We start from the raw sequence: 57,671 nt of genomic DNA, 5'->3' as shown, positions 1-57,671 counted from the left end.
AAACATAATAAGATATGATATCTTGTTTCTTATAAAAGAACCTATTATCATTCCAATCAACGCTTCAATAAAAAATGGAATAATATGATATATTAAATAATACATTATACTTTGTTTATAAAGTTCTATTGACACTCCTTTAAACATATAGCATATAAAAACACCCATCATGCTAAGAAATACTAATGAAAATATAATAATTAATAATGCAAATATTTTTCCTATAAATTTATGAAAATTTCCTTTATATATAGATGCTATTACTTCCTCCAAATTGCTTTCCTTTTCTTCTCTTGCCAAATAAAATCCTAAAATCATAAATAAAAACATAAGTGCTATAGGCACAAAACTACTGCACCTTAAAATATCCCAAGGATCATTCTCTAAAAAAGTACAACTAGTATAAATATATAAGCAATAAACAATAATTATAGCCAAAATAGCTTTAATGCTATTCATTCTAAACACATTCTTTAACTCAACCTTTGTACAATTCCATATACACCTTAAACTATTCATTTTTCCTCCTAAAATTATTTCTATTCACTATATATTTTACCATTATTTTGATGTTAAAATTACATTTTTTGTTATTTTTAAACTTTCGAATAAAAAAAGCGTGTATTAACACGCCGTTCTTCTATAATTATAAATTTATTTGTTCATTTTCTTATTAAACAAACTTCTATTGTCCAACTATAAATAATACAAAATTACTTTTTTCTCACTATTTCATAATATTAAAATATATGGATTTTTTTATTCCATTCATAATATTTTAACTTCATTTTTTATTTTCTATTTTTTAGTAGTTACAGTTTTATTCTTTTAGATATTATATTCTTGCTAAATTCCATTGTTTATTATAAAAAATATAAAGAGATAATGGTAAAAGAACTTTTATATATTAATTACCTTATTTTGAATTAATTAAAATTTAAAAAAGTATAATTAATTAAATGTACAAACGATATTGCCCATAAATTTGTTAATTCTTATATTCACTTTCAAATTTATTATAATGAAAAATTTAAATAAGCTATTCATTGAAACTTTAATTAGAAAATCTTATGGATTTTTATTTAATTTTTACGACCTTGCCCCAAGGACGGGGCAAGCTGAAGTTAAGACAGGACGTCGCATCTGAAGGTAGTCTTAAAAATTAAAGAAAAATACATTTAGAGTTTCTTTTAAAATTTCACAGAATAGCGTTTTAAATTTCTTCATTTATAATAGTGTTCCAATTTTATTTTTAAAATTATTAATTTTAAATTTTATTTTATCTTTCTACAACTTTATATATTTTTTTCCCAAAACTCTTTTACATTAACTACTTCACTGTTAAGTCTTGAATGTTCTGCTGCAAATGCCATTATGTGACTTTCAACTGATGTTAGTGCTGATGTCTTAACTTGTCCATTTTCGCCTCTTATAATATTTATAAAGTTCTTCATAATCTCAGTGTCTCCTCCAAGATGTCCACTTTTAACTACTTCTGGTACTACTGTTTTCCATTCAGATTCATTAAAGTTTTTAACTTCTATTATATTTTTCCCATCATGTGCTCTTACTTCTCCATGTGTAAACATAAGCTTTAATGTTCTATTACACTCATCAGTAAATGCTGATAAATTAAATGTTGCCGTTATATTATTTTCAAACTCTAATATAGTTACCATATGATCCACTACATTATTATCACATTTATATACGCATCTTCCGTAAGGACCAGTTCTTAAAGCCTCTTCTAAGTTTTCTTTTGTAGGTATTGGATGTACCACCGTTTTAAATATTGGTTTTTCACCTAAATAAAGTTTAACCGCTGAATATGGACACTGATTTTTAAAATTGCAATCTAAACATCTATCTGCCATTCCTTCTTTAAAACTCTTTGAATTCATATGTGAGAGATGTCCAAATGATGCTATCTTTCTACAATTACTTTCAGCAAACCATAACAATAAATCCATGTCATGACAACTCTTTGCTAAAATTAAAGGGCTTGTCTCATCACTATTTCTCCAATTTCCCCTTGTAAAACTATGTGCAAAGTGCCAATGTGCTATATTTTCATTATGTTGTATGTTTATAAGTTGTCCTAGTTCCTTTGAATCTATAATTTTTTTCAATTCACTAAAAAATGGTGTATATCTTAATACATGACATATCATAAAAACTTGATTACTATATTTTTTAGCAAGCTCTCCTAATTTAACTATATGATCTAATTTATTACTCATAGGTTTTTCCAATAACACATGATAACCCTTTTCTAATGCAATCTTTGTTGGTTCATAATGTGATTCATCATTATTAGCTATTATTATAGCATCACCTAATTTTTCACCTTCTAAAAGTTTTTCCCAAGTATCAAACACATTTTCGTCTTTTATATTATATTCCTCTTTAAATTGATTTCTTCTAGTTTCATTTGGTTCTGCTACTGCAACAAATTCAACAATTTCTGGATTTGCCTTTACATATGGAGCATATGCATACATTCCCCTTGCTCCAGCTCCTATTAATGCTATTTTTATTTTCCCCATGTTAAATTACCTCCTCAAATTTAAACCTTATTATTTTTCACAACATAAAATACCCTTACAATATGTTTTTAAAACATTTAAATTTTCATCTAGAATTACTATATCTGCATCTTTACCAAGATCTAAACTGCCTTTTTTATTATTTATTTTCATTCTTATTGATGCATTTGTACTTGTCATTAAAACTGCTTCTTCCAATGAACAATTTGTATACTCTATAATATTTTTAAATGCTTCATTCATAGAAAGTATACTTCCACCTAAGTTTCCATTTTTTAATCTAGCTGAATTTCCTTTTTTTATTACATCTAAAGGTCCAAGTTTGTAAACACCATCATCTAACCCTTTTGCCCTCATAGAATCTGTTATTAATATAATTTTATTTACTCCTTTTAATTTAACTGTTTCTCTTATAACACTTCTATCAACATGAATTCCATCGGCTATAAGTTCTATCATAATGTTATCAAAATATAAACCTGCATTTACTATTCCAGGTGTTCTATGATGATACCCACTACAAGCATTATAAAAATGAGTAATGTTTAAATCTCTTATACTTAGTGCCTCTTCTATTTCTTTAAAATTAGCATTACTGTGTCCAATAGATGATATTATTCCTTTTTGCTTTAAATATTTAGTAAACCTTAAATCCTTATCATTTTCTATTGCATAAGTTACTATCTTTATATCATCACTGTTTTCTTCAAAATTTTTGAATTGTTCTATACTTGGATTTTTTAAATATTTTATATCTTGAGCTCCATTAAATTTTTCATTTAAAAAAGGACCTTCTAAATGTACACCTAAAACTTCAGCACCAATTGTATTATTTTTTTTTATATATTCTTCAATATTTCTTAATGCTTTAATTATATTATCTGTTCTTTCTGTTACTGTTGTTGGATAAAAACTAGTTGTCCCCTCTTTTAAAATTTCATAACTCCATTTTTTTATTCCATCAAGACTCCCATCCATAGTATCTATGTTATATCCACCATGAGTATGAATATCTATAAATCCAGGAATAGCAATACAATTTTTAGGTATTTCTATTTTTTCTCCATATTTACTTATAGCTCCATACTTAGTATATATACATCCTCTTCTTATAACGTTTCCCAAACTTCTTGCCACCCTTCAAATAAGTGATTATTCTTAAAATTCATTACAAACCTTATGTTTATTTCTTTTTCCAATGTCGAACTTTGCGTATTTTCATTTTACTTTAAAGAAAATTTTAAATACAGTTTAGAATTTTTGATGTTTTCCATTTCTATATCTATTTCTTTTCTCCAACTTTCCACTTCCTTATATTTTACATTATTAATCTTTGTACTTACATATAATTCTCTTTTAAGATTAACCATACTTTCATCATAATCTTTTTTTTCTATCATATTGTACACATACTCTATGGCATCTTTACTATACATTCTACAAAGTTGAGATGCTAAAATACTTCTTATATCAAAATGCTCTTCTTCTTTTAAAATATTAAAGCATAATTTTTCAGCAAAAGGAGTTTTTATCCTATCGAATACCATAGTTAAATAAACTCTTATATCATAACTAGAATCAAAATATATTTTATTAACTTCTTCTATAACTTTATCACTATCCATTTTTGCAAGAGCTCTACCTACACTTTCATTTACTAAATAATTGTCTTCGTCTAGCTGACTTATTAAAAAATTTATAAGTTTTTCATCTTTTAATTCACTTAATAATTCAATCAAATAAAATTTATAATATTGGCTTTTACATTTATTTATTTGTCTTTTTATAAAATTATAATCTAAATCCGTTCTAAGTCTTAATTCATTTACAATATACATTCCATAATTTAAATCAAAATCATTAATTTTCTTTTTCTCATTTTCAACATGCTTTTTTAGCATTTTTAAAAGATCATTTGTTGAACTTTCTCTAATTCCCCTTAAAAAATTTACATATTTAAAAATATCAAAATTCTTTAATTCCTCTCTTTTTAAAAATGCATTAATTATTTCATCATAAAATTCCTCTATTACATCTAATCCATTAGTAATCATAAGTGATGCTACGTTTATATTAAAGATCTCATCATCTCTTCCAAAGTTCAATAACTTTTTCCATCCATCCTTACTTATATTTAAATTTTCACAATTTCTAATAATATAACTTCGTTCAAATTGATCTTCATATTTTCTTATACTTTCTATAACACACTCTGTAACTTCTTTGTCTTTTGAAAAACTTTCATTAAAATACCCTATAGCCGATGATCTTATTATAAAATCTTGTGAAGTTATATTTTCTTTAACTATAGAATCTTTATCTTTTTGCATTTCTCTCATCCCCTTTTATTGATTACTTTTAAATCAATTATATGTGATAATTGTTAATTTTTAATTAAGTGTAACATTAAAATTAATATAATACTTATCCATAAAAAGTTCATTTTGGAGAATAAATTCCCCATTACAATATCCTTACTAACCATAGTTTTCATAGTAAATATAACTATTACTTTTAATATTTTACAAAATTTAGTTTTTATATAATCCTTAAATAATTTGTTCTACAAATTATTTTAAAATCTATTAAAAAAACTGAGCTTTCAGTTTTATCCTTCATTGTTAATTGTTCATCGTTAATTGTTAATTTTTGTACAACACTTTAAATTTCTCTTTCTCAACTAAATTAAGATTAGTTTGCAGTATATATTAAAATTGGATTTCCAAATTTTAAAATGATTTTCTACTATATTTTAAATTTAGTTTAAAAATATTTTTCTTACGTTTTTAAAATTTTCTTTAAATTGCAAAGTATGATTTTAAAATTCTTGATTTTATCATTAAATTAATATATCATTAAATTAATAATTTTAAATATTTATTAATCGTAATGTGCTTATTTAATGGAATAAGTATAAATTTATCTTTACGTTTGGAGGAGATTGTTTTGAAACAAGGAAGACTTAATAACGTTTTAGAAGGCATGAAAGAAAGAGGAATTCCTCAATTATTAATTTCTGATCCTGCTGCTATATTTTACTTAACTGGAAGATGGATTCATCCTGGTGAAAGATTATTAGCATTATACATAAATATAAATGGAAATAACAAATTATTTATTAACGAATTATTCCCAGTACACGAAGATTTAGGTGTTGAAAAAGTTTGGTTTACTGATAATGATGACGGTGTTTCTATAATATGTGATAACATCGAAAAAGATAAAACTATTGGTGTTGACAAAAACTGGCCAGCTAGATTCTTACTAAGACTTATGGAATTAAAAGGTGACACTAACGTTGTTAATGGTTCTATAATAGTAGATAGATGTAGAATGTTTAAAGATGAAGCTGAAAAAGATTTTATGAGAACTTCATCTCATCTTAATGACCTTGCAATGGAACAAATCCAAAAATTTGTTAAAGAAGGTTTATCTGAAAAGCAAATGGCTCAAAAGCTATCTGAAATATATGAATCTCTTGGTTGTGAAGGATTTTCATTTGAACCTATAATAGCTTATGGTGCAAATGGAGCTGACCCACATCATGGTAATGATGGCTCAATGGTTAAAGAAGGAGACTCTGTAATCATTGATATGGGTTGTGTTAAAGATTCATACTGCTCTGATATGACAAGAACAGTATTCTATAAATCTGTTCCTGAACATTCTAAAGAAGTTTTTGAAACAGTTCTTGAAGCTAACAAAAGAGCTATATCTATAGTAAAACCAGGTGTTAGATTCTGTGATATAGATAAAGCTGCTAGAGATTATATTGAATCTAAAGGCTACGGAAAATACTTCACTCACAGAACTGGACACTCAATAGGACTTGAAGTTCATGATCTTGGAGACGTATCAGCTGTAAATACTGAAGAAGTTAAACCTGGAATGATATTCTCAATAGAACCTGGTATATACATACCTGGAGAAGTTGGTGTAAGAATAGAAGACTTAGTTTTAGTTACTGAAGATGGCTGTGAAGTGTTAAACAAATATAATAAAGAATTAGTTGTTATAGAATAGCATTTTAAGAGTATAGATTTAAAAATCTATACTCTTTTTTTATTTATGCTTCTTTTCTATTTAATATACTTTTATTTTTAAGTGATGCTTCATATAAAATTATTGTTGTTGCCACTCCAACATTTAATGAATCACATTCTCCAAGCATAGGTATTGATACACCAGTATATTTTGTATCATACCACTCTCTAGATATTCCATATTTTTCACTTCCCATAACAATAGCAACTCTATTATCATATTTAAGTTCATAATATTCCTTTTCTGCTCTTGTGTCTGTTAAAACAACTTGAAATTTATTTTTATCAATCCATTTTTTTGTTTCTTCAAATGTACTATCAATAATTTTCATGCTTAAACATGATCCCATACTACTTCTTATAAGTTTTGGATGATTCATCCTAGTTTTTCTATTATTAATTATTATAGCATCTATATTAGTTGCATCTGCTGAACGAATAATTGTTCCTACATTGCCTGGAATTTCAAGACCATCTAATACAATTACAAGATTATTTCTTTTTAAATTTATATCATCAAATGTCTTATTAGGCATATAACATACTGCTAACAATCCCTGTGGGTTTCCTTTTTCGCTAATGGATAAAAATACTTTTTTTGATACAACAAAAACTTCCTCTGCTATATTAATACATTTGTGTAATATTTCTTGTGCTTCTATTGTATGAATATCTTCTATACAAAAAATAAAATATTTTATTTTAATATTATTTTTTAGTATTAAATCTAAACCCCATATTCCTTCTAAAACAGCTAACTTTTCTGGATTAGGCTTTGTATTATTATTTAAATTATTAATTTTCTTTATTACTCCATGTTGCTTTCCTGCAAATATAACTTTGCTTTTATATCTATCTAAAACTATTTTTTCTTTTTCTTCTAATGTGTATTTATTTAAATCTTCAAACTTATATTCCATTTTATGCTCCTTTTAGCTAATTAATCTGAACTTTATTATACAAATTTATGTCTAAATTTTCTGTCATTTAGTGGCGATTAATATTGATTTTTTACGATAAAATCCTACATTATAGATATTTTTTTCTTTATATTATATTTGATTTTAAGCTTAATCATATTTATTTAAAAATGTGATTTAATATTTATATATTTCATCACTAATCATCAATATTTAAAATATCTATTTATTAAAACTACAATGTGAATAACTTAAAAGTTTAACCTTAAATTTATATATTTTATTACTTTTAAAAGTTCTAATATGATATTATTTTATTGTAGAAACTATAGATTTCTATAAATTATTTTTTGGAGGAAAATAAATGAATATAGCTTTATATACTGGTTTAGTAGAACATGTTATTGCAATAAATTGTAATACTGTTCTTTGCTTTAAAGAATTATTATGTATACTAGAAAAAAAAGGATATTTAAATAAAAATAAAAGTTCTAATGATTATCTTGATGAATTTTCTAGCTATGGCGAGAACACTTGTATTACCATTAATTTATATGATGCTATAGAAATAAACTCAATTAACTATTATAAAAACAATAGTTATCATATAGTTTCCTGGAATGAATTTCTCGATGAATCTAATGAATTGTTATTAGATTTTAATGAAATTTTAAAATTTCCAATTGGTTCAAAATTTCATGTATATGACAATTCTTGTGATGAAAAATTTAATTTGCTAGATTTTGATGTTTATTGGGATAAAGATAATGCTAATTCAAATCATAAAATATTGAAATGTAACGATAATGAAGTTCCCCTTGGAACTTATATTGTACAGTGCAAATTTTCACAAGTTCCTTGTTTTATTAATGATATATTCAATTTTAATGTCGGAAGTATATTTAAAAAATCTAATTCATTAGATATTTTTGAACTTCAAGAAAGAGATGGAATTAAAATTCTTACTTTAGATGGTGAATATATAAATTTAGATGAAAATATATTTAAATCTACTTTCAAATATATTGAAATTTAATTTAATGAATAAAAATAAAGATAGTTACAAGACTATCTTTATTTTATGTTTTATTCTGCTATTTTAAATTTTATTTGAACTTTAAACATATCTCCATCAATTTTTACATTAAACTTTCCATTTTGAATTTCAACTAAGCTCTTAGCTATTGCAATACCTAATCCTGAACCTTCTGTACTTCTAGCCTCATCCCCTCTTTTAAATCTCTCCATTATTTCTTCTGATTTAAAATTTAATTCATATTTAGATATGTTTTTCACAGTAATAATTGCTATGTTATTTTCTACTATTAAATCTATAAAAACTCTAGTATTTTCTAGCGAATATTTAATTGCATTTCCTATTATATTTTCAAAAACTCTCCAAAGTTTTTTGCCATCAGCTATAATATATGTTTTTTCTTTTGGGAAAATTGTTTTAAAGTTTAATTTTGATTTTTTTATCTTTTCATCTAATTCTGCTAAACTTTGATTTAACAACTCACTAACTTCTACTTTTTCTAAACTTAATTCTACATTTCCACTATTAGCTTTTGATATTTCAAATAAATCTTGTATTAGAACTTTTAATCTTTGAGATTTTTTATCTAAAATTAATATATAATCTTGTACATATTCAGGTGTTAACTTTTCTTTTTTTAATATATCTACATAATTAATAATAGATGTTAATGGTGTTTTTAAATCATGTGATACATTAGTTATAAGTTCAGCTTTCATTCTTTCACTTTTCACTTCATTTTCTATAGCTTTTTTTAATCCTTCACCAATATTATTAATATTTGATGCTAACTCTAAAAACTCATTAAACTCCGCCAAATCAAATTTATAATTTAAATTTCCATTAGCAATTTCCTTAGTACCTACTGTTATTTTCTTTATACTTAATGCCTGTTTTGTAAAATATACATAAATATAAGCTTCGCATATAAATCCTATTAATCCTAGAAATAAAATGGATAATATATTGCCATTATGCATGGATAGTATACTTATAATGCCTGCAATACATTCTATAATTAATATTATTATAAATATTAAATTTATTTTTTTACCAAATGAAAATTTTTCAGAAACAGTTCTAAAGTATATTATTAAATCCCATGTATAACTTGCTTTTAAAAAATCTACTTTATTTTCTAAATTTCTAAAATGATAAATCATGCTAGATATAATTAATAATATTATTGCTATACTAAAAATACTTACAATAATCAAACCAAAATTAGCTATAATCCCTAAACAAAATAAAATTAAAATGCATCTAATTTCTAATTTTATTTTATTTATCTTATAAAACATTTCCTTTAAATTATCCTTGCATAAAAGTTTATCTTCTTCAATTTTCTCTTTCTTCATTATTGTACATAATATTATTAGAGAAATTACAAAAACGAAAATAATTATTTGATTATTTCTAGTATTGATTTTATAATTATTATACATTTCATATATTTGATCATTTTCCTCTATAGGGTTAATTACAACTAATTCTAAATTGTAATTTTGAAAATCATTTGAATTTATATTTAGCTTATTTCCTTCTTCATCAACTCCAACTAAATTATTTCCATAATTTTTAACATATAATAAACCACTATTTTCATATGCTGTTCTGAATGCTTCTAGGTCTTTATAGTCAGTATTACTAAATTTACTTTTTGTTGTCTTTTCTTCTATAATAAACTTTATATTTTCTAAATTTTTCAATCCTACTCTTACATCTTTTAATTTAATTTTTCTGTTTGCTATTAAGTCTCCCACTATTCTTTCTTCATTTTCTGGATACTTAGTTTTTAATTTTTCAACTTCGCTATCTATTTTTTCCCAATATTGTTTCTTTGATTCTGTGTCATTTTCAAGTGTAGCATCCATTATTTTGTTTTTATACTCTGTTTCAACTTTTTTCTTTTCATCATTGAGTTTACTTTTGTTATAATTCATTTTATTTTCTATTTCCAAATTAGATGGAATATAATTATATACCATACTTTCAGCGGAATTTATTATATCTTCTAATTTGGCATTAAAAACATTAGATTTTATAAAATTTCTTTCACTTAGTTCCCTATTTTTTAGAATTCTTACGGTTTTTACACCAGTAACTATAGATGTTGATATAACTATAAATAATACAAATGTTCTAAAAAATTTATTATTAATTATATCTTTCAATTTTATATCCAATTCCCCACACCACCTTTAAATATTTTGGTTCTTTAGGATTTATTTCTATTTTTTCTCTAATTCTTCTTATATGAACTGCCACAGTATTTTCAGCATTAAAACTTGGTTCATTCCAAACTTTTTCATATATACTGTCTATAGAGAAAACTGTACCTTGATTTTCCATTAGTAGTTTCAATATTTTAAATTCAATTGGTGTAATTTTTATATTTTCTCCATCAACAGTTACTTCTTTTGTTCTTGTATTTAATGTAAGTCCATCACTTCTAATTTCTTCACAATTATTCTCACTTTTATAATTTCCTAAAATAGTGTATCTTCTAAGCTGTGACTTAACTCTTGCTATTAATTCTAAAGGATTAAATGGCTTTGTAATGTAATCATCTGCACCCATGTTTAATCCTAAAACTTTATCTGTATCTTCTGATTTTGCTGAAATTAATATTATAGGTATATTTTTTTCTTCTCTTATTTTCATAGTTGCTCTAAGACCATCCATATTAGGCATCATAATGTCCATAAGTATTAACTGTATTTGGCTTTCCATCAAAGTTTCCATTGCTGATAATCCATCATAAGCTTTCACCACATTTATACCTTCATTTTTCAAATAAATTTCTATAGAATCAACTATTTCCCTATCATCATCTACAACTAACACATTATAATTTTCCATTAATATCCCCCTTATTTACCATTCATAACTAATTAACAATGATTTGTAATTCACTATTAATTCTTTATCCTTAATTTTTATATCATATTTTTTTCATTTTCAATTGAAATACGAACAAGTAAATGCATAACATTAAGGATAAAACAAGCTTGAAGTTATTCTTAATATGATTTAAGAATAACTAAACTACTTTAAATTCAAGCTTGCTTTCCATAAGTGTATCTCTGTTTAGGTTAGTTATATTTATATAATACCTTCCATATCTTACAAACTACTTATTATATTTCTTAAGAATTTCTTACAATTATTTCTTATATATGATTTTATAATGTTTATGTTTAAATGAAAAGTTTTCACAAATTTAATTGTCTATTTTTTTCTTGTATGAATATATTATTTAATAAGCAAAATTTAATTTAGTACATCGATACATTAGTGTATTAAATCATATTGATATGATTTTTTCAATAAATTTTATATTTTAGGTAGGTGTTTTTATTGAAAATTGGTGGACGATCAGGTCATAATCCTCTAGCTCCAGGAGCTTCTGGTATCATTGATGAAACTTTAGAGGATAGAAAAATTTTTTTATCTTCTAAATCATATCTAGAAAAGTACAATTCTTTTGTAGATTGCTATCCTGGAAATATGAATAATGCAAATACAGAATTGATGTATGGAATAAATAAAGCTAATTCAAACTCTGTAGATTTATTCTATTCCGTTCATCTAAACAAAGCTTATGATATATACAATGGTGCGATAGGTGCTGAAGTATGGGTTCATCCTAATGCTAGCAGTTCAACTATCTCTATTGCTAATAGAATTTTAAATAATTTAAAGAATTTAGGCTTTTTAAATCGTGGAGTTAAAACTTCTTCTGAACTTGCTGAACTTAACTCAACAAATATGGAAGCTATGATAATTGAATGTTTTTTCTGTGAAGCAACAACAGATGTATCCATTTATAAAAAATATGGTGCTGAGGAGTTGGGATTTGCAATTGCCAATGGAATTGACCCTAAAGTTATCAAAAACACTAACTCTAATGAGGTGAATAAAGTGAAATACTTAGTAATATATAATAATGATGTTGATAAACGTGCTGCTGAATATCTTGCTGACTATTTAAAATGTGCAACAATAAATGAAACTAACTATGATTCTAACACATTAAAAGCTGAAACTATAATTACTGTAGGTGGAGGAGTGAAAACTAAAGGCACTTTAGCGCTTTATGGCAGCGATAGATATGAAACATTAAAAGCTGTATTAAAATATATGAATAAATTATAATATTAAAGATGTCTATAAAACTTATAGGCATCTTTTTATTATGTAACATAAATTAAAATTTCAATTAATTGAAATTTTTATATTTTAACTTTTAGTTAATAAAATTAATTATTATATAATTAAAATTATATACATATTTACAACTATACTAAAACTCACTATTATATATACACTTTTTTAAAGAAATCAAATAAATAAATATATTTAAATAACATATTTATTTCCATTTAATTACTTATATTTAATTTTTATCAATTAAATTATTAGAAAACTTTCACTATATTAAATAATATTAAAAATATAAATTAAATATAATTTTATATTTTTGTTAATAATTTGTTAACTTTTTATTGCTATATTTATTTTTTTTTGTTAATATAAGTTTTGTACTAATATTTACATAAATAATTAAATATGAATTTGAATATTTAGTTATAATAATATTTACATATTTTATAATTTTCTTGAAATAATGAATTTTTAATTTTTGGAGGTATTACTAATGAATAATTTTGAACAAAGTTTAAAAAAATATGCAGACCTTGCAGTTGGTGTTGGTATCAATATACAAAAAAATCAAACACTAGTTGTTAACTCACCTATCGAATGTGCAGAGTTTGCTAGAGCAATATCTGAAGCAGCTTATAAAAGAGGTGCTAAAAACGTTATCATGAGATGGAATGATGAAAAATCTGCATTAATAAAATATTTAAATGCACCAGAAGAAGCATTTAATGAATTTTCTAAATTTGAAGCTGATGAACTTGCTGATTTAGCTAAAAATGATGCAGCTTTCTTAACTATATATGCACAAGATCCAGAAATATTAAAACCTGTAGATCCAACTAGAATAGCTACTGCTAATAAAGTACGTTCTATAGCTTTAAAAGAATTTAGAGAATATACAATGAGCAGTACAGTTTCTTGGAACATAGTATCTGTTCCAACAGAAGCTTGGGCTAAAAAAGTATTCCCTAACACTTCTTCACAAGAAGCAATGGATAAATTATGGGATGCAATCTTCAAAATAGTTAGAGTTGACAAAGAAGATCCAGTTGAAGCTTGGAATGAGCACTTAGAAACAATCAAAAAAAGTAAATCATTCTTAAATGAAAAGAAATTCAAAAAATTACACTACAAATCAGCAATAACTGACTTAGTTATTGAATTACCTGAAAAACACCTATGGGCAGGTGGTGGAGAATTCAACGGAAAGAAAAATTTCTTCGTTGCTAACATGCCAACTGAAGAAGTTTACACTTTACCATTAAAAACAGGTGTTAACGGAAAAGTTTCAAGCACAAAACCACTTAACTATGGCGGAAATTTAATTGATAACTTTACTTTAACATTTAAAGATGGAAAAGTTGTTGATTTCACAGCTGAACAAGGATATGATACTTTAAAAGAATTATTAGATACTGATGAAGGAGCTAGATACTTAGGAGAAGTTGCTTTAGTACCATACGATTCTCCAATCTCTAACTCAAACATAGTATTCTTTAATACATTATTTGACGAAAATGCATCTTGTCACTTAGCATTTGGAAATGCTTATCCAACATGTTTAGTAGATGGAAGCGAAATGTCTCAAGAAGAATTCATAAATGCTGGTGCTAATACATCATTAACTCACGTTGACTTTATGATAGGATCAAGCGATTTAGATATCATTGGAATAACTGAAAATGATGAAGAATTCTATGTATTCAAAAACGGAAACTGGGCTTTTTAATTTTAAATTCATAAAAAGATAAAAGAGGAATTTTTCCTCTTTTATTTTTTTATGAATTTTTTCTATATAAAATAATATTAATAATATATAACAATTTAATAGAGGTTATTAAATAATGAAGTATGAAAGTTCTAATTGGTATCCACTTGATAATGCTGGAAAATTATATCCTTCTATAATGTCTTGGAGAGTTACAACTGTTTTTAGATTTTCAGTTACTTTAAAAAAGTTAGTAGATAAAGATGCTCTACAATCTGCATTAAATATTATTATAAATAGATTTCCATATTTCCAAGTGAATTTACGTCCTGGTTTCTTTTGGTACTATTTTGATCAAACCAATAAAAAACCACTTGTTGAAAAGGAAGAATACTATCCTTGTACTGGAATGGAATTAAAGAGAAATGACACCTTTCCATTTAGAGTATTTTATTTTAACTGTAAAATTTCTGTTGAATTTACTCATGCAATAACTGATGGTACTGGGGCCTTAGTTTTTTTTAAATGTTTATTAAATGAATATTTTAATAAGCTAGGAGTAAAAACATCACCTATAAATGAAGTTTTTTTTAAATATGATTCTATACCTAGTAATGCTGAATTCGAGGATTCTTTTAAAAAGCACTTCAATACTAATATACCTAGTCCAACCCTTATGCCTTTAGCCTTTCATTTTCCTATGGATTTGGACACTAAAGGTGTTTATCATATAGTAACAGGTATTTTACCTCTAACAGAAGTTTTAAAACTATCTAAAAGCTACTCTGCAACTATTACAGAATTTTTGATTGCTATTTATTTTGAAACAATAATAGATTATATGAAATTATTAGAGGAGAATGACATTCCCTTTAGTATGAGACCCATAATTTTAAATGTTCCTGTAAATCTAAGAAAAATGTATAATTCAACTACATTAAGAAATTTTTTTATTTCTGTAACACCAATGTTAGATCCTCGCCTTGGTGATTATACTTTTGAAGAAATAATACAAATTGTTAAAAGTTATATGGAAATAAAAACACATAAACGATTCATAAATCAACATATAAGTAAAAATGTAAAAAGTGAATTATTTTTTATAAATAGAACTGTACCTTTAGTAATTAAAAATTTGCTTATGCCTTTAGCTTATAATACTTTTGCTGAAGGAATTTACACAAGTGGTCTATCTAATCTAGGAAAAATAACTCTACCTAAAGAAATTGAAGGCTTTATTGAAAAATTTGAAGCTTATCCTCCTCCAAGCCTTGGAAATAAAATAAAAGTCGTTGTATTAAGCTTTAAAGAAAATCTTTTTATAAGTTTTGGTAAAGTTACAACTGATTCTAATATAGAAAGAATCTTTTTTACAAAATTAAGAAAGCTTGGAATACCAATTAAAATCGAAACAAACTAAAATCTTAAAGGAGGTTTTAAAATGCCCTATTGTCCTAAATGTGGAGTTGAAATCAATTATGGTGTAAAAAAGTGCCCTTTATGTAAATTTTCACTTCCACCACTTGAACCAGATTACACAAGAAAAAGCTATGAGAATTTTCCTAATGCACAAAATATATATGATAAAAAAGTTAAGGAATTTAAAAAAATACTTTATTCTGTAATTAAAGCTATTTGCATATGCAGCGTTTTTATAACTATATTTTATAATTTCTACGTTTCGGGAAAACTTACTTGGTCTAAATATTCCAGTGTAAGTATAATAGCTGCAATGCTATATTTCTATTTAATGTTAGATTTGCAATGGGATTTTAAAAATTTTTTAATTGGAGGCGCCATTAATACATTTATTTTACTTTTACTATTTGATATTTTTGATGGAAATCTTTCCTGGTCAATTAGACTAGGTCTGCCTTTTATTGTAATGACTGTATGCTTGCTTTCAATTGTTTACGAGGTCATAAAATTCACTAAAAATAAATTTTTTAATGTAGCTGGTTATACTTTAATAGCTTTAGGTTTATATTGCATTGGTGTTAATGGATTTATCTCATTAAGTATTCAAGGCATATTTAAACTTACTTGGTCAATATTTGTTTCAATAATATTAATTCCTCTTGGATTACTACTTATATATATTCATCACAAACTACCTAACTCACTTAAATTGAAATTAAAGAAAAAATTTCATTTATAAATACTTCAAATTGCTGAATTAAATCTTATGAATCAATAAATACTAAAATAAGATTTATATTTAGCAATTTCTTTATTTTAATAAAATTTATTAAAATTTTATTAAATCAATATAGTAAATTCAATTTAATAAATATATAATTTAATTATATGTTTATAAGTAAATAAAGTTATTTTTACTAATTTATTTAATATACAAAATTACACTAAATCATGTATTTATATTGATTTTCTAGAAAGGTAATCTATGAAAGATAATTTTAAATCAAATTGGTATCCTTTAGATAATGCTGGCAAACTTTATCCATCTATAATGTCTTGGAGAGTTAGCACATTATTTAGAATTTCTGTTACTTTAACAGAAACTGTAGATAAAGATATTCTTCAAAATGCTTTATCAAAAATAATAAATCGCTTTCCATATTTTCAAGTTAATTTAAGGCCAGGACTATTTTGGTATTATTTTGACTACACTGAAAATATTCCTAAAGTGGAAGAGGAAATATACTATCCTTGTATGTGTTTAAAATTAAAAAAGAAAAATCAATTTCCTTTTAGAGTTTTATACTATAATAAAAAGATTTCAGTAGAATTTTCTCATAGCATTACTGATGGTACTGGCGGCATAATTTTTCTTCAAAGTTTACTTAAAGAGTACTTTAAAGAAAAAAATATTTTTTCTTCAGAGCCTAAAAATGATTTCTTTAATTATTCAGACTATCCTAAGGCTGAAGAATTTGAAGACTCATTTAAGAAACATTATAACAAAAATATACCAGTACCAAATAAATTACCAAAAGCCTTTCATTTTCCAGTTAATTTGGAGAACAAAGGTGTATATCATATAGTTACAGGCATAATTCCTGTACGTGATATTTTGTCCATTTCTAAAAAATTTAATGTTACACTTACTGAGTTTCTAATTGCTGTTTATTTTGAAACTATACTTGATTATATAGAAATATTAAAAATAGAAAATCCAAACTTAAAACTTAATCCTATAGTTTTAAATGTACCTGTAAATTTAAGAAATCTATATAATTCTAGTACACTTAGAAATTTCTTTACAACTGTAACACCTAACATTGATCCTAGGCTATCTAAATATTCTTTTGAAGAAATACTAGCTTATGTACATAATTATATGAATTATAAAGTTAATCGTCGTTTTATTGATCAATATATTTCTAAAAATATAAAAAGTGAACTATCTATTTTAAATAGAATTACTCCTCTTTTTATTAAAAATTTAGTATTGCCTTTTGCATATAGTAGATTAGCTGAAGGAAGTTATACCAGTGGATTATCTAATTTAGGTAAAATATCTGTACCTAAAGAACTAGAACCATATATTGAACGATTTGAAGCCTATCCACCACCTAGTGAAGGTAACAAAATAAAAATAGTAACTATTAGTTATAAAGATAATTTATATATAACTTTTGGTAAACTTACTACTGATAAAAATATAGAAAGAATATTTTTTAGCAAACTAAAAAAAATGGGACTTAATATAAAAATAGAAACTAACGATACTTTTTAAAATTTGGAGGTGATTCTTTTGCCTTATTGTCCTAAGTGCGGTGTTGAGGTAGATTATAATATTAATGAGTGTCCACTATGTGAATTTTCAATTCCCCAAGTGCCTTTAGAAGACAATTTAGAACCTGTTTCTAAATTTCCTAAAGCTATTAATACATATCCACATCATCATGAACAACTAAAGAAAACTATTTTTTTAATTTCTATGTCTATTGCAATTTGTATTATTGTAATAGCAATACTTCAAAATATTTATTTTTATAAAACTATAACTTGGTCTAAATACAGTACAGTATCATTATTTTGCGGTATAATATATCTTTACATAATACTTAAAGCTAATCTATCTTTAGATAATTTTATATGTGCATTTGGAGCTAATACATTTTTTCTATTGGTATTATTAGATGCATTAAATAGCACCTTAGATTGGTCTATAACACTTGGATTACCTTTTACCTTATTAGCTACTATTTTCATTATAGCTATTATAAAGATAATACGTAAAAGTGACATCCGTGGTTTCAATATAGCAGCATATATAATACTTTTTTCTAATTTATATTGTATATGGATAGATTCTTTAATTTGTTATAATTTTAAAAATGATATACGACTTACTTGGTCACTAATAGTTTCATTTATTTGTGTACCTTTGTTTATTTCATTACTATATATACATTATAAACTACCAGCTAAATACAAAGAAAAGTTTAAAAAGAAATTTCATATATAATTTTTAAAGCTTATTTTAGTTGTATATTTTGCCTCTAAAATAAGTTTTTTCAAAATGCTTTAAATAATTTTGATACAAAATTAATATTTAAAATATTCTCAATATTAATTTAATTCCTTTTTACATTATAATTCGTTATTTTTCTAGTTTTTTCTACATATTTTTACATTCTTTCACTTGGTAACTGTAAAATATATAATTCTTTTTTGCATTTCTTTAAATTCAGCTAGAATTTGTATGAAACAGGAGCATTCATTAGATATTTTACCGAGATTTGTTAAAGTTTATATTTATTTTATTATTCTATAGGAGTATAATAAGGTCGTAGGAAAAAATATCTATTTAATTTTAGGAGGATTTGAAAATGAAAAAAGTTCTTTCAATCGTATTAGCATCAGTTTTAACATTATCTTTAGTAGCTTGTGGAGGAAACAACACAAAAACTGAAAACAACGCAACTAAAGGAAACAACACTAAAACTGAAGAAAAAGCTAACAACAAAGCTGAAAATAAAAAAGAAGATAATAAAAAAGAAGATAACAAAAAAGAAGACGACAAAAAAGCTAACAACAAAGCTGATAACAAAAAAGCTGACAACAAAGCTGAAAATAAAAAAGAAAGCAAATAGTTTCTGTTTTATTTAAAGTGGTAAAGCTTTTAAATTAAAAAGAAAGGATTTTAATATTTTTAAATTCCTTTCTTTTTAATTTTAAAAATTTATTTCTTTAACTGTTTATCAATTAAAAAAATAGCTATAATATCACCTATAACTATAAATGCACACACTGTTATAAAAAATATTGAATTTTTATAACCTGCAAATAATATTCCAATCAAAAATATAATTATTTCAAAATTTAAACCTATCTTAAATTTTTTTAATTTTTTTTCATCCATAGTAATTTTATCCTTCTTTCTCACAGCAATCATCCCTTATAGAATTCCAAGTTTAATGTTTAAATAATACCTTTCATTCCTAATATTTAAAGTTGAAATACCTAAAAACTAAGTTTTAACTTGGATTCATATAATATCATATCAAAATTTCATAAAAAATAAATGCTCAAATCGAAATAAATTCAAGCATTTTATAATATAAAGTATTTTTAATATTAATTCATACGGTTTATCAATTCCATATATATATTAGAATATTTAACATCTTCTTCTATTGAATTAAGTTTTTTTAGATTTTTATATTGACCTATTTCATTCCCCATTTTATTAAAAATAAGTGTATTTAATAAATATAATTGTTTAAAATTTGGATATTTATTTAAATATTTTTTAGAAACACTTAATGCTTCATTAAATTTATTGCTAACATATAATGTGCTGACATACATTACTATTAAGTCAAATATTATCTTATCTGAATATCTGATCTTATTTAATGCCTTATTATAAAACTCTATTGCTTTATTAAAATTTCTTACTTCCCTATATTTATTTGCTAGATTATAATAAATATCTACTTCCCTATTAAATCTGCAATAACCATTAATACTACTAAAATTAGAAGGATTATTATATTTGTTAACCCTAAAATCAATTTCATCAATATTAATTGTATTTGAATTTATTATACTCAACTTTTTATCCCCTTTTACCCTATATTGATTACATCTTCATTTAACTTTTTATATTATAAAATGTATTATGTCTTCTATACTCTCATAATCTTTTATTTCATTATAATATTTTATTAAATAGAAAATTAAATCTGTATTTTTTTCTAACATGTTATTTGATATTAATTCTAATACCATATTTTTTAGATTTCCCATCTCTTCTATATTTTCTTCTTCCATATTTATATTAAATAAATTTAATATAGCTTCAAATACAATATGTTTATTTTTAACTTCAATTGCACACTTTAATGATTTTTTAAAATATTCTGCACATTCTTCTTTTGTATTTAGTAATTTTAGTGCCATAGCCATATCATAATATATTTTTTCTTCATTTTTTATTGTACCATTAATTTCTTTGCATATTTTTAAAGCTTTATTTAAATATTTCTGTAAATTTTTCCTATCTTTCAAACAACCATATATCTCCAAAATGTTAGATATATATAATAATTGAAGTTCAATATTATTAGAAGGAATTATCTTGCAAATTTCTTTTTCTATTAATAATGCTTCTAAAAATGACTTTTTATCTTTTAAGCACATTGCCTTTAAATTTAATATATTAATTTTTTCATATAAATTTTCATTTAAATATTTAGTATATCTTTCTTCTAATTGTTTTATTTTTTCAAGTTGATAGCTATAATTTTCTAAGTATTTGTAACAAATTATACTATTATAATGAAGTTCATATGATTCCTCTTCTTTAAGTTTTATTAAATTTATTTCGGCAAAATTTATAAATCTCAAAGCTTCATCAAATTTCTCTAATTCTATGCAGCATCTAATTAAATTAATCAATAAACTAAAAATCAAAATACCTTCATCACCAATAATATAATTTTCATATGCTTTAATATAATAATTATATGCTTTAGATTTATTATCACAACTTAAAAATTTATCTCCTATTTTTTTAAATATAACGCATTTCTTTTCTCTACAATTATATTTTTTTAAAAAATATTCTAGTTCATCAAATGAATACTCTATTGTGTCAATTTTATTAATAGGTGTGCTCTCAATAAATTCAATATAGTCATCACAAATTTTATTTACTTGAGAATGTACATCTTCAAGTAAATATTCTGGTGTTATAGAAAAATTTATATTTTTTTCACTACAAAATTTATTTATATTATTTGATAGTATTTGAGCAACATTTTCAGTCAAATTTGCTTTATTATTTTCAATAATACTTATAAGATTTCTTGTAATCTCTCCACCAGTTATATCTTGTTGTTTTATTTTAAATTTTCTTCTAATTACTTTAATCTTTTCCCCCGGACTCAGAATTTCTATATTCTGCATACAAACACCTCTCATTCTATAATTGATTATATTACAACTACTTCTCCTTAAAATTATAGTGAAAATTTAAATTTAAAATTCATCAATAATTTCTAATAAAACTTATACTTTTAACTTAACTATTAATTAATTATTTATTTTATTTATGTAATATATAAAAATATATTTTTTTACTTACATATCTATAAATGCTATAAAAAATAACAATTTAGTTATTATCAACTATATACCTATTATGTAATTATATAGTTATACTTCTAATTTAATGTATATTTTGAAAATAGTAAATAGACTTAGTTTATAATTTAAAATATAACCACAAATAGTACAAAAATTTAATTGTATGTTAATAATTAAATCATTTACTTTACTTTAAATCTTTTCTATTTAACTCTTTAAAATATTGCTAATTGGCAGTCATAATTAATATTATTTATATAATTTAATATATAATAATTTAATATTTTCCTATACTATACATTTATTATAATTTAAAATTATTTATTATATCTTTATTTTAACTACCTTTATTTATAAATATATGAAAATTATATTATTATTGATAATTATATCATATTTGACTTAATTTTCTAAATATTTTTATGAACTTATTTTATCCTCCATCGATCATCGTTAAATTTCCTACAATATTTAAATCTTTCTTTCTCAACTAAAGTATTCATAACTTAAAGTTTCAGTTGAGAATTTTAAAGAATAATTTTTTATTAAATTTGCAAAGCCAATTAGTTGAAAACAATATAAAAACGTAGTTTTTATATGTTTCTATTTTAAATATTATGAATGAAATGAATAACATTAACCATCACTTTTCGCTATTTCCTCTTACTTTTTACTTGGTTCCCAACATGATATCATAATAAACTGTAAACTAATAGTATCATTTGATAAAAATATTACTTTGAACTTGAAACTCTATATTCTTCTTGTTTATTATAAATGTATATAAATTAATTTAAATATATAATATAATTATTACTAAATTTAAATTTTAGGAGGTTCTATAATGACAATAAAAAGCATTTTATTTATACCTATTTTATTAGTTGCCCTAATTTTAAACATTTATGTTATCTGTGTAATTGTTAATTCTATAAGAAAATATAAAAAATGCAAAAACAAAAAATAATACTATAATTAATATTTTTAGTAGTTTGTTTTATTATCATTATATTTATTAATGATAGTCATAAAATTTCTATATTTTACACAACGTAAAAATCCACATATAATTTATTCATAAAGTGTTACGGGGAGGATTTTAATATGTATGATGTAATAATTATTGGTGCTGGTGTAATTGGTTCTTCAATTGCTAGAGAAGTATCTAAATATAATTTAAATACTTTAGTTCTTGAAAAAGGAGAAGACGTATCTGTTGAAGTTTCTAAAGCTAATAGTGGTATAGTCCATGCTGGATTTCATTTTGATGATACAAACTTAAAAGGAAAATTAAGTCTTAGAGGAAAAACCTTAATAAAAGATTTATCAAAAAAATTAGACTTTCCATTTAAAGAAAATGGTTCTTTAGTTTTAGCTTTTAATAATGATGATTTATTAGTTTTAGCTAAATTTAAAGAAAATGCAGATAAGCGTGGAATTGATACAAAACTCCTTACTAAAGAAGAAATTTTAAATATGGAACCTAACATAAATGCTAATGTAATTGCAGCTCTATATTGTAAATCTTCTGCTATTGTAAACCCTTATGAAATGACAATAGCACTTGCTGAAAACGCATGTGAAAATGGTGTTAACTTTAAATTTAATTCTAAAGTTATTAATATAGAAAAACATAATGACATTTTTAATGTCTTTACTGAAACTGATAAATTCGAAAGTAAAATCATAATAAATGCTGCTGGCATTTATGGAGACACTATAAATAATATTTTAAGTGAAAACAAATTGCATTCCATTGGAGTTAAAGGTGAATATTGCTTATTTGATAAAGTTGCTGGTGGTATTATAAATTCAACTTTATATCCAATTCCAACTAAAGAAAGTAAAGGTGTTTTGGTAACTCCTACTACTGATGGAAATCTATTAGTAGGACCTAATGCTGAGTCTACCGATGGCTTAAGTAATACCTATGTTTCTTCTAGTACATTAAGTAATATCTTAAACATAGGAAAGAATTATGTTAATAATTTGCAAACTAATAGAGTTATAACTACCTTTGCAGGGGTTAGACCTAAACTTCAAGAACACACTGATTTTATAATTGAAGAATGTTCTGATGTTAGAAACTTTATAAATGTTTTAGGCATTGATTCCCCTGGGTTAACTGCGGCACCTGCTATAGGTGAATATGTATGTAATATAATTCAATCTTTAATTTTCACTACAAAAAAAGAGAATTTTAAAGATACCAGAAAAGGAATTTTAAAGTTTTCTAGTTTATCTTTATCTGAAAAAAATAAATTAATAAAATCAAACCCACTATACGGCAAAATTATATGCCAATGTGAAATGATTACTGAAGGTGAAGTAGTTGATGCAATAAATAGACCATTAGGTGCAACAACATTAGATGCTGTAAAAAGACGTACTCGTGCTACTATGGGTGGGTGTCAAGGTACTGGTTGTATGTTACCAGTTTTAAATATACTATCTCGTGAACTAAATAAAGATATAACTAGTATTAACAAAAATAATACTAATTCATTTATAGTAACTAAATAGGAGTGTGAGTCATATGAAAGAATTTGATGTTGTTATAATTGGTTCTGGTGCTAGTGGATTAAATTTAGCCTTAAATCTAATGGAACTTGGAATTAAAAATCTTTTAATTGTTGAAAAAGATCCTATAATTGGTGGTCGTTTAAATACAGCAACTTACAACATAAGTAAAAATGCAAATATTATAGGTGTAGAGTATAAAGATGATTTATTAACTAAAATAAAACAAAATGCTATACAAGTTTTAACTAATACCCTTGTAACTAAAATAGACAAAAATACATTAACTGTTTCTAACTCTTTAGATGGAATTTTTAATATAATGTCTAAAGTAATTGTGCTTTGTAATGGCTCAAAAGAAAAAGGCATAAATACTTTAAATATAGATAACAATAGACCTTCTGGAATCTTTACAACAGTTGCTACTGAAAAAATCTTAAATTCTTTTCATGCCTTACCAGGTAAAAATATAAGTTTTTTAGGTTTTTCTGATACTGGAAAAGAAATTTTTAAAATTTTAAAAAGTAAAGGAGTCCATATTTCTTCTATAATATGTACTGATGATTTAGATACACTAAATGATATTCCTACTGAGTTAATTTATAAAAATTATAAATTAGTTAAAGTAAATGGAAACGGTAGATTAACATCTATTGAAATTACTAATAATTATGATAAAAAGGTATTATCTTGTGATACATTAATATTGTCAGAACCGGCAATTCCTGATTCATTACTTGCAATGCGTAGTAACATTCCGCTTGAAAATGGAGTTCCTATTTTAAATGAGAATTTTCAAACAAAGGTAAGTAATATATTTGTTATTGGAAATGCTGCTTATATACATAATTCTATAGAAGAAATTGAATTAAATTCTAAAAAAGTTTCCTATATAATATTTAATACTTTAAAATAATATTAAATATTTTTAACATACATCCTTCTAAGCCTATTAGTACCCCTAATAGGCTTAATTCTATTTCAAAAAATTTCTAACTTCTTTAGATATTTCACATAATTTTTTTTCATCTAAAATAATAAATTTATCTTGCTCCTTTTTTATATACCCTTTTTCTAAAAATTTATTTATTGTATTATATATACTTTTTCTACTCATATATAGTTGTTTTGATAACTCATACATACTTTTGCATTTAAATATACCATTCTCTGAATTTTCCAATATATAATGTGCTAATCTTTCTTCTATTTTAAAAAGATTCTTTATAAGTGATTTTTTATAAATTAAATATATTCTCTTGCTAGTTTTAAATAAAAATAGACTTAGAAATTTATCATTTTTCTTTAGCTTTTCTAATGTTTGTTTATTTATTTTAAGTAAAGAAACATCTGTAATTGCTATAATATCTCCCCTAAAATCTTGATCATACATATAGCTTATCTTACCTACAAATTCATTTTCTGAAAGAGTATCCACAAGTAGCCTTTTCCCATTCATAGTTAAACATTCCACCATTACGCTTCCATTAAGTATAAAAAATATCTCATCAAAATCATCTTCACTTTGCACTATATACGTTCCTTTTTTATATATAACATTTTCAATTTCATCTTTATACATCTCTATATGATCATATATACATGTGTCACTTATCTTCATAAATTCCTCCAAATCATAATGAAATAATTTACCATTATATAATAACATATAAATCTATAAAAGGCTCTTAACTAACACTTTAGTTAAAAGCCTTTGTAATTAAAATAACGTATTATCTGATATATAACATGCAATATTATTTTCTAAAAACATATCTTGAAATTTCTCTAACTCTTCATTTGTTACATCACCATATTCACTATAATCATAGTTTTCTCCAAGTTGATTCCATTTACTTTCACCCATTCTGTGAAATGGTAGTAAATTTATTTCCACTAAATTATTTTCCTTCATAAATTCAATAATTTCCTCTATATTTTTATCTGAATTATTAAATTTATCTATAACAGGTACTCTTAAAACCAATCTACCACTCCAATTAGATGAAACTAATTTTCTTATATTATTTTTTATAATCGTATTATCTACTCCAGTTTTTTCTTTATGTTTTTTAGTGTCCATGTGCTTTAAATCTATAAAAGCAAAATCTATATATTTCATAACATTCATAAATATTTCTTCTTTTGCATAAGCACTAGTTTCTATAGCTGTATGAAATCCTCTTTTTTTACATTCTTTTAATATTTCTATTAAAAATTCACTTTGCATCAATGGTTCTCCACCACTAAAAGTAACACCACCATTACTTCTCCAATTATTTGAATCTCTTTGTAATATCTTTAATAGTTCTTCAACTGAATACTCTTTATAACAAAGCTTTAATGCATCATAATAACAAGATTTCACACATGAAAAATCATTACATGTTTTACATAGTTCTAAATCTAATATAGGTTTATTAAGCTTATCAAACTTTATACCTTTCTTTTCACAACTATCTTTACATAAATTACAATCAGTTTTATACTTACAAGATAATTCACTAAACATTATGCTACTCTTATTCCAACTTTCAGGATTAGCACACCATCTACATTTAAGTGGACATCCATTCATAAAAACAGTTGTTCTGCATCCAGGTCCATCATGAACTGAAAAACTTTGTATATCAAAAATTTTAGCCTTATTTTTCATAATATCCACCTTTATTTAAACTTATGTCCTTCACATGTAATTGCTTTTAATTCTTTAAATGTCCAGTTTTCCTTTTTTAACCCTACACATTTGCCCATACCTTTTTCATCTTCATCTTTAAAATTTATACAATTCTTACACTTAGCCATCTCTTTAAAGCTACTACAAACTTCACTATCTATATTTATAAACTCTTTAGAAATCCTACAAATACCTTTTGAAGCATCTATAGCGCAAAAATTTAAGCAATCATTATGTTTTAAATTCATTTTTCTACACTCCTTTATACTCTGTTCTTGATATAACTTCATCTTGTATAGGTTTTCCAAGTTCACACCAATATTGAGTAAATCCTGCAACTCTAACCATTAAATCTCTATATCCATCTGGATTTTTTTGTGCATCTTTAAGCATTTGTGAATCTATTATATTGTATTGAATATGGAACCCACCTTTTCTTAAATAACTTCTTGTTAAATCTAACAACTTCTTACTTCCTTGCATTCCTCTAAGTGCTGTTGGATGTAACTTTAAATTCATTTGAGAATTTTGAGATGTAGTATGATCCCAAATTGTAGCTGATTCAAATAATGCATATACACCATTTTTATCTGTTCCTGGATATGCTGATACAGATCCATCAGAATATGTGGTTCCACTAAGTCTTCCATCTGGTGTTGCAAGTGTTGCAGCTCCTTGTGGACCATGTGTTGAAACTGATATTTGACATGGATATAGTTTTTTGCCATACAATGATTCCACACTTCTACATACTTTACTAAACCACTCTTCATATTCTAACAATATACTATCTGCATAAAAATCGTTATTACCATACTTAGGTGCTTTTAAACATTCACCATATATCTTGTCATATTTATGGCTATCATCAAATTTTACTTGATCTACTAAAGAATAACTGCCAACTTCTGAAGCATTTTTAAATCCGAAATTATTTACCATAGCATCTTTTAATTCTTCCAGTGTATGTTCTCCTTCATAAACAACTTTTTTAATTGCAGCTAATGAGTTAACCATTGTTATAGTTCCACAACTTTCTACATTAAAAGTTGCATTATATCTATAACCCATATTTCCAATGTGCTGTCCCTTTTCTAAACAATCTGGTTTTAAAAATGAATTTAAAACAGACATATTTTGTTTTCTCCAAATGTCATGCTCTATATTGTTGGTCTTATCTAAAATTTTAATAGTTTCTTTATAGTATTCTTTAAAAGTTTCAAAGAATTCTTCAAAAGTTTCTAATTTCTTATTATGTGGCTTATAAACTTGTGTGCCAGTTCTATAATCTTTACCATTTGTTATAACAAGTTCAATTATTTTAGGGTTTGCTATAAAATGTACACCTACGCTTGTTGGCTGACCTGCACCCCCTGGAATATAGTATGTCTTGTTATTTAAGTGAAGTGGTTTAAAACAACATGGAGATGTCTCTAAACATCCACCTATAGCAATTGCCCTTGCCTCCTCTATATTCATACCTTCTTCTGCAAACTGATTCATAAGAAATTCTATTGCATTTCTATTATTTATCCATGCAGGATATCCAGCTCCAGTTTTATTGCTTTCAACTGCTTTAAGTAAAAATTCTTCTGGTAACTTTTCATCATAAATTATTGTTAACGTTGGTTGAGGAGTTTTACAACTAATTCCAGCCTCTAATATAAGCATTTCTAATTCATTGGCTGCTGATTTACCATCTTTAGTAAGTCCACCCATACTTAAATTATTAAAAGTATTTCCTGATAAAACTCCTCCATTTACTCCAGCTGATGCAAAGCAATCTATACAAGTTATTTTTATTCTGTAAAGCTCCATAAGCTCTACTACTTCTTCTTTTGTAATTGTTCCATTATTTATATCTTGTTCATACCAAGGATATAGTACTTGTCCAAGTCTTCCTATAGACATTCCTGATATAGCATCTTCATTTACTGCTGCAATATGTATAGTGTAGCAAAGTTGAAGTGCTTCTCTAAATGTACTAGGTTTATTATATGCTATATGCTCTAATACATTTGCTATATTTTCATATTCTGCTTTTTCTTCTCCATTTTCTAATGTAGCTAAAAATTTAGCATGTTTTGCATAATTTAAAATCCAATTTTGTATTCCCTCTATTACATTTATTACAGCTTCATAAAAATAAAGTCTATCCATTCCTATTATGCCATCACCATCGGCATTACCTGCTACTTCTTTTATACATTCTTTTGCCATATTTATTAATTCATTTAATCCATACTCTAGTGGATAATAATAGTTTATAACTTCTCTACCTTGTGGAATTGTATATCCTGAATCAAACATACAAATTAAACTATCCATTATATTTTTTTTAGTTTCATATTCAGGTACTAATTTCTCATATCTAAGACTTACATCCTCTACTGATTTGTTTTCCCACTGACGAGCAACTCTTAAAAGTGCAGGTATTTCATCTTTTCTCATACCAAATTTTCCTGCTATAGATACAACTTCTCCAAAACTTTTAGTTACGTTTCCTCCACCTTGTCCAAATTGACTTAGTTCATCTGCACTATTAGTCTTACACGCTTCTTTTTCGATTTCATCTCCTTGTGCTATAAAGAAACTTTCACTTAACCATGGCATTGGAAAAGAACCTCTATAATTATAAGTTTTTTGCATAACTAGTTTTTCACCTGGAATTATATTCGGTGTCATATGTGTAAATGCTGACTTCAATGCTTTAGCTCTTCTAACTACCGTTATCTCTCCATCTAATTCATTCCAAGTCCTAGTATACCAATATGGAAATTCCATATCTGCTGTAGATAATGTATTGTAAAACACATTTCTTAAATCTTCTGCTCTCTTAGTTGGAGTTTTTCTCACTTCAATGCAATCATTGCTTGCTTTAGATTCAATCCCATTACTTTTAAGAATTTCTCTAATCTTATCTTCCTTATCCTTTAACATCTCAATCCCCCCAAATATTTATTCACTTTTAATATACTCTCTATAACTCTTAAATCGTTAGTGTAAATTACACTATAGGGTTCCAAGTTCAAATTTAAAATAATATCTTTATCAAGTGATATTATTAAGCTTACAGTTTATTTTTATATTTGGAACCAAGTAAGAGTTAAGAGTGAAAAGTGAAAAGTTATAGTTGATATTACTCACTTCGTTCCTAATATCTAAAAATACAAGTTAATAAAAACTAAGTTTTTATATAATCTTTAATTAATTTGCTTTGCAAATTACTATAAAAATCGATTTTTAAAAACTGATACTTCAGTTTTATCCTACATTGTTAATCGTTAATTGTTAATTTTTATATAATAATTTAGTTATCTCTTTCTCAACTGAAACAACAGTAATTGCATTTTTAGCTTGTATTCATAAGTTAAGCTATCATGTTGAAATAATACAAACCATACTTAAGTTAAATATTGTTAATATAAGAAGATTTGAACTCAAGGTGTGTTATAATATAAATAATTATTTTAGTTTATAATATAATTTATATTCAGTAATATTTATTAAGTAGGTGACTATATGAATAGTGATAAATATATAAATTTCTTTTATAGTATAGGTAAATCTAAGCCTAATGATTTACACAAAGAAGATAATGGTTGTCCCTTCTGTAACAAGGAAGAATTACAAAACATTATAGAACAATCTGATGATATAATTCTCTTAAAAAACAAATATCCAACTTTAGAGAATACACTTCAACTAGTAATAATTGAAACTGAAAAATGTGGCTTAAATATATCATCTTATTCTAAACCTCATAACAGAAAATTATTTACCTTTGCTATTAATCATTGGTTAGAAATAATAGAAAGCAACGAATTTAAATCAGTAATTTTATATAAAAATCATGGTCCTATGTCTGGTGGTAGTTTAAAACATTCTCATATGCAAATAATAGGTTTGTATGATATTAACTATGAGGATTTAATACATCAAGAATATTTCGAAGGTTCTACTATATACAAAAATGACTTATGTGAAGTAAATCTATCTACTAAGCCATTAAACTGTTTTACAGAATTCAATGTAATAATAAATGATATTAATAATGTTAATGCACTTGCTGACAACGTACAGATACTTGTTCACTATATATTAAATAACTATAATGCTCACTGTGATAGTTTTAATTTATTTTTCTATAAAATTGATGAACAAATAATATGTAAAATAGTTCCTCGTTTTGTTACTTCTCCACTTTTACTAGGATATTCACTAAAACAAATTCCTAATAATTCAAAAGAAGTTATAAAAAAAATAAAAAAGCTATATTATACTAAATCAGACTAAAAAAAGAAGCATGAATAAAATTTATGCTTCTTTTGATATTATAAATTCTTTTGACAAAATCTTAAAACCTATAGACTTTGCAAGATTTAATGATGCTAAATTTTCATTATACACTAAGTATATAGGAATTATATTATTATCAAAACACCATTTTGTAGCAGCTATTGTAACTTGTTTTCCATAACCATAGCCTCTATATTTAGGATTTGTCCATACTGTTAAATTGCCACCATTATAATCTATATTTGATATTTTACAATAAGAAACTATTTTATCATCCTTTAAAATTACAAATTCTCTTCCTTCTAAAATTTCTTTTTCTTTTCTCTTCCATATATCTTCAATTTCATTCTTGTTTCTTCCTTTCAAATTTTTCATCAGAATTTCTTCTGTAAGTCTTTGAACTTTATTATCTATCTCTACAAATTTAAATATATTTTCTTCTATTGTCATTCTATACATAAACCTTGAACTATAATCTTTTAACTTTTTATCAAAAAACTTCTTTATCTCCTCTAAATTCATGTGTTTTAAATGTATAAATTCATCATAAAAACTAGGTGATATTGAAAAAACTTCTTTATTTTCTATATTAGTAATTATTAAATAATGAAAATAATAATTATTTATAGGAACATCTCTTTGCTTACTTTTAAATATAGTTTTTCCATTATCCAAATCATCTCTTATTACATCCAAATAATTTAAATAGTAATTATAAAAATCCCTCATTCATCATCCTCCTAAACACTATGATATATGTTTCTATTCCAATATTTTAATCTACACACTTATTAATTTATAATCTTAAAATTTAATGAATTCTCACCTACAAAAGTGGTAATGACATTTAAGAATATAAATACTTGGAAACTCTATTTCAACATTCGCCTTAAATTCTCAATTAACACCTGGGGATTGAAATCCACGCTACAATGTTTTATTTGTGCTTCAAATAAAATTAATATAATACTTATTCATAAAAAGTTCATTTTGGAGAATAAATTCTCCATCATAATATTCTTACTAACCATAGTTTTGATAGTAAATATCACTACTCCTTTGAATATTTTATAAAACTTACTTTTTATATTGCTTTAAACTAATTTACTATGAAACTTAAATAATATTTTATCAATTGAAAAACTTTTTTATTTCATCAAGAAACAAGAATTATTTAAATTAGTATTTCTTTAAAAATTGATTTAGAAAATCTTATTAATTTGTGTTTTATTTTCAAGACCTGAACCCAAGGACGGGTTCAGCAACTGCCTAGACAAGATGTCGTGTGAACTAAATTTAGAAATATGTAACTCAAAATTCAATGTATATTTTTTATAAATCAAGGAAGTAATTCACATCAATAATGGAATTTTATTAATGTGAATTGCTGACGAAGAGTTATGAAAAATAGGCTAGAATTTAATTACACAGCTCTGAATTTAGTTCACTTATAGCCGTTTAGTCTTGGAAATAAAATGGCAAATTCATTAGAGTTTCTTTGAAATTTTTATGAATAACGTTTTAAATAATTACTGTTTCTTGGAATAACATTATTCTCATTTAATATTTGAATAATTTTATTTTTCAACTTGTAACCCTATATAGGGAAACACGCTCGAATTCAAAACTATTTTTTAAGCTGTAACTATATTGCTTTCAAAAGAAATACTTACTATAAAATGATTCCGAGCTAGTCTCACTCTTAAGGGTATCCAAGTTTTTGAACTAATAATTATGAAGATAAACTTGGAACCCTATAGTATCAATCTTTCAAATAGAACAATTCTACTTCTGTAAAATCACAGGTTAAACTTTCTTGTTTCAATTTTTCTTTAACTTCCTTAGCTAATCTTAAAACAGATGTTTTAAATCCTTCAATATCACTTGTGTATTCCTTATTAAGTGTGCCAGATATAATAATTGTATCTTCTCCGCCTTTAGGGCATCCCCACATTCCACTATATACAGTTTTACTACTGCAAATTACAGCTGATACATATATACCACTTTCCTCATACTCTTTTATAGCTATCTCTTGCCATAGCCTCCTAACATTTCAAGTCCATTAACTACTTCATTATTATGAAAATATCCTTCATTTATCCCTGTTATAATTTCAAACTTAACTGTCTTATCCACTTTATCATCCTTCTCTTTTTAAATATTGTAATAAATACATATAGACTTAATATTAAATTTTAAAATATAAATTATACTTTCTAAAAAAATTTTGATAAAAAAATAGGAACTATCTCTAAGATAGTTCCCATAAATTCTATTTTATTATAAAGTTATAATCTGATGCTCCATCATCATATCCATAAACATATAAATAGTAATTTCCTTTAGTTAATTTGTATTTATTACTTAATTCTTTATCATTTATATTTGCATAACCTATATAATTATTTAAATCATCTTCTTTGTATAATAACCAGTTCATACCTTTATCACTTAACTTGTTTAATATTATTTCTACATCCTTATCACTATCCACACTAAACTTAAATATATCATTATTATCTTCTTTACTTAAGCTAGCTAAAACAGTTTTATTCATAATAATACTATTTGCTTTTTCAAAACTATTATTATCTTCTTTTTCTTTTATTTTCTCTGGCTCTTTCTCTTTCAATTTTCCATTTATCCTAAAGCCATATTGTTCATCTTTATCCTCATATTTGTAAACTTTTAAATAGTATCTTCCTGGTTTTGTAACTTTATAACTACCATCTAAATTTTCATTTATTGGATATGCAAGCATTCCATCTTTATCTTCTTCACTAGATAATATCCAATTTATGCTTGAATTTTCTTCCTTAACAAATTGGAAACTTAAATCACCTATTTCATCTACATCAAAATAATAAATATCAATGTTGTCATCACCATATAAATCACCATAAACCACTGTATTTGAAACTATTGGACCAGATGCATTTTCAAACTTATTATTTGGTTCTACATCTAATTTACCATCATTATTATCACCAGTAGACTCTTTTTTTATATTTATAGTTGTACTTCCCTTTCCAATTGCTCCTTTATCATCTTTTACAGATAACTTAACTAAATAAGTTCCTTCATTCTCATAGATATGACTTGGGTTCTTTTCACTACTTGTGCTTCCATCTCCAAAATCCCAAGCATACTCAACTATTTTACCATCTACATCATTAGATTTTTCTCCTATAAAGTTTATAGTTTCTCCAACTTTACCATAATTAGTAGCTTCTATTTTTGCATTTGGTGCACTATTTTCATTATCTATTTTGTTTCCCTTATTAAGACCTGTAAATACAACATCATATTCATAATTATTATTTTTATTAACTCTGTAGTTTACAAAATAACAATTTACTGTTTCATATCCACTCCAAGATTTATCTTCAAGTTTTTCTATGAATTCATTTGCTTTATTGTTCATTTCTTTCCAATCTTCTAATTCACCATTACTTCTTTTGCCTTCATAAGTTCCTCTTAGTTCAAAACTATTAAAGAAATCACCAGCATCTTCATCAACTGAAACATTTTTTAAATTTGAAACTGATTCTATATCAGCATAAACTTCTTTAGAATTTTTATTATCATGATTTTTTAAATAATCATCTGAAACTAAAGGTACTGTTAATGTTTCATATTTATCAACTAATCTTTGCATATGCTTTTGATATCCAGCATCAATTTCTTTATCTTTAGCAACCTTCTCTATATACGCATCATATCCACTAACATCATTGTTTTTTATTTGATTTATAAATGTTTTAAATAAAAGCATATTTTCATTATACATATAATCAGAGAAAGCAAATCCATAATAATAGAATTCCCAAGATCCATATTTTGAATGAACTAATTTATTTGTTGAAAATCTTTCTTCTGGATTTCTGCTTAATCCACTAACTTCTGATTTTCTAGGAAGTATATTATCTTTTCTTGTAGATCCTGCAAAGAACTCTGCTGATCCTTCTTCAAGCCAAGTTATCCTTCCATCTTTTCCTTTATAAAAATCTGCTGTTCCCCACATACCTGGAACTAAATATCTTCCTTGTAAATAGTGAGTATACTCATGTCTAAATAATTCTTCTAAACTAAAAATACTCTCCTCTTCTGTTCTTTCATAAGTGAAGAATGCACCATCACCTTCTATATAAATTCCACCATTATCTGTGCTATATCCATATAACTTAGAATTCATTTTATATTCCTTTGGACTATTATATATAACCATAGTTAGTATATCATCAGGATTTCCTTTTTCTAAAGCACTATCATTGCCTACAACTCTAAAGAATTGAGAATTAACTTCTTTAGATGCCCAGTATAATCTTTTAATTTTATCTTCACTTATCTTATCGCCTGCTTTTATTATCATTTTTCCATCATCAAAAGTATAAGTTTTTGGAAGATAGTGTTTTTTTCCTTCTTCTTTTGCTTTACTTACGTCTACTTTTTCACCATTTGTCATAGTGCTATTAAAATCATATTCTATACTTTGTAATGCTGTAAAATATTGCTCACCTAGGTATGGATATATTTTCAGAGCTTTTTCTACATCTTTTTGCTTTGATATTTTATCACTATGAAATCCTGCAAGCTTTCCTGTATAATATATTCCGTTGTTTACAAGCCATTCACTTTCTTCACTTACATTGCCTAAAAGTGCTAAATTGCTAACTTCATTAATAAAATTATCTATTTTCCCAAACCATGGTGTTTTATCTGCTTCTATTCTATTGTTATATGAATATGATTGTAAATCATATTGAATTCCCTTTATTAATTCAAAAGTAGCTTGTCCTTTTCTATAATCTGATTCATACTCTGATATATTATTTCTATAATCTTTTAATATTTTAGTTGTTCCATTCACAACTTGAACATTACAAGCTGAATTTCCTATTAACATTCCTAAAGACTTGATAACTTCATTTTGACCAACTTCACCTAATTTAAAATTAGGATTGTTTTCAATTGCTATCATTGCTGGAATAACTTTTTCTCTGTATTCTCTTTTGTATAACTTACTTAGTGAATCATTATAATATCCTAAATAAAATCCAGATCTTAAAACTTCTATAAGTGTTGGAATTCCCTTATCATCACTTGCTGTATATTGACTACCCTTTTCTTCTAAAGCATTAATAATTGCATTAATACGTTCATCATTTGAATAAAATTCATATGAATCATCACTTAACTCAAAAATTCCTGAAATCTGATGCCACTGACAATTAGATAACGTATCTATAAGATCTTCATAACTTAATTTATTTAAATCCTTAAAAGTAAAATTATCATTTTGTCTAACATTTCTAGATATTTTAACTTTTTCTTCTTTTAAATTATCTGTATCTTGTTTTCCAACTAATTCCTTAGAATCATCTTTAATAGCATCACTTTCATTTTTAAATTGTTCAAATCCATAGCAATTTAATGCATCCTCATCTTTCACATTCTGACTCATGTTAACATTATTACTACTTAAATTCCTCATATCAGTTATTGCTGATACACTTATGCTTCCTGACATTATCATAGAGCTAATTAACAGACATGAAATAATTTTAAATCCCTTACCTCTCATTTTTTAATTCCCCCTTAAATTTTGTTTTAAGATACTTTTTTTGCTTTAAAGTAATGTTATTGTATTTTGTCAATTTTTATATTTACATTTTGTTTTCTAAATTATATTTATGCGCGCACTAAATATTTGTTACCTTTAAGAATTACATACTTTTAAAGCACTAAATTTACATTACAATCTAATATTTCGTATCTTTAACTTTTTTCTAAATACTTACATAAATTATTTTTGATACATATTATATATATATTTTGTATTTTTTACTTTATTAAACATTTTTATTTTTATTGAATATTTATTTTATAAAAACAAATACTATCTCTATTAATTATTTTATATTTACAAGGAGATTTTAAAAATGACTATGTATAATGGTGTTATTAAATGGTTTGATAATTCAAAAGGCTATGGTTTTATATCAGCTAATAATGGAAATGATGTTTTTGTTCATCACTCTCAAGTTAAAGAAAAAGGTGATGATAAAGATTTACATGAAGGCGAACAAGTATCCTTTGATATAAGAGATGAAGCTAAAGGCCCTATGGCAATAAACGTTCAAAAACTTTAATATAATGAATAAAAATAGGAGAAATTAATAAACATTAATTTCTCCTATTTTTATTTCTATTTTTTTACAAACGCTGACTTAGGCTGATTACATAATGGACATAAATAATCTTCATCTAATTCTTCAAATGGTATATCACCATCATAAACATAATGACAAACTGAGCACTGATACATTGGTTTTGCTTTATCTGTTTCTACAATGTCTTTATCTTTTTGTTTTTCTGGTAATTTTTCATTTGAAACTTTTCCCATTTTCAAATCCCTATAGTATGCATATGTCATTGATTCTTCATCTTTTAATTTATATCCATCAACAACATCAGCAATAAATAAAGTATGACTACCTAAATCTATAGAATTAACTACTTTACATGATATATTAGCTACCGCACCATCTTCAATTATTGGATTTTTCAGTAAATCTGTTTTGTAATTAAATCCCTCTAATTTATCAGTTTCCTTACCACTTTTAAATCCAAATCTAGCAATGGTATCTAATGGTGCATATTTGCTTAATATTGATACACTAAATTTCTTAGAATTTAATATCATATCATGAGTTAAATTTTTCTTTAATACTGTTATACTCACTTTTATTGGCTCTTGTGTCAATTGACTTAAAGTATTTATAACACAAGCATTTTTCTTTCCTTCATATTCAACCCCTAATATATATACGCCATAAGTTATACTAAATAATGCACTTTGTTCCATAAAATTCCCCTCCATTTTTAATAATTATTATTATATGATAATTATACTCTATTATATTTTTTTTACAATACATTTATATAATTATTCAAAATATCATAATTATATAACAAAATAAAATCCCCACTAAAAAGTAAGGATTTTAATTTAAAATTATTAACTTTTAAAATATAGGATTACAAGTTCAAATTTTAAATAATAGATTTATTAAAGTTTCTTTGAAATTTTAATATACTCAGGGATTGAAATCCCCGCTACAATGTTTTATTTGTAGTCCAAATAAAATTAATATAGTATCTATCCATAAAAAGTTCATTTTGGAGAATAAATTCCCCATCATAATATTTTTACTAATCATAGTGTTAATAGTACATATAACTAATATTTTTAAAACTGATACTTAAGTTTTATCCTTCATTGTTAATTTTTGTACAACAATTAATTATAAACCTCTAAGATTTTCACTTTTAAAATAATTATTTTTTATGCTAACATTTATATCTCTAATAAGATTTTCCTTATTTTTTGGTAAAACTCCTTTTAAAGATATATAGTTAGAAGCATGATTACTTCTGAATACACATTTCTTTTTAACATCTATATTTTTTACAAGCTCTTTTATTTCTTCTAATATTTCTTTATCTGATAAAGGTTTAAAATGTCCAGTTTTATTTTTCTCATATAATTCTGTATTTTCTTCTAACATTAATGTTAAAACTCCTAAAAAATCAGGATTAATTTTACTTATTAAAATCCCAGTATTTATTGCATGATTTTTACTTTTTTCTACTCCGCCTAACCCTGCAATAACTGTTGTAGATAACACTATATTACTTTCTTTTACTTTTAAAGCAGCCTCTAATAGCTCATCTGAATTACATCCTTTTTTTATACTTTGTAAAACAAAGTTATCTCCACTTTCTATTCCCATATAAATCATATATAATCCAAGCTCTTTAAACTCCTTTAGTTCTTCAACACTTTTTCTTAAAATAGATTTTGGTGATCCATATAAACTTATTCTTTCACATTCAGGAAATTTAAACTTTATATATTTAAATATTTCTTTTAATTTTTCTGTTTGTATAATTAATGCATCACCATCTGCCAAAAAAATTTTTTCAACATTGCTATATTGTTTTCTAAAATAATCTATCTCTTCTTTTATTTGTTCTAATGATTTAATTGTAAATTTTTTAGATTTATACATACTACAAAAACTACATTTATTATGTGAACATCCAAGTGTAACTTGAATTATTAAACTGTAAGCCTCACTTGGAGGTCTATATAATGGCATATCATATAACATATTTTCTTTAAAAGTACTTTTTAAATGTACTTTTATCCCCCTCCCATTCTATAAATTTAACCCTAAAACCTTTTTATTACTGATTCTTATAAAATTTATCTCTAATAAAAACCTTATATTAGTATATGAGTTTTATTATCAAAACCAAAATAAGTCATTTAACGTTTTACCTAAAACCTTGCAAATTTTGATACATACATTTAATGTTGGATTATATTTTTGAGCTTCTATAAGTCCTATTGTCTGCCTTGTAACTCCTACTAACCTAGCTAACTCTTCTTGCGTTAATTCTTTTTGAGTTCTAGCTAATTTTACATTATTTACACCCATAAATTCTCTCCATTTACAATAATATTACTTACTTTTTAAACATTGTTCAAACATTCTTTTACAATTATTGTATTTTATCTATTTAAATGTGTCAAATATTTAATAATTATTTAATATTTAGACAATACTAATATATATTATTATTGGGTATATATTTTTTATTTTAAATAATATAATGATATTGTAATAATATATCTCACAATTAAATATATTCATTTAATTTATCTAAATTCATTTTAAAGGAGTTTTTACAATGCCTAAAATCATAGAGAATTTAAAGGAAACTATATTGCTTGAAGGTAAATCTCAACTTCTAGAGTTTGGTTATAAAAATTTAAATATTAGAAATATAACATCTGCTTGTGGTATTGGAACTGGTACATTTTATAATTATTTTAAAAATAAAGATATGTTAGTATTAAGTATATTTGAATCAGATTGGAATTCTATATGTACATCTACTCATGAGTTTTTATATACAGAACAATCATTTAGAGAAAAATTATTTTTAATATATTCATATATTGGAAAACTTTCTAAAAGTTATATTACCGTATTAGCTGAAATGAGTCTTTATAGTGTACATATTTACAACATATTAACTCCTATTTACTCCCTGTTAGAAGAGTTAATAGCTTTTCACAGATTAAACGGTGATATTTCTTCTCAACTTTCTAATAAAAAATTATCAAGACTAATAACTTCTAATTTATTATATTTATGTAGTGCAACAAACTTATCTTTTGATGATTTATTTGATTTTATTAACATATAATTTGATTTACTTTTTAACTTAATAAAAAAGTGTGTTTTTACACACACTTTTTTATTAAATTAGTTTATTAATTAAGCTATACATATACGTAATTTTAAACTACAAAACTCCCCTTAGTATATAGCATCACACTATCATTAAAATTAATTACTTTTTAATGATATTAACAATTCTCCATTAATAACATTATCCCCTTCAACAACTTCAATCTTTTCAATAATGCCTTCTACTTTTGCATTTATATTAGTTTCCATTTTCATAGCTTCTATAATTACTAATTTTTCATTTTTAGAAACTTTTTGTCCTTCTTTTACTAATATTTTAGCTACATTGCCTGGAATACTTGCCCCTATTTCTAACGGATTATTTTTGTCTGCCATCTTCTTTTTAACTGTATTTGAATTAACTAAATTACTTTTATTGATTTCTATTTTTATTTCTCTTCTAAATCCATTTACCTCAAATATTAGTGTATTATTTAAATCATCCTTTAATATTTTTAAAAGTTTAATTATTATTTTTTTCCCCTCATACATCTCAACTTCCACTGTATCTCCTTCGTCCATACCGTGGAAAAATAATTCACTTTCTAAATTAGAAAAGTCTCCATTTTTATTTATATACTCCAAATACTCCTCAAACACCTTAGGATATAGTGCATAACTTAATGCATCCTTCATAGTAGTTTTTATTCCGTATTTATTTTCAATATGTACTTTTATATTATTAAAATCTTCATCTTTTAACAATTCACCAGCTCTACATTCTATTGGTTTTTCATCTTTTAATACTATTTTTTGTATTTGACTAGGAAATCCACATGCAGGTTGTCCCATCATCCCTTTAAAATAATCTATAGCTGAATCAGGATATGAAAAATCATTTCCTTTTTCTAAAATATTTCTAGAATCAAGTTCATTCTTAACCATAAATATTGCCATATCACCAACCATTTTTGATGATGGAGTTACTTTTACTATATCACCTAACATTTCATTTACTTCTTTGTACATATCTTTTATATCATTAAATTTATCATACATTCCAAAACTCATAACTTGTTGTTTTAAATTTGAATATTGTCCACCTGGTATTTCATACTTATAAACTTCAGCACTTGGAGATTTTAACTCTGATTCAAATTCACTATATATCTTTCTTACTTCTTGCCAATAATCTGATATAATTTGAAGATTATCTTCATTCATGCCTGTATCTCTCTTAGTATTTTTTAATGCTGCAACTATTGAATTCATTCCAGGCTGACTTGTTAAACCTGACATTCCATTAAATGCTGTATCAACTATATCAACACCTGCTTCACTAGCCATAAGTATTGTTGCTACTCCATTACCAGTAGTATCATGTGTATGTAAATGTATTGGAATTGATATTTCTTCCTTAAGTGCACTTATAAGTTCATATGCAGCATATGGTTTTAATAAAGCTGACATATCTTTTATTCCAAGAATATGTGCACCCATTGATTCTATATTTTTAGCCATATTTATATAATATTTTAAATCATACTTAGTTTTAGATTTATCTAATATATCACCTGTATAACACATGCAAACTTCAGCTATTTTATTATTTTTAATTACTTCATCAGTAGCTACTTCCATACCCTTCAGCCAATTTAATGAATCAAAAATTCTAAATATATCAATTCCACTATTACTTGACTCTTTAATAAATTCTCTTATTACATTATCTGGATAGTTTTTATACCCCACAGCATTTGAACCTCTAATAAGCATTTGAAATAATACATTTGGAATTTCTTTTCTTAATTTTTCAAGTCTATTCCATGGGTTTTCTCTTAAAAATCTATAAGCTACATCAAAAGTAGCTCCCCCCCACATTTCTAATGAAAATAAATCATTTGCCATATTAGCAGTTGGTTTTGCTATATTTAACATATCCTTTGTTCTTACTCTAGTAGCCATAAGTGATTGATGTGCATCTCTCATAGATGTATCTGTTATTAAAAGTTTATTTTGATTTTTTATCCATCTAATTAATCCATCCGTACCTTCATTATCTAATATTTGTTTAGTTCCACATAATGTATTTTCATTCATTACTTTAGGAATATGTATTTCATTTTCTCTTTTATTTAACTTTTTACTATTATTAATAGTTTTCTGTGATATAAATTTTAAAACTTTTAATTCATCATCATCATTTTCTGATACATCTGTTAAATATGGATTGTTATCTATAAAATTTGTTGTACACTTTCCACTTTTGAACATTTCATTATCTAAAACATTTATTAAAAAACTTGAATTTGTTTTTACCCCATTTATTACAGTTTCTTTAATACATCTTCTAGCCTTATTTATTGTCTCTTCAAATGTCCTTCCATGAGTTATAACTTTTACAAGTAAACTATCATAATATGGACTTATAACTGCACCAGTAAACCCATTTCCACCATCTAATCTTACTCCAAAGCCAGAACTAGTCCTATACAAATCTATGGTTCCAGTATCTGGTGCAAAATTATTTTTAGGATCTTCTGTTGTTATTCTGCATTGGATAGAGTATCCTCTAAGACTTATATCTTCTTGACCGTGTATTCCTATTTTATCAGAATTTAGCATATATCCTTCTGCTATTAAAATTTGAGTTTGAACTATATCAATGCCTGTTATCATTTCTGTAACCGTATGTTCAACTTGTATTCTTGGATTCATTTCAATAAAATAGTATTCTCCACTTTTATCAACTAAAAATTCAACTGTACCTGCACTTCTATAATTAACTGCTCTTGCTATTTTTAAAGCATCTTTGCATATAGATTCTCTTAATTTTTTTGGAAGAGAAAATGCTGGAGTATATTCTATAAGTTTTTGATGCCTTCTTTGTATTGAACAATCTCTTTCAAACAAATGAACAATATTTCCACTTTTATCTCCAATAATTTGAACCTCTATATGCTTAGGGTCTTCAACATATTTTTCCATAAAAACATCATCTATACCAAATGCTTTTTTAGCCTCATTTTTAGCACTTTCTAACGCATCCAATAGTTCTTCTTTTTCTCTTACTATTCTCATTCCTCTACCACCACCACCGGCAGCAGCTTTTATCATTAGTGGATATCCACAAATATCTGCAAACTCTAAAGCTTGTTCATCTGAATTAATTGGTTTATCTACACCTGGTATTGTTTTTACCCCTGCTGACTTAGCAACTATTTTTGATTTTATCTTTTCCCCTAGCATCTCCATCATTTCAGATGTTGGACCTATAAATTCTATATGATTTTCCTCACATCTTTTTGCAAATTCTATATTTTCTGATAAGAATCCATATCCTGGATGAATTGCGTCAACATTCTTTTCTTTTGCTAACTCTATAATTTCATCTATAGCTAAATATACATCTACTGGCTTTTTTCCAAATCCAATTTGATAAGACTCATCTGCCTTACTTCTGAATAATGCTTTTTTATCTTCCTCTGAATATATAGCTACAGTTCTAATGTCTAGTTCCTTACATGCTCTAAATATTCTTATAGCTATTTCTCCTCTATTTGCAACAAGAATCTTTTTAAACTTCACTTAAAATTCCCCCATCCTATATCGTTATATTAATATAAATAGATAATACAATTAATAAATTTTAATTTTTCTCCTGTTATAGGATTCCAATTTCAAATTTATAATTATTAATTCCAAAACTTGGACACCCTCAAGAGTGAGACTAGCTCGAAATCGTTTTTAATTGATCATTTATTTTGAATACAATATATTTACAGCTAAAATAATAGTTTTAAATTCCAGCTTGTTTCCCTATAATTTGCTTAGCAAATTATCATGAAATTTGATTTTTAAAACTGATACTTCAGTTTTATCGTTAATTGTTAATCTTTGTACAATACTTCAAACTCTCTCTTTCTCAAATGAAATACGAGTAATTGTATTTTACATCTTGGATTCCTATAATATCTATTAATTATAATAAACCCTCATTCAAAATTTTGCAATACATTTTTTAAAAAATTTCATTTTATAGGTTATTTCCTACCTTATTATAATCATTATGAAATTTTATTTTTATTGCTATTTCAATGTTGGTGCTTTTTATTCATTGTGATACACTATTTATGTGTAAAAAAGCTATTAGTTAATTTTTAACTAATAGCTTTTCTTCTTATTTATTCAGATTTATAAGTGATATTAACTCATCAACATCTGCTTTTGTAGAATCAAAAGAAGCAACTAATCTAACATATTCCCCTCCACAATTAACTATGGAAGCCTTCTTATTTTCTACAATTTTTTCTTCTATATCTTTTGGCATAGTTGCAAGTATCATATTTCCATCTACTGAAAATGGCATATCTATTCCTTTTATTTTTTCTAAATTCTCTTTTAAATAATTATTTACTTCATTTGCATTCTTAGCATTGTTTTTCCATACTTCTTCATCTAAATATGCTAAAAATTGAGCTGATATAAATCTCATTTTAGAAAGCAATTGATTACTATGTTTAATCATATATTTCATATGTTTGTCTATTTCTTCATTAAAACATAATATTACTTCTCCAAACATCATTCCATTTTTAGTTCCACCAAAAGATACTATATCTATACCTGTATCAGTAACCATTTCTTTAAATGTTACATTTAGTCCTGCTGCAGCATTTGCAATTCTTGCTCCATCCATATGAACATATAAATCATTCTCTTTAGCAAAAGAACATAATTCTTTTAATTCATCTATTGTATATGCACTACCAACCTCAGTTAATTGACTAATTGTTATTATTTTAGGTTGTGAATGATGGAAATTCCCTTTATTATGTAATACTTCTTTTATAGCTTCTATTGTGATTTTTCCATCTTTATTTGGAACTGTAATTATTTTCGAACCACTTATTCTTTCAAATGCACCACATTCATCTGTATGTAAATGTGTAATATCTGTTGCAATTACAGCTTCATATGACCTTATAGCAGCTGAATTTGCTGTAACGTTAGATCCTGTTCCATTTAAAACAAAATACACACCTAAATCTTTTTTTGAAAAAATATCTCTAAATTTATTAATTGCTTTTAATGTATATTTATCTCCTCCATACGAAAATTCATGTTCACAATTTGCATTTAATAAAGCCTCCATAACCTTAGGATGAACTCCAGATACGTTATCACTTATAAAAGTTTTCATTTTTTCCCCTCCAAAACCATGTTTTTTTCATTATATTTCAAAAATACATTAAATTCTTACTAAATACAAGTACATACTTCATTATATTAAAATAATTTTTTTAGTAATTCTTTTTTTAACTCAGTTCCTATAATGCAAATATCTCCATATTTAGTGGCATTTATATTTTTCATACTTAAATCATTTGGCACATAATCAAATTGTATCAATTCATTATTGTAACTTTTTACTATTCCTTTTATTCTTAATATATGTCCATAATTATTATCTAGATTTATCTCTTTTACAATTCTTTCAATGTGTTCTTTTTTTAAAACTTTTGATGTTTTAATTATAATACTTTCAAAAGTATCATCAGCACTAATCTTTGCCTTTTTCATAACTTTCATTGGCTTAAAATTAGGTTTACTCAAATTCATATCTACCTTTTTATCATCAAATCTATTTTCATCAATTTTAAGTATTTCTTTTACTAATATATTTTCCCATGTAGATGCTATTATATTAGCTTTACTATTTAATTCTTTAATTCTTTCAACTACGCAATTTAAATTCTCTTTCAATATATTTTCTACCCTACTTAAAACAATAGTTTTTGAATTTATTATTTGATCCTTATAAAATTCTCCAAAATTATCTATATATTCATCAAAATTTTCTACATCTACTATTGTTATTATAGAATTTAAATATGCATTTTCTATTTTTATATTAAATATTTTTAAAATATCTGATAGCATTGCTACTCCTGATGGTTCTATTATTATTCTATCAGGAGTATACTGCTCCAAAATATTTTTTATACACTCTTTAAAATTTCCTATTAATGTACAACATATACACCCGCCAGTTACTTCTTCTATTTCAACTTTAGTTTCACCTAAAATTTCACTATCGATATTAACTTCACCAAATTCATTTTCTATAATAATTATTCTTTCATTTTCATCTTTTTCATCAATAATCTTTTTTATAAAAGTAGTTTTTCCTGCTCCTAAAAATCCTGAAATTAAATCTATCTTTGTCATCACAAACACCAACCTACATTTTATTTGAATTTTACTAATTTTATTCTACTACATATAATTTTTTTAATGAACATCTTTTGTAAATCATTTTAAATTTATATGTTATCATCCTAATTTTACTAATAATGGATTAATTTCTACATGAAAAAGTATTTAACCTCACCTATAAATAATTACTATTTCCTTTAATAACATTATTTTCATTTAATATTTGAAGTAATGTCTTTCTCAAATGATAGTACTAATCTTACAGTTTATTGCTATATTTATATTTGGAACCAGTTGACAATTGAAAATTGAAAATTGACAGTTATAGTTAATATTACTCATTTCATTCCTAATATTTAAAATGGAAATACATAAAAACTACGTTTTTATATTATTTTCAACTAATTTGCTTAGCAAATTTAATAAAAGATCATTCTTTAAAATTGGAAATCCAATTTTCACATTCACTGTCCACTGTCAATTTTAAAAAATATAGATTAAAATATACGTAACTTAAATTTCTAAAAAAAGACTGCTTATATAATTTATAAAGCAGTCTTTAAACTTTAAATATTTATTTATATATAGCCTTAATAGGATCTAACCTTGATGCATTATAAGCTGGTATCATACCAAATACTATTCCTACAATTACTGAAGTTAAAGTTGCTCCTATAAAACTTTTTGCTGTTAATATTGGTGCAAATGGTAAAAATACGCCTATAAGCTTTGAAAATAAGAATCCAAATAAAATTCCTATTAATCCTCCGAGTCCAGTAACTAAAATAGATTCAAATAAAAACTGAAGCAATATAGAGTTAGGCTTAGCCCCTATTGCTCTTCTTATTCCTATTTCTCTTTTTCTTTCAGATACAGATACATACATTATGTTCATTACTCCTATTCCACCTACAAATAATGAAATACCTGTAACTAATGCTACAAATGCAGTAAGTCCACCTATAATTTGCTCAAATGCTTTAGTTACTGCTTGTGGATCTTCCATTTCATATTTTCCATCTAATTTACCATGCGCTTTTTTCAAATATTCATTTACATCATCAAAAACTTTTTTATTCTCAAAACCTGGTTTAACATAAATATCTAAAGAATCTATAAAATCCTTTTTATTCATATTTTCTTTAATTTTCTGTGGTACATAACTCATACCTCCAGTTAAAGAAAAATCAGATGCCTTTTTTAACACTCCTATAACTTCATAGGTTAAACCATCAATAGTTACTCCTCTACCTATAGGATTTTCACCATTTTTAAATAACTGTTTTGAAACTTCGCAATCTAATATTATACATTTTTTATTTTCATCATTATCATCAAAAGTTCTTCCAAGCTCAATATCTAATTTTTCATCTTTGTATCCATCAAATACAACAAACGTACTTTTATCAAAATATCTTGCTTCAGATGCTGAAAAATTAAATCCACCACCCATACCTTTACTTTGTTCTGCCTTTTGAACTCCTTCAATTTTAGCTATATCGTATATATCTGACTGTGAAAATGGTTGAACCAATGACATGTCCATATCATAATTTTCTGGAATAAATCTAATGTTAATCTTATTAGAATTAGTATCTTCAACTGTTGAATTTACCTTTGCCTTTAAACCATCACCTATGGAAAGTATGGTTACTACAGAACTTATACCTATGATTATTCCTATCATTGTTAGAAATACTCTTAATTTATGGGATTTTAAACTATAAATAGATGTTTTTATTAAATTTATTATAGACATATCAATTCACCTCTGCTACTAAACCATCTTTTATATGGATTATTTTACTAGCATACTTCTTTAAATCTTCATCATGAGTAACCATAATTATAGTTTTATTTTCCTTATTCAATTTAGTCAAAAGTTCCATTATTTCAGTACCTGTAGCACTGTCTAATGCCCCTGTAGGTTCATCTGCAAAAATTACATATGGATCATTTATAAGTGCTCTTGCTATAGCTATACGTTGCTGTTGTCCACCAGATAACTCAGATGGTTTCCTGTTTTTTTTATCTAACAAACCAACAATATCTAAATATTTCTCTACTAATTTATTTCTTTCCTTTATAGATACATTTCCCTTATACAAAAGTGGCAATTCCACATTTTGACCTATAGTAAGTGATTCTATAAGATGAAATTGTTGAAATATAAATCCTATATATGCATTTCTTAATTCAGATTTCTCATTTTCACTTAAATTAGTAACATCTTTTCCATTGAAAGTGTATGTACCACTATCAAATCTATCTAAAAATCCTAATATATTCATAAGTGTAGTTTTACCACTACCCGACTTTCCCATTATCATTAAAAATTCACCTTGTGGTATGTCAATATTTATATCTTTTAATGCATGTAATTTCATAGATTTCATAAAATAATATTTGTTTATATCTCTAAGCTCAATAACATTATTCAAGTACATCCCCTTCTTTCATTTCTGAAGTTGGATTCTTAACAATAACATCATTTTCACTTAATCCACTTTTTATAATAACTTCATCTTCATTAATTTTTTCTGTTTCTACTAACTGCTTTTTAGCTTTTTTATCTGTATTTTTGAATACATATTCTTTTCCATCTTCTTCTATAATGCATGTTTTTGGTATTTTTACAGTTGAATCACCTAAATTAACTGTTGCTTGAACATGGAAGCCATTAGTTAAGTTCTCTTGACTGTCTAATGCTATATTAACTCCATAATAAGATATATCTTGTGATGCTCCTTGCACAGCTCCTACAGACATTTCCTGCGATAATGGTCTATTATCAACATAAGATATTTTTCCTTTAACTTCTTTATTAGTTGACAATACAATTATATTTGCTACCTTATCTTTACTTATTTTAGGTTGTTCTTTCTCACTAACTTTTCCTCTTACATAAAAATTAGATGTTTCAACTATTATATATGGCATTGTTGGATCCTTTGCATCTTTGTTTAAAATAATTTTTCCATCTATAGGTGATAATACACTGCTATATTCTTTTTCTGATAGATGATTTATTTGCTCTTGTAGTGAATTTACTTGAGCTTGTAATGAAGATATTTGATTATCAAATTCTTCAAGCTGACTTTCATCTACAACTGGCATTGGTACTTCTCCACTAGGCACTTTTAGATTTTTTTGTGAATTTATTTTTTGTCTTGCTTTTTCTTTCTGATTTTGTAATTGTTCTATTTGAAGCTTAGCAGTATCTATTTGACCTTTAATTCCATAAACCTGCTCTGTTATAGTTTCATTTTTATATGTAAATAATAACTGATCTTTTTTTACTACTTGTCCATTTTCTACAGATAATTCATTTACACTTCCTTTAGTTGTATCTAAAAATATTTTTTCACTTTTTTGTGGCTCTATAACACCATTTACATATACTTTTTCACTAGATGGCACTGTGTACATTTCCAAACTATTTTTCTCTTTACTTTCTGAGTGTTTTTTTAATCCATAAATTCCCATTGAACTAATTAACACTATAACAATTATTGTTGAAATTATTAAGTATTTCTTATTTTTACTTTTAATTTTGTTTTCCATTGATTTCCCCCTAAAATTATTATGATTTTTATAATAAATTGTTAACTTAATTCTTTAAGTTTTTCTACAATTTCCTTTAACTGTTTTGTATTTATATTTGGCGCTATTGTAAATACGTTATATGTTAGACCATTTTCATTCCAAGATATTATTTTGAAATCATTTGACTCCATACATAAACCTTCTGTATTTCTCACCTTTAATTTTTGTTCATTTGAAAATATCTCATCATTTTCAATACTTCTTTGTTTGAACACACTTATACTAAATGCTTCTATATCATTTATATCCGTATATACTTCAGTGAATTCATCATCTGTTAAATCATTACCCTTTATATACTCTATCCTATTTAACTTGTAGTCATTACCTTTGTAAATTAAAGGCTTTATTCCTAATTTACTACTTAATTCATCTACTGTAATTATTTTGTTTTCTTCCATTTCATCAGTATTTGTAATCTTTACATCTTTTGGCATATCAATATTAAAAATTTTATCATCTATATCTACATCAAAATCTAGTTTAGTATATTCCATACAAATAGTAATATTTCCTGAGTTAGTAATCGACTTTACTATAAACCACCGCTCCTTATCAATCCAATATTCTACATCTCCAAATAAAGAATTACTATTTTTAGGTTTTCCATATAAATGATATACTTTTCTTTCATTTAACTTTTCTTCACCTTTATTTTCTATTAAATGAGTTTTATTTATTCTTTCAAGTTCATTCATAACCATATCTTTTGAGTTTTTAGGTATACTATTACTTTTGAGTACACTACTTTTTATTAACTCATTTTCATTTTTCATATATATAGCTATAGTTTTACCATCTGAAACTACTGTACTATTTTCACTATCTGAAATAATATCTGTTCTTTCTTTATTATCACTAGAAACCCATTCTTTCATAACATATTCATAGGTTTTCTTTTTGTTTTCATAGTTTTCAATTTTAGCTTCTCCATAATAACTACTTGATTTTTCATTACTTCCTACTACTCTCGTTATTATTTCTTCTGGGATTATAGCTTTTGTCATTTTGTTATTTTCATTTTCATTACATCCAACTAATGTTAGTGCTAATAACATTACAATTGCTGTTAAATATCTTTTTATAATATGTACACCTCCTTTAAACTAATTCTATTTTGTACATTGGAATTATACAAGCAATTAAAGTACCAATTTCATCGTTAGATATAAGCTTTATAATTCCTTCATGTTTTTCTATAATTAGTTTTACTATACTTAATCCAAGACCTGTACCATTGTTGTTTTTTTTATTTCTTGAATCATCACTTTGATAAAAAGCATCAAATATTCTTTCTTTTTCTTTATCTTCAATTGGACTTCCATCATTTCGTACAAATATAATTAAAGAATTTTTTCTCATTTCATCTAATTGATTTATAATATTATATCCAAGACTTACAGGTAATTTATACTGCTCTGAATATGCTCCAAGCTCAATAGTTCCTCCTAAAGGTACATATCTTAATGCATTATTTATAAGATTGTCTACAACTCTTATCATAGACTTTACTTCTACATTAACTTCTCCAATTACATTTATATTTTTTACAAGTTTAGCACCTTTAGATTCTATCAGTTCATTATAACCATAAAAAAGCATATCCATAAATTCTTCACAATCAACCTCAACTTTTTCTAGTACATATTGATTATTCAAAATTGTATATGTAAAAAGCTCATCCAACATATTTTTCATATAATCACTTTTATTTATAATTACAGATGTATATAAACCTACATCACTTTTAGATAAATTTTCATATTCCTTTAAAGCCTCTCCATATGCTCTAATTGCTGTAAGTGGCGTTTTTAAATCATGTGATATAGCAGCAATTAAATATTCTTTATCTTTTTGCTGCATTTCTAATTCCTTTTTACTTTTATCAATATCATCTTTCATCTTTAAAAAGTGATTTATTAAATCACCAATTTCATCATTTTTATTGTAATCAATTGAAATATCACTTTCCCCTTTTGCATAGAACTTCATAGCAGAAGTAAGCTTTTTTATAGGTTTTGTTAGTTTTTTATTTAAAATATACATTATAAAAATAAATAGTAATATTAATATTAAAACAAATATTGTTATAGCAATAATACATACATTATTTACATTTTCAACTAATTTGTTTCTAACTATAGTAATTTCATAAATTCCTACTATATCACCATTTAAGAAAACTGGTTTCTTTATAGTATTAGCCCTATATCCTCTTTGAAACTCATATAAATTTCTATACAAGTGTTCATTGCTTGATAGAAATACACCTTGATCATTAAATTGAGTATTAGATGAATATATTTTCGCACCTAAATTATTATATAAATCAATCTGTATCATATCCAAATCTTCATCTTTTAATATATTTAAGTTTTTATTTACTTTAATATACAAATTAGGATTTTCTAATATTTTCTCGTATTTTTGAATTTTATTTATTGAAGTCATATAATCATTAAATTCTACATTTTCACTACAATATCTAATAGCTTTATAAATTAAAAAACCTGTAATGATTGGAATTATCATAACTATTACATATGATAAAGTAAGCCATTTCTTTACTCTCATAGTATTCTTTCTCCAATAAACTTATATCCAACTCCCCATACTGTTTGTATATACTTAGGATTTTTTACATCCTCTTTTATTTTTTGTCTCAGTTCTTTAATGTGTACTGTAACTGTATTATTTCCTTCACAATTCATCTCATTCCACACATTTTCATATAATTCACTCTTTCTAAATGCATGTTGTTCGTTTTGAGCTAACAATAACAATAAGTTAAATTCCTTTGCTGTTAATTCAACTTCCTCTTCATTTATTAAAACTCTCATTTCATCTTTTATTATAGTTAACCCATCTTTATAATACCATTTTTCATTATCTATATTTATATTTCTTCCTCTTTTATATCTGTTTATCGCATTTTCAACTCTAGCTTCCAACTCTAATAGACTAAATGGTTTCACCATATAGTCATCTGCTCCTATTTTTAATCCTTTAACTTTATCAAATTCATCTTTTTTTGCACTTAATATAATAATAGGAATGTTACTTAATAATCTAACATTCTTACACACATCAAATCCATTCATCTCAGGAAGCATAATATCTAAAATAATAAGATCATAACTATTCTGTTTGAAGTCTTCTAATCCTTCTTTTCCACTAGATGCCCAATTCACATTATACTTTTCTCTTTTAAAATGATCTTTTATAATTGTTGCGATTTCTATATCATCTTCTACAATTAATATATTTCCTTTCATATTCTTATCCTCCTATACGAGATTATATAAAATACTAAGTATTTAAGTGTAAAACTTTATAAATTCTTTATAATTATACCATGTAGAAAAATATTTCTAAATTTAAAGATATTATTATAGGGTTACAATCTAAAATTTTAAATAATACATTTATCAATTGAAAAACTTTTTTTCTTTCATTGAAATTTTTATGAATAATGTTTTAACTAATTACTGCTTTATTTACTACCATTATTCTTATTTAATATTTGGAATAAATTATAAACTAAGAAGTAAGGGTGAATAGTTATAGTGGCTATTACTCACTTTCTTCCTAATATCTAAAAACTTTATTGCTCATTGTTAATTTTGTACAAAACTTTTAATTGCTTCTTCTTAATTGAAATAACATTATTTTCATTTTATATTTTTATAAAAATATAAATTAAACCTACTTATTTTAAATTCTTGGCTTTATTTAAATTTAAAACTTAAATAAAGCCAAGAATTTAATCCTGACTTTATAATGTATAAACTTTACATATCTTTATCCATATTCAAATTGCTACAGCCAAATCCAAATATATGTCTTTTCCTATATATACAAATTCCCATTAATATAGGAAATATTAATGAACTTATTAATATTGATATATAAAATCCATTTAGTATTATAGGATATATTATATTAATCATTTGAATTGTAAAATACCCATATACACCTAATGCTTTTCTTCTCAAAATTAATATAATTGATATAAACATTATAATTGAAGTAATAATTGATATGTTCAACTGTAAACTAGATAATGTTATTCCTGCTGCTTCCATTTGTTGCAATTCTGAAATTTTATCTTTAAAAACTAATGTGCTTACAACTCCAAATATAAATAGAATAAAACACACAATATGTATTATACATATTGTTAAAATCCCTGCACCTAACTTTTCTTTTTTTACATTTTCCATAAATCTTTCCCCCTCATTTGTCATAGATTTATTATATATGCAACTTATATATATTCTTGAAATTTTATACATTCTTTATAAATAAAAAAAGTAGTAAATACTTTTCTTTTAAGTATCTACTACTCTTTATCTATATGGTATTTCAGATTTTAATATTTTAACTCCATTAGAATAATGCTTATTTTCATCCATTTCAATAGGTTTATATTTTTGAATTTCTAAAAATCTTTTTAATCCTTTTGATGCCATTTGCATATTACTTTTTGGTCCTATCGTTATAGATTTTATAGGTATTCTCCCTATTTTGTTAAATCTATCCATAAGTGCAATTTGTATATATGGTACAATAACACCATTTCTATTTGTAAACATAACTAATTTGCTATAACTTTTTTTGTTAAGAGTGTATACTAACCTATACTCCTCCTCTTGTTCAAATCCTGGATGCTTAAATATATTCATAAAATGAATCAATGTTTTTAAAGCTTCCCTTCTTATAACATTTCTTGCTGTACTATCTAACTCTATATCATCATTAAAAGAATAATTTAATGCTTCAATTAATTCTTTTAAGATTACTTTTTGCTTTTTTACATCATAAATAACTTTTCCAAAAGATTTACTATCTAAACAGTTTTCTAAATCATAGGCTTCTTCATTTGAATTTATTATACTTATATATCTTCTCTTAGAAGCTGTTTCAAATACTTCTTGCATATTCATTTCAATATTATAGCCTTCAAAATTAGTATAATTTCCCCAAAGAGCAATAGAATCTTTATTTATGGAAAAACTTAAAATAAATTTATACTTTAATGATTGCTCTATCATTCTTTTTAATAAGTTTATATTCATATACTTTTTATCTAAGGTTTCGTATATTTTTTCAATAATTCCAATACTATACAATATTTCTTCTCTATCATTTAAAAATTCACTATTTGTAAGTCTCAACGATTTTTTTTCTAAAATTTCATATAATGCATTAATATTTGTATAATGATATACTTTTACACCATCTAAATTGTTATCTGTATAAAAATGCTTAAAAATATCTTCACCTAATTCAGTATAAAGTTTATTGAAGTCCTCCATAAAAGCACCTCCTATAGGGTTCCAAGTTTGAAGTTTAAATAACATTTTTATCAAGTGATATTATTAAGCTTACAGTTTATTCTATTATAATATTTGGAACCAATTAACAGTTAACAATTAACAATGATGGTTAATATTATTCACCTTTGTTCCTAATATTTATGAATAGAATTCCATAAAAACTACGTTTCTATATTGTTTTCAATCTAATTTGCTTAGCAAATTATCATAAAATTTGATTCAAATAAACTGAGACTTCAGTTTTATCCTTCATTGTTAATTGTTCATCGTTAATTGTTAATTTTGTATAATACTTTAAATTGCTCTTTCTCAACTGAAACATGAATAACTTAGAGTTTAAACTTAAATTTCTAAATTAATCTACATATAAATCTTTTGCATTTTCATTAAATATATTCAAGTGAATTTTATAATTTTCTTTACTAACTATTTTTTTATAATAAATCTTTCCACTATTTATTTTATGCTCCTCATTAGAACCTATGAATATATTACAATTTTCACAAGTATATATTTCATTTATATTTTTTATTCCTTCTAATGTAGACAATTGAAACTCTTTTCCCTGTTCAAATATTGCTTTTTGTAAATTTTCTTTACATTTAGGACAAATGCACTTAGATGTTTCAAATTTACTATGAAGTTTAGAAAATTTATATGTATTTTGATCTTCTTCTATATTTAAATCAATTAAAACAAAAGGTCCTGCACTCTTAGCTATTTCACCTTCTATTTTCTTCCCATACTTTTCATTAATTATCCATGAATGATTTTCTTTTAAAAATTCTATAACACTTTTCCAATCACTATTATAATCTAAAAAGCTCTTTAAAATTAAATCTTCCATACTTGAACTAAACATTATTGGTCTATACATTTCTACAAATACTAATAGTATTCTTTGATCTACTTCACTAGATAAAGGTTCATAATACCTCTTTAATATAACAGCTGCTACATACTCAAAACATTTATCATCAAAAGTTGCCTCTAATTTTGTAATATTATAAAACCAATTATACGTTTTATCTGATAAAGCTTTTATTTGTTCCTTCTTTAAATTCTTACAATAATCCAAAAAATTTTTTTGCTTAAAAGTGTATTGTGTCATTTTCATTAACTCCTTGTTTAATATAGTATATGGGGTTCCAAGTTCAAATTCAAAGTAATCTCTTTCTCAAATGATATTATTTATTCTATTATCATGGTTGGAACCAATTAACAGTTAGCAATTAACAATGATAATGTTTTATTTGAACTTCAAATAAAATTAATATAATATTTATCCATAAAAAGTTCATTTTGGAGAATAAATTCCCCATTATAATATTCTTACTAACCATAGTTTTAATAGTAAATATAACTATTACTTTGAATATTTTATAAAATTTATTTTTCAGCTTTTAACCCTATAGTTTATTTTTTATTTGTGCACCATTTACCGCAGAAATTTGCTTTTTTTCTGCAAACAACTTTATTGCTACTGCAATTTGGGCATTTATATCTATCATTTTCATAGTTTATACTATAAATTTCTCCACATTCCATACATTTAAATTTACACATATTAGTTGTATAATTTCCCCCAGCTATCTTAATAGCCTTCCCCTCTGTCAAAGCTAAAGCTACTTTTTCCCTAGCACTTTCAATTATATTTTGAAATGTTTGTCTAGATACTTCCATTTTTTTAGCACAATCTTCTTGATTCAATTTTTCTATATCTTTAAGCCTCATGGCTTCTAATTCTTCTACTTTTAATGTA

The 57,671-nt window shown here is 24.8% G+C and carries 47 protein-coding genes (2 of these 47 running past the window's edge); 14 read left to right on the top strand and 33 right to left on the bottom strand.

Annotated elements, in window-relative coordinates; all coding sequences use genetic code 11:
- From AC07E4_RS02135 to AC07E4_RS02120, 4 genes are all read right to left on the bottom strand, one after another.
- Positions 1 to 519, bottom strand: the 5' end (the start) of a protein-coding gene (locus AC07E4_RS02135) for an ABC transporter permease (protein ID WP_478215626.1). The gene continues 1,548 nt to the left of window position 1, outside the view; only the first 519 of its 2,067 coding nucleotides appear in the window; it begins with the start codon at positions 517 to 519; its stop codon lies off the left edge, out of view.
- A 776-nt stretch (positions 520 to 1,295) separates the two neighbouring features.
- The gene (locus AC07E4_RS02130) at positions 1,296 to 2,546 is read right to left on the bottom strand and encodes a Gfo/Idh/MocA family protein (protein ID WP_040327771.1); all 1,251 of its coding nucleotides are present in this window, start codon (positions 2,544 to 2,546) and stop codon (positions 1,296 to 1,298) included.
- A gap of 30 nt (positions 2,547 to 2,576) precedes the next feature.
- Positions 2,577 to 3,671, bottom strand: a complete 1,095-nt coding sequence (nagA, locus tag AC07E4_RS02125) for an N-acetylglucosamine-6-phosphate deacetylase (protein WP_478215625.1) — start codon at positions 3,669 to 3,671, stop codon at positions 2,577 to 2,579.
- 98 nt (positions 3,672 to 3,769) lie between these two features.
- A complete protein-coding gene (locus tag AC07E4_RS02120) occupies positions 3,770 to 4,876 on the bottom strand; it encodes a HEAT repeat domain-containing protein (RefSeq protein WP_040327772.1) in 1,107 nt (368 codons plus the stop codon).
- A 616-nt stretch (positions 4,877 to 5,492) separates the two neighbouring features.
- On the opposite strand from AC07E4_RS02120, the gene AC07E4_RS02115 reads away from it, so the two are divergent.
- Positions 5,493 to 6,569, top strand: a complete 1,077-nt coding sequence (locus tag AC07E4_RS02115) for a M24 family metallopeptidase (RefSeq protein WP_040327773.1) — start codon at positions 5,493 to 5,495, stop codon at positions 6,567 to 6,569.
- A 43-nt stretch (positions 6,570 to 6,612) separates the two neighbouring features.
- Here the strand turns inward: AC07E4_RS02115 and AC07E4_RS02110 are convergent, their stop codons facing one another.
- Positions 6,613 to 7,509, bottom strand: a complete 897-nt coding sequence (locus AC07E4_RS02110) for a TrmH family RNA methyltransferase (RefSeq protein ID WP_478215624.1) — start codon at positions 7,507 to 7,509, stop codon at positions 6,613 to 6,615.
- Between the two features lie 364 nt (positions 7,510 to 7,873).
- Here AC07E4_RS02110 and AC07E4_RS02105 point away from each other — a divergent pair, with 364 nt between their 5' ends.
- The gene (locus AC07E4_RS02105; protein WP_040327777.1) at positions 7,874 to 8,545 is read left to right on the top strand and encodes a hypothetical protein; all 672 of its coding nucleotides are present in this window, start codon (positions 7,874 to 7,876) and stop codon (positions 8,543 to 8,545) included.
- 50 nt (positions 8,546 to 8,595) lie between these two features.
- On the opposite strand, the gene AC07E4_RS02100 is transcribed toward AC07E4_RS02105, so the two are convergent.
- Both AC07E4_RS02100 and AC07E4_RS02095 read right to left on the bottom strand, forming a co-directional pair.
- A complete protein-coding gene (locus AC07E4_RS02100; RefSeq protein ID WP_051540183.1) occupies positions 8,596 to 10,731 on the bottom strand; it encodes a sensor histidine kinase in 2,136 nt (711 codons plus the stop codon).
- Positions 10,703 to 11,407: a response regulator transcription factor gene (locus tag AC07E4_RS02095; RefSeq protein ID WP_478215623.1), complete on the bottom strand. Its 705-nt coding sequence runs from the start codon at positions 11,405 to 11,407 to the stop codon at positions 10,703 to 10,705. Before AC07E4_RS02095 ends, AC07E4_RS02100 begins: the two co-directional genes overlap by 29 nt.
- Before the next feature lie 498 nt (positions 11,408 to 11,905).
- Between AC07E4_RS02095 and AC07E4_RS02090 the strand changes: the two genes are divergently transcribed.
- The 7 genes from AC07E4_RS02090 to AC07E4_RS02060 all read left to right on the top strand — a co-directional run bounded on the left by AC07E4_RS02090 (position 11,906) and on the right by AC07E4_RS02060 (position 19,480).
- Entirely contained in the window at positions 11,906 to 12,703 is a 798-nt protein-coding gene (locus AC07E4_RS02090; protein ID WP_040327780.1) for an N-acetylmuramoyl-L-alanine amidase, read from the top strand.
- 502 nt (positions 12,704 to 13,205) lie between these two features.
- On the top strand, positions 13,206 to 14,438 hold the full coding sequence (locus AC07E4_RS02085) for an aminopeptidase (protein ID WP_040327782.1): 1,233 nt from the start codon (positions 13,206 to 13,208) through the stop codon (positions 14,436 to 14,438).
- 115 nt (positions 14,439 to 14,553) lie between these two features.
- Entirely contained in the window at positions 14,554 to 15,837 is a 1,284-nt protein-coding gene (locus AC07E4_RS02080) for a hypothetical protein (protein ID WP_040327783.1), read from the top strand.
- 21 nt (positions 15,838 to 15,858) lie between these two features.
- Positions 15,859 to 16,575, top strand: coding sequence for a DUF6320 domain-containing protein (locus AC07E4_RS02075; protein ID WP_040327784.1), 717 nt, complete (start codon positions 15,859 to 15,861; stop codon positions 16,573 to 16,575).
- A 246-nt stretch (positions 16,576 to 16,821) separates the two neighbouring features.
- On the top strand, positions 16,822 to 18,117 hold the full coding sequence (locus tag AC07E4_RS02070; RefSeq protein ID WP_040327785.1) for a hypothetical protein: 1,296 nt from the start codon (positions 16,822 to 16,824) through the stop codon (positions 18,115 to 18,117).
- Between the two features lie 18 nt (positions 18,118 to 18,135).
- Positions 18,136 to 18,852, top strand: a complete 717-nt coding sequence (locus tag AC07E4_RS02065; protein ID WP_478215622.1) for a DUF6320 domain-containing protein — start codon at positions 18,136 to 18,138, stop codon at positions 18,850 to 18,852.
- Between the two features lie 364 nt (positions 18,853 to 19,216).
- Entirely contained in the window at positions 19,217 to 19,480 is a 264-nt protein-coding gene (locus AC07E4_RS02060; protein WP_051540185.1) for a hypothetical protein, read from the top strand.
- Positions 19,481 to 19,569: 89 nt separating this feature from the next.
- On the opposite strand, the gene AC07E4_RS02055 is transcribed toward AC07E4_RS02060, so the two are convergent.
- The 3 genes from AC07E4_RS02055 to AC07E4_RS02045 all read right to left on the bottom strand — a co-directional run bounded on the left by AC07E4_RS02055 (position 19,570) and on the right by AC07E4_RS02045 (position 21,800).
- Positions 19,570 to 19,773: a hypothetical protein gene (locus tag AC07E4_RS02055; RefSeq protein WP_040327787.1), complete on the bottom strand. Its 204-nt coding sequence runs from the start codon at positions 19,771 to 19,773 to the stop codon at positions 19,570 to 19,572.
- Positions 19,774 to 19,964: 191 nt separating this feature from the next.
- Complete coding sequence (locus AC07E4_RS02050) at positions 19,965 to 20,444, bottom strand: tetratricopeptide repeat protein (protein ID WP_430830341.1); 480 nt, start codon at positions 20,442 to 20,444, stop codon at positions 19,965 to 19,967.
- Positions 20,445 to 20,492: 48 nt separating this feature from the next.
- Complete coding sequence (locus AC07E4_RS02045; protein ID WP_040327790.1) at positions 20,493 to 21,800, bottom strand: hypothetical protein; 1,308 nt, start codon at positions 21,798 to 21,800, stop codon at positions 20,493 to 20,495.
- A gap of 1,284 nt (positions 21,801 to 23,084) precedes the next feature.
- Between AC07E4_RS02045 and AC07E4_RS02040 the strand changes: the two genes are divergently transcribed.
- Both AC07E4_RS02040 and AC07E4_RS02035 read left to right on the top strand, forming a co-directional pair.
- Positions 23,085 to 24,503, top strand: a complete 1,419-nt coding sequence (locus AC07E4_RS02040; protein WP_478215621.1) for an FAD-dependent oxidoreductase — start codon at positions 23,085 to 23,087, stop codon at positions 24,501 to 24,503.
- 13 nt (positions 24,504 to 24,516) lie between these two features.
- The gene (locus AC07E4_RS02035; protein ID WP_478215620.1) at positions 24,517 to 25,416 is read left to right on the top strand and encodes an FAD-dependent oxidoreductase; all 900 of its coding nucleotides are present in this window, start codon (positions 24,517 to 24,519) and stop codon (positions 25,414 to 25,416) included.
- 60 nt (positions 25,417 to 25,476) lie between these two features.
- On the opposite strand, the gene AC07E4_RS02030 is transcribed toward AC07E4_RS02035, so the two are convergent.
- From AC07E4_RS02030 to hpdB, 4 genes are all read right to left on the bottom strand, one after another.
- Positions 25,477 to 26,121, bottom strand: a complete 645-nt coding sequence (locus AC07E4_RS02030; RefSeq protein ID WP_040327796.1) for a Crp/Fnr family transcriptional regulator — start codon at positions 26,119 to 26,121, stop codon at positions 25,477 to 25,479.
- A gap of 99 nt (positions 26,122 to 26,220) precedes the next feature.
- Entirely contained in the window at positions 26,221 to 27,156 is a 936-nt protein-coding gene (hpdA, locus tag AC07E4_RS02025; RefSeq protein ID WP_478215619.1) for a 4-hydroxyphenylacetate decarboxylase activase, read from the bottom strand.
- An 11-nt stretch (positions 27,157 to 27,167) separates the two neighbouring features.
- Positions 27,168 to 27,425 carry a 4-hydroxyphenylacetate decarboxylase small subunit gene (gene hpdC / locus AC07E4_RS02020; protein WP_040327799.1) on the bottom strand — a complete coding sequence of 86 codons (258 nt, stop codon included), beginning with the start codon at positions 27,423 to 27,425 and terminating at the stop codon, positions 27,168 to 27,170.
- A gap of 4 nt (positions 27,426 to 27,429) precedes the next feature.
- On the bottom strand, positions 27,430 to 30,117 hold the full coding sequence (gene hpdB / locus AC07E4_RS02015) for a 4-hydroxyphenylacetate decarboxylase large subunit (protein WP_478215618.1): 2,688 nt from the start codon (positions 30,115 to 30,117) through the stop codon (positions 27,430 to 27,432).
- 582 nt (positions 30,118 to 30,699) lie between these two features.
- Between hpdB and AC07E4_RS02010 the strand changes: the two genes are divergently transcribed.
- Positions 30,700 to 31,473 (top strand): DUF4931 domain-containing protein, encoded by a 774-nt coding sequence (locus AC07E4_RS02010; RefSeq protein WP_040327802.1) that lies wholly within the window; start codon positions 30,700 to 30,702, stop codon positions 31,471 to 31,473.
- 21 nt (positions 31,474 to 31,494) lie between these two features.
- Here the strand turns inward: AC07E4_RS02010 and AC07E4_RS02005 are convergent, their stop codons facing one another.
- From AC07E4_RS02005 to AC07E4_RS01995, 3 genes are all read right to left on the bottom strand, one after another.
- Positions 31,495 to 32,205 carry a GNAT family N-acetyltransferase gene (locus AC07E4_RS02005; protein ID WP_478215617.1) on the bottom strand — a complete coding sequence of 237 codons (711 nt, stop codon included), beginning with the start codon at positions 32,203 to 32,205 and terminating at the stop codon, positions 31,495 to 31,497.
- A gap of 1,033 nt (positions 32,206 to 33,238) precedes the next feature.
- Positions 33,239 to 33,430 (bottom strand): hypothetical protein, encoded by a 192-nt coding sequence (locus tag AC07E4_RS02000; protein ID WP_478215616.1) that lies wholly within the window; start codon positions 33,428 to 33,430, stop codon positions 33,239 to 33,241.
- 321 nt (positions 33,431 to 33,751) lie between these two features.
- Positions 33,752 to 37,063, bottom strand: a complete 3,312-nt coding sequence (locus AC07E4_RS01995; protein WP_478215615.1) for a collagenase — start codon at positions 37,061 to 37,063, stop codon at positions 33,752 to 33,754.
- 358 nt (positions 37,064 to 37,421) lie between these two features.
- Here AC07E4_RS01995 and AC07E4_RS01990 point away from each other — a divergent pair, with 358 nt between their 5' ends.
- Positions 37,422 to 37,631, top strand: a complete 210-nt coding sequence (locus AC07E4_RS01990; RefSeq protein WP_040327808.1) for a cold-shock protein — start codon at positions 37,422 to 37,424, stop codon at positions 37,629 to 37,631.
- Positions 37,632 to 37,687: 56 nt separating this feature from the next.
- Here AC07E4_RS01990 and AC07E4_RS01985 read toward each other — a convergent pair whose 3' ends face one another.
- The 3 genes from AC07E4_RS01985 to AC07E4_RS01975 all read right to left on the bottom strand — a co-directional run bounded on the left by AC07E4_RS01985 (position 37,688) and on the right by AC07E4_RS01975 (position 39,986).
- The gene (locus AC07E4_RS01985; RefSeq protein ID WP_040327810.1) at positions 37,688 to 38,347 is read right to left on the bottom strand and encodes a flavin reductase; all 660 of its coding nucleotides are present in this window, start codon (positions 38,345 to 38,347) and stop codon (positions 37,688 to 37,690) included.
- A gap of 439 nt (positions 38,348 to 38,786) precedes the next feature.
- Positions 38,787 to 39,656, bottom strand: coding sequence for a radical SAM protein (locus tag AC07E4_RS01980; protein WP_040327812.1), 870 nt, complete (start codon positions 39,654 to 39,656; stop codon positions 38,787 to 38,789).
- Between the two features lie 138 nt (positions 39,657 to 39,794).
- Complete coding sequence (locus AC07E4_RS01975) at positions 39,795 to 39,986, bottom strand: helix-turn-helix transcriptional regulator (RefSeq protein WP_478215614.1); 192 nt, start codon at positions 39,984 to 39,986, stop codon at positions 39,795 to 39,797.
- A gap of 253 nt (positions 39,987 to 40,239) precedes the next feature.
- Between AC07E4_RS01975 and AC07E4_RS01970 the strand changes: the two genes are divergently transcribed.
- Positions 40,240 to 40,761, top strand: coding sequence for a TetR/AcrR family transcriptional regulator (locus AC07E4_RS01970; RefSeq protein ID WP_040327815.1), 522 nt, complete (start codon positions 40,240 to 40,242; stop codon positions 40,759 to 40,761).
- Between the two features lie 143 nt (positions 40,762 to 40,904).
- Here the strand turns inward: AC07E4_RS01970 and AC07E4_RS01965 are convergent, their stop codons facing one another.
- The 13 genes from AC07E4_RS01965 to AC07E4_RS01905 form a co-directional block, all read right to left on the bottom strand.
- A complete protein-coding gene (locus AC07E4_RS01965; protein ID WP_478215613.1) occupies positions 40,905 to 44,333 on the bottom strand; it encodes a pyruvate carboxylase in 3,429 nt (1,142 codons plus the stop codon).
- 592 nt (positions 44,334 to 44,925) lie between these two features.
- A complete protein-coding gene (locus AC07E4_RS01960; protein WP_040327817.1) occupies positions 44,926 to 45,948 on the bottom strand; it encodes a threonine aldolase family protein in 1,023 nt (340 codons plus the stop codon).
- An 86-nt stretch (positions 45,949 to 46,034) separates the two neighbouring features.
- Complete coding sequence (locus AC07E4_RS01955) at positions 46,035 to 46,976, bottom strand: GTP-binding protein (RefSeq protein WP_478215612.1); 942 nt, start codon at positions 46,974 to 46,976, stop codon at positions 46,035 to 46,037.
- A 562-nt stretch (positions 46,977 to 47,538) separates the two neighbouring features.
- Positions 47,539 to 48,723, bottom strand: coding sequence for an ABC transporter permease (locus AC07E4_RS01950; RefSeq protein ID WP_040327821.1), 1,185 nt, complete (start codon positions 48,721 to 48,723; stop codon positions 47,539 to 47,541).
- A 1-nt stretch (position 48,724) separates the two neighbouring features.
- Positions 48,725 to 49,405, bottom strand: coding sequence for an ABC transporter ATP-binding protein (locus tag AC07E4_RS01945; RefSeq protein ID WP_040327822.1), 681 nt, complete (start codon positions 49,403 to 49,405; stop codon positions 48,725 to 48,727).
- Positions 49,398 to 50,528, bottom strand: coding sequence for an efflux RND transporter periplasmic adaptor subunit (locus tag AC07E4_RS01940; protein WP_478215611.1), 1,131 nt, complete (start codon positions 50,526 to 50,528; stop codon positions 49,398 to 49,400). Before AC07E4_RS01940 ends, AC07E4_RS01945 begins: the two co-directional genes overlap by 8 nt.
- A gap of 41 nt (positions 50,529 to 50,569) precedes the next feature.
- Complete coding sequence (locus AC07E4_RS01935; protein ID WP_051540191.1) at positions 50,570 to 51,628, bottom strand: LolA family protein; 1,059 nt, start codon at positions 51,626 to 51,628, stop codon at positions 50,570 to 50,572.
- Positions 51,629 to 51,671: 43 nt separating this feature from the next.
- Positions 51,672 to 53,144, bottom strand: a complete 1,473-nt coding sequence (locus AC07E4_RS01930; protein WP_040327825.1) for a HAMP domain-containing sensor histidine kinase — start codon at positions 53,142 to 53,144, stop codon at positions 51,672 to 51,674.
- On the bottom strand, positions 53,141 to 53,845 hold the full coding sequence (locus tag AC07E4_RS01925) for a response regulator transcription factor (RefSeq protein WP_430830320.1): 705 nt from the start codon (positions 53,843 to 53,845) through the stop codon (positions 53,141 to 53,143). Before AC07E4_RS01925 ends, AC07E4_RS01930 begins: the two co-directional genes overlap by 4 nt.
- Positions 53,846 to 54,361: 516 nt before the next feature.
- Entirely contained in the window at positions 54,362 to 54,793 is a 432-nt protein-coding gene (locus AC07E4_RS01920; protein WP_040327829.1) for a hypothetical protein, read from the bottom strand.
- A 126-nt stretch (positions 54,794 to 54,919) separates the two neighbouring features.
- A complete protein-coding gene (locus AC07E4_RS01915) occupies positions 54,920 to 55,888 on the bottom strand; it encodes a DUF2971 domain-containing protein (RefSeq protein WP_040327830.1) in 969 nt (322 codons plus the stop codon).
- A gap of 376 nt (positions 55,889 to 56,264) precedes the next feature.
- A complete protein-coding gene (locus AC07E4_RS01910) occupies positions 56,265 to 57,020 on the bottom strand; it encodes a hypothetical protein (RefSeq protein ID WP_040327831.1) in 756 nt (251 codons plus the stop codon).
- 305 nt (positions 57,021 to 57,325) lie between these two features.
- On the bottom strand, positions 57,326 to 57,671 hold the 3' portion of the coding sequence (locus tag AC07E4_RS01905) for a DUF134 domain-containing protein (RefSeq protein WP_040327833.1). 95 nt of this gene lie beyond the right edge of the window; the window shows 346 of its 441 coding nt (coding positions 96-441); its start codon lies off the right edge, out of view — the gene reads right to left on this strand; it ends in the stop codon at positions 57,326 to 57,328.

It is taken from the genome of Clostridium amazonense (genome assembly GCF_056431285.1).
This window is presented reverse-complemented; position numbering and strand designations above follow the sequence as displayed.

Coding starts and splice junctions, on each gene's coding strand:
- AC07E4_RS02130 (WP_040327771.1), bottom strand. CDS start 2,546: ATGGGGAAAATAAAAATAGCATTAATAGGAGCTGGAGCAAGGGGAATG.
- AC07E4_RS02120 (WP_040327772.1), bottom strand. CDS start 4,876: ATGCAAAAAGATAAAGATTCTATAGTTAAAGAAAATATAACTTCACAA.
- AC07E4_RS02110 (WP_478215624.1), bottom strand. CDS start 7,509: ATGGAATATAAGTTTGAAGATTTAAATAAATACACATTAGAAGAAAAA.
- AC07E4_RS02105 (WP_040327777.1), top strand. CDS start 7,874: ATGAATATAGCTTTATATACTGGTTTAGTAGAACATGTTATTGCAATA.
- AC07E4_RS02095 (WP_478215623.1), bottom strand. CDS start 11,407: ATGGAAAATTATAATGTGTTAGTTGTAGATGATGATAGGGAAATAGTT.
- AC07E4_RS02085 (WP_040327782.1), top strand. CDS start 13,206: ATGAATAATTTTGAACAAAGTTTAAAAAAATATGCAGACCTTGCAGTT.
- AC07E4_RS02080 (WP_040327783.1), top strand. CDS start 14,554: ATGAAGTATGAAAGTTCTAATTGGTATCCACTTGATAATGCTGGAAAA.
- AC07E4_RS02075 (WP_040327784.1), top strand. CDS start 15,859: ATGCCCTATTGTCCTAAATGTGGAGTTGAAATCAATTATGGTGTAAAA.
- AC07E4_RS02070 (WP_040327785.1), top strand. CDS start 16,822: ATGAAAGATAATTTTAAATCAAATTGGTATCCTTTAGATAATGCTGGC.
- AC07E4_RS02060 (WP_051540185.1), top strand. CDS start 19,217: ATGAAAAAAGTTCTTTCAATCGTATTAGCATCAGTTTTAACATTATCT.
- AC07E4_RS02045 (WP_040327790.1), bottom strand. CDS start 21,800: ATGCAGAATATAGAAATTCTGAGTCCGGGGGAAAAGATTAAAGTAATT.
- AC07E4_RS02040 (WP_478215621.1), top strand. CDS start 23,085: ATGTATGATGTAATAATTATTGGTGCTGGTGTAATTGGTTCTTCAATT.
- AC07E4_RS02035 (WP_478215620.1), top strand. CDS start 24,517: ATGAAAGAATTTGATGTTGTTATAATTGGTTCTGGTGCTAGTGGATTA.
- AC07E4_RS02030 (WP_040327796.1), bottom strand. CDS start 26,121: ATGAAGATAAGTGACACATGTATATATGATCATATAGAGATGTATAAA.
- hpdA (WP_478215619.1), bottom strand. CDS start 27,156: ATGAAAAATAAGGCTAAAATTTTTGATATACAAAGTTTTTCAGTTCAT.
- hpdC (WP_040327799.1), bottom strand. CDS start 27,425: ATGAATTTAAAACATAATGATTGCTTAAATTTTTGCGCTATAGATGCT.
- hpdB (WP_478215618.1), bottom strand. CDS start 30,117: ATGTTAAAGGATAAGGAAGATAAGATTAGAGAAATTCTTAAAAGTAAT.
- AC07E4_RS02010 (WP_040327802.1), top strand. CDS start 30,700: ATGAATAGTGATAAATATATAAATTTCTTTTATAGTATAGGTAAATCT.
- AC07E4_RS02005 (WP_478215617.1), bottom strand. CDS start 32,205: ATGAGGGATTTTTATAATTACTATTTAAATTATTTGGATGTAATAAGA.
- AC07E4_RS02000 (WP_478215616.1), bottom strand. CDS start 33,430: ATGTGGGGATGCCCTAAAGGCGGAGAAGATACAATTATTATATCTGGC.
- AC07E4_RS01995 (WP_478215615.1), bottom strand. CDS start 37,063: ATGAGAGGTAAGGGATTTAAAATTATTTCATGTCTGTTAATTAGCTCT.
- AC07E4_RS01990 (WP_040327808.1), top strand. CDS start 37,422: ATGACTATGTATAATGGTGTTATTAAATGGTTTGATAATTCAAAAGGC.
- AC07E4_RS01985 (WP_040327810.1), bottom strand. CDS start 38,347: ATGGAACAAAGTGCATTATTTAGTATAACTTATGGCGTATATATATTA.
- AC07E4_RS01980 (WP_040327812.1), bottom strand. CDS start 39,656: ATGTTATATGATATGCCATTATATAGACCTCCAAGTGAGGCTTACAGT.
- AC07E4_RS01975 (WP_478215614.1), bottom strand. CDS start 39,986: ATGGGTGTAAATAATGTAAAATTAGCTAGAACTCAAAAAGAATTAACG.
- AC07E4_RS01970 (WP_040327815.1), top strand. CDS start 40,240: ATGCCTAAAATCATAGAGAATTTAAAGGAAACTATATTGCTTGAAGGT.
- AC07E4_RS01960 (WP_040327817.1), bottom strand. CDS start 45,948: ATGAAAACTTTTATAAGTGATAACGTATCTGGAGTTCATCCTAAGGTT.
- AC07E4_RS01955 (WP_478215612.1), bottom strand. CDS start 46,976: ATGACAAAGATAGATTTAATTTCAGGATTTTTAGGAGCAGGAAAAACT.
- AC07E4_RS01950 (WP_040327821.1), bottom strand. CDS start 48,723: ATGTCTATAATAAATTTAATAAAAACATCTATTTATAGTTTAAAATCC.
- AC07E4_RS01940 (WP_478215611.1), bottom strand. CDS start 50,528: ATGGAAAACAAAATTAAAAGTAAAAATAAGAAATACTTAATAATTTCA.
- AC07E4_RS01935 (WP_051540191.1), bottom strand. CDS start 51,628: ATGTTATTAGCACTAACATTAGTTGGATGTAATGAAAATGAAAATAAC.
- AC07E4_RS01930 (WP_040327825.1), bottom strand. CDS start 53,144: ATGAGAGTAAAGAAATGGCTTACTTTATCATATGTAATAGTTATGATA.
- AC07E4_RS01925 (WP_430830320.1), bottom strand. CDS start 53,845: ATGAAAGGAAATATATTAATTGTAGAAGATGATATAGAAATCGCAACA.
- AC07E4_RS01920 (WP_040327829.1), bottom strand. CDS start 54,793: ATGGAAAATGTAAAAAAAGAAAAGTTAGGTGCAGGGATTTTAACAATA.
- AC07E4_RS01915 (WP_040327830.1), bottom strand. CDS start 55,888: ATGGAGGACTTCAATAAACTTTATACTGAATTAGGTGAAGATATTTTT.
- AC07E4_RS01910 (WP_040327831.1), bottom strand. CDS start 57,020: ATGACACAATACACTTTTAAGCAAAAAAATTTTTTGGATTATTGTAAG.